The organism is Anabaena catenula FACHB-362 (assembly GCF_014698735.1).
Taxonomy (GTDB): domain Bacteria; phylum Cyanobacteriota; class Cyanobacteriia; order Cyanobacteriales; family Nostocaceae; genus Anabaena; species Anabaena variabilis_A.
Map to the genome: position 1 here is coordinate 57,672 of NZ_JACJTQ010000008.1, position 57,671 is coordinate 115,342.

The 57,671-nt window shown below is 41.2% G+C and carries 37 protein-coding genes and 2 pseudogenes (2 of these 39 cut by a window edge); 24 read left to right on the forward strand and 15 right to left on the reverse strand.

The genetic code is table 11. The features are described 5' to 3' along the window. Both H6G68_RS07945 and H6G68_RS07950 read right to left on the reverse strand, forming a co-directional pair. Window positions 1-1,157 carry the start of a peptidylprolyl isomerase gene (locus H6G68_RS07945; RefSeq protein WP_190906140.1) on the reverse strand. The gene continues 1,183 nt to the left of window position 1, outside the view, so the window shows 1,157 of its 2,340 coding nt (coding positions 1-1,157); it begins with the start codon at window positions 1,155-1,157; its stop codon lies off the left edge, out of view. A 427-nt stretch (window positions 1,158-1,584) separates the two neighbouring features. Then, window positions 1,585-22,140 carry a putative Ig domain-containing protein gene (locus tag H6G68_RS07950; RefSeq protein ID WP_190906141.1) on the reverse strand — a complete coding sequence of 6,852 codons (20,556 nt, stop codon included), beginning with the start codon at window positions 22,138-22,140 and terminating at the stop codon, window positions 1,585-1,587. Between the two features lie 150 nt (window positions 22,141-22,290). Between H6G68_RS07950 and H6G68_RS07955 the strand changes: the two genes are divergently transcribed. Further along, complete coding sequence (locus tag H6G68_RS07955) at window positions 22,291-22,668, forward strand: helix-turn-helix domain-containing protein (RefSeq protein WP_190906142.1); 378 nt, start codon at window positions 22,291-22,293, stop codon at window positions 22,666-22,668. 317 nt (window positions 22,669-22,985) lie between these two features. After that, a complete protein-coding gene (locus H6G68_RS07960) occupies window positions 22,986-23,303 on the forward strand; it encodes a hypothetical protein (RefSeq protein ID WP_190906143.1) in 318 nt (105 codons plus the stop codon). Window positions 23,304-23,538: 235 nt separating this feature from the next. On the opposite strand, the pseudogene H6G68_RS07965 reads toward H6G68_RS07960, so the two are convergent. After that, window positions 23,539-23,827: pseudogene (locus H6G68_RS07965) on the reverse strand (IS66 family transposase); the annotation flags it as partial. 68 nt (window positions 23,828-23,895) lie between these two features. On the opposite strand from H6G68_RS07965, the gene H6G68_RS27870 reads away from it, so the two are divergent. The 7 genes from H6G68_RS27870 to mltA all read left to right on the forward strand — a co-directional run bounded on the left by H6G68_RS27870 (window position 23,896) and on the right by mltA (window position 31,875). Further along, window positions 23,896-24,027 carry an IS1096 element passenger TnpR family protein gene (locus tag H6G68_RS27870; protein ID WP_422595717.1) on the forward strand — a complete coding sequence of 44 codons (132 nt, stop codon included), beginning with the start codon at window positions 23,896-23,898 and terminating at the stop codon, window positions 24,025-24,027. A gap of 281 nt (window positions 24,028-24,308) precedes the next feature. Next, a complete protein-coding gene (locus H6G68_RS27875) occupies window positions 24,309-24,431 on the forward strand; it encodes a tyrosine-type recombinase/integrase (protein ID WP_199332539.1) in 123 nt (40 codons plus the stop codon). 264 nt (window positions 24,432-24,695) lie between these two features. Next, window positions 24,696-25,169: an NADAR family protein gene (locus tag H6G68_RS07980; RefSeq protein WP_190906144.1), complete on the forward strand. Its 474-nt coding sequence runs from the start codon at window positions 24,696-24,698 to the stop codon at window positions 25,167-25,169. Between the two features lie 674 nt (window positions 25,170-25,843). Continuing rightward, the gene (locus tag H6G68_RS07985; protein WP_190906145.1) at window positions 25,844-28,588 is read left to right on the forward strand and encodes a GAF domain-containing sensor histidine kinase; all 2,745 of its coding nucleotides are present in this window, start codon (window positions 25,844-25,846) and stop codon (window positions 28,586-28,588) included. Between the two features lie 811 nt (window positions 28,589-29,399). Beyond that, window positions 29,400-30,170, forward strand: a complete 771-nt coding sequence (locus H6G68_RS07990; RefSeq protein WP_190906146.1) for a hypothetical protein — start codon at window positions 29,400-29,402, stop codon at window positions 30,168-30,170. A gap of 242 nt (window positions 30,171-30,412) precedes the next feature. Further along, the gene (locus H6G68_RS07995; protein ID WP_016949444.1) at window positions 30,413-30,661 is read left to right on the forward strand and encodes a hypothetical protein; all 249 of its coding nucleotides are present in this window, start codon (window positions 30,413-30,415) and stop codon (window positions 30,659-30,661) included. Beyond that, a complete protein-coding gene (gene mltA, locus H6G68_RS08000) occupies window positions 30,661-31,875 on the forward strand; it encodes a murein transglycosylase A (protein WP_190906199.1) in 1,215 nt (404 codons plus the stop codon). The genes H6G68_RS07995 and mltA overlap by 1 nt, the downstream gene beginning before the upstream one ends. A gap of 118 nt (window positions 31,876-31,993) precedes the next feature. On the opposite strand, the gene H6G68_RS08005 is transcribed toward mltA, so the two are convergent. Both H6G68_RS08005 and H6G68_RS08010 read right to left on the reverse strand, forming a co-directional pair. Beyond that, window positions 31,994-32,863 carry a DUF5895 domain-containing protein gene (locus H6G68_RS08005; protein WP_190906200.1) on the reverse strand — a complete coding sequence of 290 codons (870 nt, stop codon included), beginning with the start codon at window positions 32,861-32,863 and terminating at the stop codon, window positions 31,994-31,996. A gap of 127 nt (window positions 32,864-32,990) precedes the next feature. Next, the gene (locus H6G68_RS08010) at window positions 32,991-33,485 is read right to left on the reverse strand and encodes a YraN family protein (RefSeq protein ID WP_190906147.1); all 495 of its coding nucleotides are present in this window, start codon (window positions 33,483-33,485) and stop codon (window positions 32,991-32,993) included. A gap of 14 nt (window positions 33,486-33,499) precedes the next feature. On the opposite strand from H6G68_RS08010, the gene H6G68_RS08015 reads away from it, so the two are divergent. Continuing rightward, window positions 33,500-34,003 (forward strand): pentapeptide repeat-containing protein, encoded by a 504-nt coding sequence (locus tag H6G68_RS08015; protein WP_190906148.1) that lies wholly within the window; start codon window positions 33,500-33,502, stop codon window positions 34,001-34,003. Between the two features lie 93 nt (window positions 34,004-34,096). Then, complete coding sequence (locus H6G68_RS08020) at window positions 34,097-35,530, forward strand: adenylate/guanylate cyclase domain-containing protein (RefSeq protein WP_190906149.1); 1,434 nt, start codon at window positions 34,097-34,099, stop codon at window positions 35,528-35,530. Between the two features lie 116 nt (window positions 35,531-35,646). On the opposite strand, the gene H6G68_RS08025 is transcribed toward H6G68_RS08020, so the two are convergent. The 3 genes from H6G68_RS08025 to H6G68_RS08035 form a co-directional block, all read right to left on the reverse strand. Then, a complete protein-coding gene (locus H6G68_RS08025; protein ID WP_190906150.1) occupies window positions 35,647-37,674 on the reverse strand; it encodes a glycoside hydrolase family 10-like protein in 2,028 nt (675 codons plus the stop codon). Between the two features lie 65 nt (window positions 37,675-37,739). Beyond that, window positions 37,740-37,955 carry a pentapeptide repeat-containing protein gene (locus tag H6G68_RS08030; RefSeq protein WP_199332533.1) on the reverse strand — a complete coding sequence of 72 codons (216 nt, stop codon included), beginning with the start codon at window positions 37,953-37,955 and terminating at the stop codon, window positions 37,740-37,742. A gap of 130 nt (window positions 37,956-38,085) precedes the next feature. Further along, entirely contained in the window at window positions 38,086-39,483 is a 1,398-nt protein-coding gene (locus H6G68_RS08035) for an amidohydrolase (RefSeq protein ID WP_190906151.1), read from the reverse strand. Between the two features lie 83 nt (window positions 39,484-39,566). Between H6G68_RS08035 and H6G68_RS08040 the strand changes: the two genes are divergently transcribed. The 6 genes from H6G68_RS08040 to H6G68_RS27115 all read left to right on the forward strand — a co-directional run bounded on the left by H6G68_RS08040 (window position 39,567) and on the right by H6G68_RS27115 (window position 43,802). Then, window positions 39,567-40,349: a cysteine hydrolase family protein gene (locus tag H6G68_RS08040; RefSeq protein WP_190906152.1), complete on the forward strand. Its 783-nt coding sequence runs from the start codon at window positions 39,567-39,569 to the stop codon at window positions 40,347-40,349. 81 nt (window positions 40,350-40,430) lie between these two features. Next, the gene (locus H6G68_RS08045) at window positions 40,431-40,886 is read left to right on the forward strand and encodes a cupin domain-containing protein (RefSeq protein ID WP_190906153.1); all 456 of its coding nucleotides are present in this window, start codon (window positions 40,431-40,433) and stop codon (window positions 40,884-40,886) included. Between the two features lie 320 nt (window positions 40,887-41,206). Next, window positions 41,207-41,626 (forward strand): NUDIX hydrolase, encoded by a 420-nt coding sequence (locus H6G68_RS08050; protein WP_190906154.1) that lies wholly within the window; start codon window positions 41,207-41,209, stop codon window positions 41,624-41,626. A gap of 548 nt (window positions 41,627-42,174) precedes the next feature. Further along, entirely contained in the window at window positions 42,175-43,344 is a 1,170-nt protein-coding gene (locus H6G68_RS08055; protein ID WP_190906155.1) for an IscS subfamily cysteine desulfurase, read from the forward strand. Window positions 43,345-43,486: 142 nt separating this feature from the next. Beyond that, on the forward strand, window positions 43,487-43,696 hold the full coding sequence (locus H6G68_RS08060; RefSeq protein ID WP_071189842.1) for a type II toxin-antitoxin system HicB family antitoxin: 210 nt from the start codon (window positions 43,487-43,489) through the stop codon (window positions 43,694-43,696). Further along, window positions 43,689-43,802: a type II toxin-antitoxin system HicA family toxin gene (locus H6G68_RS27115; protein ID WP_242045177.1), complete on the forward strand. Its 114-nt coding sequence runs from the start codon at window positions 43,689-43,691 to the stop codon at window positions 43,800-43,802. Before H6G68_RS08060 ends, H6G68_RS27115 begins: the two co-directional genes overlap by 8 nt. 196 nt (window positions 43,803-43,998) lie before the next feature. On the opposite strand, the gene H6G68_RS08070 is transcribed toward H6G68_RS27115, so the two are convergent. Then, window positions 43,999-45,045 (reverse strand): cyanophycinase, encoded by a 1,047-nt coding sequence (locus H6G68_RS08070; RefSeq protein WP_190906156.1) that lies wholly within the window; start codon window positions 45,043-45,045, stop codon window positions 43,999-44,001. A 164-nt stretch (window positions 45,046-45,209) separates the two neighbouring features. Then, window positions 45,210-46,418 carry a glycosyltransferase family 4 protein gene (locus H6G68_RS08075; protein WP_190906157.1) on the reverse strand — a complete coding sequence of 403 codons (1,209 nt, stop codon included), beginning with the start codon at window positions 46,416-46,418 and terminating at the stop codon, window positions 45,210-45,212. Between the two features lie 292 nt (window positions 46,419-46,710). Here H6G68_RS08075 and H6G68_RS08080 point away from each other — a divergent pair, with 292 nt between their 5' ends. Continuing rightward, window positions 46,711-47,493: a Uma2 family endonuclease gene (locus tag H6G68_RS08080; RefSeq protein WP_190906158.1), complete on the forward strand. Its 783-nt coding sequence runs from the start codon at window positions 46,711-46,713 to the stop codon at window positions 47,491-47,493. 87 nt (window positions 47,494-47,580) lie between these two features. On the opposite strand, the gene lepA is transcribed toward H6G68_RS08080, so the two are convergent. Further along, complete coding sequence (lepA, locus tag H6G68_RS08085) at window positions 47,581-49,392, reverse strand: translation elongation factor 4 (RefSeq protein WP_190906159.1); 1,812 nt, start codon at window positions 49,390-49,392, stop codon at window positions 47,581-47,583. Further along, complete coding sequence (locus tag H6G68_RS08090; protein WP_242045178.1) at window positions 49,389-49,592, reverse strand: hypothetical protein; 204 nt, start codon at window positions 49,590-49,592, stop codon at window positions 49,389-49,391. Before H6G68_RS08090 ends, lepA begins: the two co-directional genes overlap by 4 nt. A 398-nt stretch (window positions 49,593-49,990) precedes the next feature. On the opposite strand from H6G68_RS08090, the gene H6G68_RS08095 reads away from it, so the two are divergent. From H6G68_RS08095 to H6G68_RS08115, 5 genes are all read left to right on the forward strand, one after another. Further along, entirely contained in the window at window positions 49,991-50,227 is a 237-nt protein-coding gene (locus H6G68_RS08095; RefSeq protein ID WP_190711169.1) for a hypothetical protein, read from the forward strand. A 317-nt stretch (window positions 50,228-50,544) separates the two neighbouring features. Continuing rightward, a complete protein-coding gene (locus tag H6G68_RS08100; RefSeq protein ID WP_190906161.1) occupies window positions 50,545-52,308 on the forward strand; it encodes an ATP-binding protein in 1,764 nt (587 codons plus the stop codon). A gap of 66 nt (window positions 52,309-52,374) precedes the next feature. After that, window positions 52,375-53,022 (forward strand): DUF3386 domain-containing protein, encoded by a 648-nt coding sequence (locus H6G68_RS08105; protein WP_190906162.1) that lies wholly within the window; start codon window positions 52,375-52,377, stop codon window positions 53,020-53,022. 326 nt (window positions 53,023-53,348) lie between these two features. After that, complete coding sequence (locus H6G68_RS08110) at window positions 53,349-53,579, forward strand: NifU family protein (protein ID WP_026103970.1); 231 nt, start codon at window positions 53,349-53,351, stop codon at window positions 53,577-53,579. A gap of 203 nt (window positions 53,580-53,782) precedes the next feature. Further along, window positions 53,783-56,017 (forward strand): glycoside hydrolase family 57 protein, encoded by a 2,235-nt coding sequence (locus H6G68_RS08115; protein WP_190906163.1) that lies wholly within the window; start codon window positions 53,783-53,785, stop codon window positions 56,015-56,017. Between the two features lie 118 nt (window positions 56,018-56,135). Here H6G68_RS08115 and H6G68_RS27120 read toward each other — a convergent pair. Beyond that, window positions 56,136-56,222, reverse strand: a pseudogene (locus tag H6G68_RS27120) (CDGSH iron-sulfur domain-containing protein); the annotation flags it as partial. A 136-nt stretch (window positions 56,223-56,358) separates the two neighbouring features. Here H6G68_RS27120 and H6G68_RS08125 point away from each other — a divergent pair. Next, window positions 56,359-56,706 carry a winged helix-turn-helix transcriptional regulator gene (locus tag H6G68_RS08125; protein ID WP_190906164.1) on the forward strand — a complete coding sequence of 116 codons (348 nt, stop codon included), beginning with the start codon at window positions 56,359-56,361 and terminating at the stop codon, window positions 56,704-56,706. A 105-nt stretch (window positions 56,707-56,811) separates the two neighbouring features. Here H6G68_RS08125 and H6G68_RS08130 read toward each other — a convergent pair whose 3' ends face one another. Both H6G68_RS08130 and H6G68_RS08135 read right to left on the reverse strand, forming a co-directional pair. Then, window positions 56,812-57,186 (reverse strand): salt stress protein, Slr1339 family, encoded by a 375-nt coding sequence (locus H6G68_RS08130; RefSeq protein WP_190906165.1) that lies wholly within the window; start codon window positions 57,184-57,186, stop codon window positions 56,812-56,814. Window positions 57,187-57,212: 26 nt separating this feature from the next. Then, on the reverse strand, window positions 57,213-57,671 hold the 3' portion of the coding sequence (locus tag H6G68_RS08135) for a vWA domain-containing protein (RefSeq protein ID WP_190906166.1). It continues 147 nt past the right edge of the window; only the last 459 of its 606 coding nucleotides appear in the window; its start codon lies off the right edge, out of view; its stop codon occupies window positions 57,213-57,215.

Consider the following 57,671-nt stretch of genomic DNA (forward strand, 5'->3'; position numbering starts at 1 on the left):
CGATCAGAGTAGGCGATCGCTAAGTTATTTTGGATTGCTGCCCAAACTCTCGGTTCAGTAGAGTGATTGAGAACTGTGATCGCTGTTTCATAACCTGCGATCGCTATCTCCAAATTTAACTCCGGTGAGCCAAACGGACAACGCAGAAACAAAGTACCCAGATGAGATAAATCTTTAGCAATACATTTTGCTGTATCTGTATCTACTGCCAGTATACTAAAAGTAGCCCAATTACGTAAACTGTTGCTCCAAGAAGATTCAACTTGGCTGAGATTACTTTGCAAAATGGGGTAAACAGCTTGAGGATTACCACCACTATCCTTAGTAATTTGCAATAACCGCAGCAGGAGATAAGGAAGTTCTGGAGGAGTAGAACTTTCCACCTGTTTATCTTCAGTACCTACAGGTGTTGGAGAATTGTCTGTAAGTGACTCTGGGAATTCTTCTGTAGTAGAGGGAAGAGAAGATGATTCTGAGGAATGTTTCCCTAAACCCAAAACCCCTGCTAGATTTTTGATGCGATCGGCAAAAAAGTTGATTTGTCGAGATTGTTTGCCATTATTAAGAGTCGTTTCAATCAGTAATGCTGGAGAAGAAGCAAGTTCGGGTTTTTTCTCAGAATTTAAATCAGAATTTACAGTTGATGTATCTGTCGGTTTAAGCAGACCCAATAATACCGCTAATTGACGAGCGCCATTGAGTAAAAAGTTGGCAGCATCCATCTCTCCCTGTACTGCCAGGGAACCTGCCGTGTGAGCCATCACATCCACTAACCCGGCATCCACTAGATCCCGATGAGCTTCTAACACCTGGTTTTCTTCTCCCTGGGGACAAGTTAATAAAGTTTGTACCAGTTTATTGTAAGCAGGTAATCGGGATGAAAAAGCTTCAGAGATGGATTGTTGTAGTGCTGTTAATAACTGACGTAAAAACTGCGCTGCATCAGCAGCACCTTCTTTTTCAGCTTCCTGGACAAACGTTTCTAACATTTGCAAAAATGATCGATCAATCAAGTCTTGGTGAGATTCCAAAATTTGGCCTTCCTCACCTGGTGAACAAGTCAAAAGTTTTTGTATCAGGTTTAAATAAGCTTGGAATCGTTCACGTTCTAAATCATCCTGTGCTGCGGGCTGATTGAGGTTAGTTGAATTAATCATGGTAGGCTATTCAAAACCGGATAATCATTTTTGGGTAAAGGGCTAAGGATATTTTTTACAATCTTGGGAAATGAATTTATAATCATCGTTAAATCAAAATATTATTTTATTTAGCCCAAATTTTACTATGTTTTGGGTTGTTTTTTAGGGGTTTTACTAACATTTAACACTTCTGATAGTTGATACCGTTAATGTATTACCAGCAGTAATAAAATTACACTGGGTAGATGTGAATAATTAGTCCTAATCTACTTAATTAAATCAGGAAGTGCATCAAGATTGACAGCTACTTTGAGCATCTCTATTAGAGGAAAGGTCATTGATACAACACCGAAGATATGAGGTACATATCTAGCGGGCAAGATGCCCGCACTACAAGAGTTTTATTTTCAAGTATGTACCTCATTTGAATAAAATATGCTGTAAATTAATCAAATCCGAACAATTTACCCAAATCGACTGTAAAAAATGTTTCTTTGGGAGCATTAGGATCATTAATAGCTTTATTAAATGGCATTAATACAGCTTCAAGTTTAGGCATACTAGCTTTTCCTTTTCCATTTACTAAAATGTCTCCCGTATAAGTGTTTACTTTAGCTGGTTTAAATTCTGCCTTTGCACCCAACAGCGTAAGTTTAAATTTAGTGACATCAGCCGTAAGCGGAGTACCCTTGATACTCGGACCATCTTTATTTGGACCATTGTCAATACTAAATTGAGTAAACAGTCCAAGGCTAATTGCTCCTCCTAGAGAGTCAAATAATGGACTCCAAGTAATCTTGCCCCCACCTTGTGCACCCAAAACCCACTTAGCCGGCTTCGCTTCCCATAATACATATTCTTTGGCAATACCAAGATCTAAACTCTGTTGTTGGTAATTCGATAGACTATTGCCATAAGAAATACCACTTACAGGGAACTTTCCTTCATACTTTAAAGAATACTTGTCGCCACTAAATGAACCTGCACCTTTTTTAGGGAGAGAGCCAAAGAATTTAGCTAAACCTGGTATGAACGTTTTATTCTCTTTGCTGTCTTTCTTTCGCTCCACAGAAAATCCAGCAATTAAAGTGGCATAAAAAGCATTAGCAGCTACACCACCAGCCGCACTGTCAACTTGAGGGATTACTCTTATATCCCACTCTACTTTTTCAGGACCTAATCCCTTACTGTAACCATATAGCAATGCCCCAGGACTGCCTCCAACACCGAAGCCACTGCTTACTGCATTTAGAGCAAATTGTTCACTTACGCCTATAGGAAAATTTCCTCTTAGATAATCTGCTGCTATATCTATTAACACTTCTCCCCAAGCCATTACGGAGAGTGCTTTCTCCAAATATTGGTAAACCTTTGAAAGTTTGTTGAGATTATCAACGTTTTTAATGCCATTAAGGATATTTTGAATGGATTGAGAGGCATTGAGTTCTGAAAGTGAAAATAAACCCGTAGGATCGGTATTATTAGTGGGATTGTTGATAACGTAAACATATTGGTTACGGGTTAAAGGATTCTTGATTTCACCTTCGTAAGCCGGATCTCTGCTAATAAATCTACCCGTATTGGAATCTAAATATCTTGCTCTTAGATTTTGCAATCCGGTGTTGGTGTCAAACCACTCACCGTTGTAAAGATGATTTACTTCATCATCACCAGTGTTCTTGATAATCCTGCCATAGGCATCATAGTCATAGGTGCTAGTAGTATTGCCACTATTATCCCTAATAAACATAGTCGTGCCACGGCGATCGCGACCAAAGTAAGAAACCTCTCCATTAACGACTTGTGCCAAAGGACTATTCTCACGACCGTCATAAATATAGGATTTCGTCATATCTCCATTAGCATCAAATACTGCTCTTACTGTTGAATAGCTAGTACTGACAGGATCAACTAAAAGAGTAAATTTCTGACCATCTATTGTCTGACTAATTCGATTACCTTGAGGATCGTATTCATAACTTTCCGAATGAGTGACATTGCCTTGGTCATCTTTCATCGTCACGCTAGTGAGCAGATTCAGAGGACTCCAAATATAATCGGTGGAACCAGAACTATTAGATTTACTTACAAGGTTTCCATTTGCATCATAGGTATAAGTGGTAGTTACATTATTGGTAGTCTCTGTAACAAGCTGATTAATGACGTTATAAGTGTAGTTAGTCGTCCCTTCTAGAGAATCAATACGTTTAACGCGATTACCATTACCGTCATATTCGTATTCAATTGTTTGGACAATAGAACCTGTATAGACTTCACGCTGCAATTGTCCTCGGCTGTCATATTGATAGATAGTTGCTAATTCAGAACTCAATCCTGCATCTTTGACAAACTTATTCAGTTGATTGTTAGCATTTCGCTCATAGGTATAGGTAGTAATTAAATTGTTATTATTGTCACGAAACTCTTGATAAGCTACGCGACCTTGTTCGTCAAAACGTTGAACTTCTTTATCGCCGCTAGGATTGGTAATCTTAATCTGTCCTAGGTCGTAATCATAAGCGTATTGTGTCAACCCTGCCAGAGTGTCGTTAATTGCGATCAGTTGACCATAATCATTATAGGTATAAGAAGTTATTTGACTATCTGTGGTAGTTTTCGCAATAAAGCCAAAGTCATTGTACTCATAACTAATTGATTTTCCATCAGCTTGCTGTCTTTGCAATATACGACCATCTGCATCATAGCTATAAGCAAGTAAAATATCTCCCACATTATCTGTGATAGAAGCCAAAAGCCCAGAATCAGAATATACATAGTTCCAAACAGTGTTGTCAGGTTGCACTAACTGTAAAATTTGTCCTTGATCGTTAAGGGTTCGAGTAAACTCTTGCGCCTTATAATCTTTTACGGAAACTGTATTGCCAGATATTGATAAATCTTGTCGGCTACCATCAGCTAATATACGAGTAATCTCCTGTCCATTGTCATCATAAATATAGGTTGTTACACCGCCATTAGCATCCTTAAAGGTACTAATTTCTCCAAAACGATTGTAGGTGTATTCACTAATATTTCCTTCTGCATCTTTTACAGAATTAATCTGACGCAAGAAGGTTTCATAAGTCCATGAAACTCCTTGATCATCCTTAACCGCCAATGTTGCACTAGGTTTACCCCTCAAAGCATTAGAATCTAGTTCAATTACTTCACCATTAGGCTGAATAATCTTGGACATGATTCCATTAGCATCATACAGATATTCATAGCGATTACCATCAATATCCTCTACTGCTGATACCTGTTCATTCTCGTTATATTCGTACTTGATATAACTCAGTAAATTATCTGTGGAGTCATAAACCTTATTAATAGAGGGGCTATTGAAGGCTTTTTCATAAGTATTGAGTGTATAACTACCATCAATATGTGTCTCTTTGGTAATGCGCCCGATCGCATCATATTCATAAGCATTAAATCTACCATCAGGTAAGGATAGTTTAGTTACCTGACCTAATGCATCGTAGGTTTTAGTGAATACATTGCCTTGACGATCTGTATAGGTTGAAAGTTGCCCTAATGCATCGTATGTAACTAGTTCGTAAGTCTCATCGTCATAAGTAATCCGATTAATGCGATCAAGGCTATCGTAGCCGTACTGTACCGTCACTCCATTACTTGTTTCGCTAATTAACAAATTCTGGTCATTAAAGAATTGTATTTGAATATTCCCAATTGCATCAGTTGTTTTTATTGTTTTGTTGATGTCGTCATATTCATATTTGGTCACAAATTCCGAGCTACCGGAGGTATCGCGAATAATTGCTTTCTCTTCAAGCAATCGGCCTTTAGTATCGTAGCTATAATTTGTTTCTGTACCATCCGCACTTACTTCCTGTAAAAGTTTAGCACTATCACTGGGACCATCAAGTTTATAAGATCCCATAGACACACCATCTATGAAGGTGGCGACATTATAACCAGTTGCCTTAGCCTCATAAACAATACCCCTTGAATTAACAAATTTGACTGGTGGAGCGTTTTTATCAGTACCATCATAAGCATATGTGGTGATCTCACCAGTGGAGCTAATTCCACTAATCTGTCTTCCACTTCCATCATAGGTATACTTGATAACTAATCCCGAAGGTAGTTCTTGGCTTGCATAATTACCTTGAGCATCATAGGAATATTTGTATTTATTACCTAATGCATCTACTGAAGAAGTTAGCTGGTTATTTTGATTATATGTATAGAGAGTAGCATTTCCAAGGGCATCAACTTCTTGAACTGTATTGCCGCGATCGTCATACTCATAGGTAGTAGAGTATCCCAATGGGTTAGTTACTACTTCAATTTGATTTTCAGGATCGAATGTGAAGTTAATTGGATTACCTGCGGCATCAAAGACTTTAGTTAGTCTACCTTGTGCGTCGTACTCGTTACGCATGACAGAACGATTGAGTGGATCGATGACCTGATCGAGATAGTGCTTGCGGGTAGCATTGTATTCAAACTTAGTGAGATTACCTTCTTTGTCTGTAAAGGAAACCAGATCGCCATTCTTATCGTAATTATAAAGAACCTTATTACCATCTTGATCTACTGCTGCCACAATACGCCCTTTGCTGTCGCGCTCGAAATCAATCTTCGCGCCATAGCTACTCTTAATATAGGCATCAGTCATCTCCAAGAATTCAGTAGGATTGGTATTAGCACTAACACGACCATTAAAACCAATATTGTATAAATCCTGACCGATGCGATCAATCTTGCCATTGACAGGATCAACTTCGTACTGAATTCCTGCTTCGGTAGTGAGGAGATATTTAGTATTGAAATAGGAATTAGAAAGGTCAAAGGGAACTGCTGCTAGGTTGCTGATAATCCCGTCGGGGCGGGTATCAATCAGAGTCAAATTAGAGTTCTGATAGTTGGTGAGCGTTAATTTGCTCTTAGTATTACCAACGGCGGTGAAGACTGGATCATAAAGAGTGACACCGTTAAGATTTAGGGTAAGTCCTTCTCTAACGGCAGGTTTGAGACCGAGTTCAAAGACTTCGCGCTTACCACCAATGGTTAGATAAATCTTATCGCCAACTTTAAATCCACGACTGCGATCAGGGATACCTAACTCTTCATAGAATGGATCGGGAGCGCCAAGGCTAGTCCGCAAATCCACATCACGGAATTCCACACGCCAACCAGGTGCGAGTTCTGAACTTGGTGTATTTAACTTGAGGGTGTCATAGGTGCGAATTAACTGTACAGGAATATTCCCTGCATTGATCTCCATATCCGTAAAGCTAAGTTGGAATTCTCCAAACTTCAACTCGCCACTAATGACTTCAATTTGATTCTCGATGCTATTGGAAATGCCAGTAGTATCCCATGCAGTGAGTTTGACACTATAGATGCCATCATCAATTGCAGTGGGGTCAAACTTACCCAAGGTTTTGCCACTAGCAACTTCTGTACCTAGCACCTCAAACATAGTTGACCAGTTCTCGGTATTCAGCGGGGCAACTTCTACACGATAGCCGGACAGGTTGTCATCGGGATCGTTAACTAACCCTTTAATCTCAGTTACGTTAGAAATTACACCATTGCTAATCAGGTCGAGATCGAGTCTCACCTCTGGTGCATTTTGAGGGATGGAAGGATCGAAGACATCAATCTTGAAGGTTTCGGTTGTGACGTTGCCAGCCCCATCGGTTGCTTTGGCAATAGCCGTAATTACACCAGCCGTATCGAGTACAAATCCTGCTTGTCCGAACTGATCGAGAATGACGGCTTTACCACCAACGGTTAATTCTAAATTATCGATTTTGACATTATCTGTTGCTTGGACTTGGAAAAGAACTCTTGACCCAAGTTCGGCAGGGTTGAAGCCAGCAAAGCCTAGTTTGACCTTTGGTGCGGAAGTGTCAGGTTGGACATTAATGCTAAAGGTTTGAGTAATAGTCGCACCCGCTTCGTCCTTGATCGTAACTTTGACTTCATTAATCCCTGCCTGAGCGTTAGTCGGAGTCCAGCGCAGTCTACCTAATTCATCAATAGTTATACCCTTAGCAATAGAAGCATCATCGACCGCATAGATGAGCTTGCCGCCATCAGGATCGCTGGCGATCGCATCATAGACATACTGCACATTGGGAATCGCAGATGTGGGGGGATTGGTAGAAGCAATTGTTGGTAATTGATTGGCACGGGCAGTCAGCGTAAAGCCTTGAGCTGCTCCTAAGCTACCATCATTCACGCCAACAACCACCTTATAAGTACCGACAACGGGGCTATTCCAAGAAAGTAGCCCCGAGGAGCTATCAATACTCATGCCACTAGGAGCGCTAATTAACTTATAGGTCAAAGTATCGCCAGCATCAGGATCGGTTGCGGAGACTTGATATTGGTAGGTACTGGCAGTATCGGCAATAAATACAGGTGTAGAGGTAATCGTTGGTGCTTTGTTAACAGCAACTGTCCCCACGACTATTTCATAGTTTTGGATAGAAGTCGCACCTTGACTATCCTTCGCTTGCACCTGTACTTCATAATTACCAGTGACATTAGGAGTCCAACTAATTACACCAGTCTGGGGATCGATCTCCATACCTGATGGAAGACTGGCAAAGCTGTAAGTAATCGCATCATTTTCAGCATCCTTGGCCACCGCCGTATAGGTGTAAAGCTGACCGACAGCCCCACTAGTATTAGGGGTGGAAATAATCAGAGGTGGGGTATTCACCCCTGTCACCTTCACTGTAAATTCTTGACCGTTATAGGCTCCATAGAAATCGGTAATGCGAATGCTGACGGTATGCTCGCCCAATTGAGTTTGCTTAGGATTCCATCGCAATACGCCTGTTTGATTATCAATAACCATGCCTTCGGGAGCATTGTCCAAAGTCCAAAAGAAAGGATCACCATCGGGGTCATTGCCCGTGAGAGCGTATTCATACTGGCGATCAAGATTAGCTACAAATGTATTAGGAGCCGATGTAATGCTGGGAGAGTTGTTGGCGGCTTGATGAGCAACTGTAATACCGAAGCTTTGCGTAGTGAAACCACCTTGACTGTCAGTTACCCTCACCACAACATTTTGGTTGCCAGACTGGTTGGCTGCGGGTGTCCAGACAATGGTATTTTGCTGGATCTTCATGCCTGCGGGGTTTACATCAAGGGTATAGGTCAGGGCATCGCCATCAGCATCCGTGGCTTCAATCTGATAGAAATAATTGCTACCCAATTTCACGCGATCGCGCGGTTGGGAAACAATCACTGGCAACTGGTTAGGAACGGGATTAATGACATTTACCGCCACTGTTTGCAGTGTTTCGCCACCCTGTCCATCGGCAACTTTAACCGTGAACTGTTGCTTGCCAATTTGGGCGGCCACTGGTATCCATGTGACTAAGCCTGTAACTGCATCTATCGCTACACCCTCTGGCGCACCACTGACTAAAGAGAAGGATATCTGGTCTTGGTCAACATCCTGAGCCTTAACTTGATATTGGAATTTTTTGCTTACCTGTGGTTGAGCATTTTCTGGGGCAGTAGAAGTGATTACTGGTGGTGTATTGTCTGGGACTAGTTCGACGTTAATCGCTTGGATAGCTCGTCCACCCTTGCCATCTTGAGCGCGTAACAAAACTTGGAAAGTAATTACATCAGTTTGTTGGCGACTTGCATCTAAAGAAGCTAATTTTGTCCTCAGTTCGCTGTAATAATTTTCTACTTGCTGTACCGTGGGAATCCAAACTACCGTACCTGTCGTTGAATCGACTGTCATACCGTCAGGAGCAAGGAGTAAATCAAAACTAATGGGATCGGAATTAAGATCGATCGCCACTGGGCTATATTTCAACAATTCACCCGACTTGATTTTATACAAATCCTGTGGCTGAGTTTTAAATTCGGGAGCAATATTGACAGGTTCGCTGACCTTATGAATACCAAAGGTGTTGGTAAAGGTCTCACCTGCAAGGGTTACGGTATTTGTGGCAAAACCTGTAGCGGGGGTAGTAACTTCATAACCGCTTGTAATTATTGGACGTACTACATAATCACCAGGCAAAAGATCGCTGAATTCGTATTGATAGCGCGTTACCTGACCGTAAGGATTAGGTTCAGCATTCACATCGGTAATGTCGGAGGGTTCTCCCACATCGAAACTACCATTGTTATTGCTGTCAATATAGACCACTACACCATCCTTGAGTGGCTCGGTCGCATAACGTTCATCAACGCCAGAGAATATGAGTGCTAGTTCTTCAATATCCGTTAAGAGAATAGCCGTCGGATCGATCGCTTTCATCGTATCTAACAGAGAGGCTTCGCCGATCGCAAAAGAAGTAACGTTCCCACCTTGCCCCTGAATAATATTGCGGAGTTTCGTACCTTCAGTTTGCAACTCCACGATCGCATCTCTCGAATAACCATCGGACATAAACAGAAGATTTGGAGTACCTGTATAGGCTTGTACCAATACTTCCATCTGTTTTAAAGCTTCGATAAAGCGGTTATTACCATTAGAGACATAGCTATTGAGGATTTCGACAACATCACGAATACCATTGTTATTATTATCAGCGAGAGCCGTTGTAAATTGCTGTACTCCCGCTACCGATGCGTCCATATCCTGAATAGTGGCATTGAACTCATGGGGAATAATGCCTATCTTGACTTTATTACCTGCCCCTTGAGCAATAATTGAATCAATTAAAAGTAAAGCAGCAGTTCTTTGAGCATCAAGTACAGTTTTAACGTCTTCATACTCACCCTTGCCATAGAAAGGTGCGGCGGTACTGCCCGATACGTCGATCGCAATCACAATTGCAGGATCATCGCCTTTAATCAACTTCGAGTCGCGGAATCCATTGCCATTCAGATCGTCAAATACTAAGCCTTGGATTTGACCAAGGTCGCTAAATACTTCTACGGTAAAGGTTTGGCGGTCAATTCCTCCCTTGCGATCAGATACTTCCACTGTGAAATCAACCTTACTACTATTCACCACAGAGGATTCAGGGAACCACAATAACTCGCCCGTATCTTGATTGATCAAGGCTCCATAGGGGCTATCAACCAAGCGATACACCAAAGCATCCTGATCTGGGTCTAAGGCTTTAACCTGATAACTATAACCTTTTTCATTCAAGGCATACTTAGTTCTGGGGTCGGAAATAATTACTGGATTAGTATTCTCTGGGTCAGGCCACAGGCGGATATTATATTCTTGAATAGCCGCCCCACCTTGATTATCTTTAACTGCCAGCTTGACAGGGAATAAACCTAAAGAACCATCATCTGTACTGGAAGTGAAACCTGTTCCTGGTGTAATTACATCGCCTGTAAATGGTTTGTTGGCAAAGACTCGGAAACTGTAGTTAATCGCAGATGTATCAGGTCCACCTTGGACATAAAGTAGATAGTCACCTGTTTCTGGGGCAATTACTTCCAGATCTATCGCTTGTACGTCATCTTTAATGAGAGTGCTGCTGGGACTATAAATTTTCCAACGGTAGTTGCTGTTATAAGGAGCATTGGTGGATAGGTTATCAGCAAAGAGCCGCTCTCCAGCATTAGCTGTGAAGCGGTACATGAAGCTCTGCTGTCCATTTGCTAGTGAACCGTTGGTAGCAATGTTGTAGGTTAACTCTGGAGAGGACAAAGTATCTAGCAACTGGAACGAATAGTTGCGATTGGCAGTTTGTTCGTTACTAATTACTAAGTAGTAGTAGCCATCCTCAGTCAGCGTGTGCAGACCGTTATCTGACCAACGGAAATCACCAGCACTAAATATCTGCGTTCCACTGGAGTTGTACAGGGTAGCAGCTACGTTATCACCTGTCATGCCATTGAACATGACTCCCATACCTTTAATTGCCTGGAAAGTATAAACTTTGGATTCCAGTTCATTTAAACTGCCAGAAACTGGGCTGCCAATTTCCAGGTAGTTTACACCAGGTCCTGTCAAACGCCTGGTTAGTTCCCGCAAATTCAATTTATAGGCACCACTAGCGGTAGTGCTGGAACCAAAAATTTGCAGACTGTAAGTGCCAGTCTGATCTAAAAGTACAGGACTGCGATTAATACGACTGTCATGATTACTGAAAACATAAGTCCCGTCTGGATTCACCAATCTAAAGCTAATCTGCGAGTTACTATTATTCAAACTATCCAACAGCACTAAGGTTCCGGCATTGGCAGTAAAAGTATATTTGTCTACGTTTCCTGCTGCCAAAGTGCCTTCGCGGACAACTCCTAAACCACTGTTGCCAACGCGTGCAATGGAAACATCTGTAACTTGGAAGCTGTAGGGGACTTGAGTCGCACTGTTACCCAAAATTGCCAGAGTGTAAGCACCCGCCACAGACAAGCCAACAGTAAAGTCGGGGCTACTAGCAACTGGAGCTTTCACGATTGTGCCTGTAGGGTCGTAGAGAACCCAGTTAGCACCTGTCCAGCTAGCAGCACTCAGGTTAAAATTGATCATCTGACCGGGAGTGCCATTAAAACTGTAAAGATCCACCTGATTACCAGGGTTGAGCGTCCCTGTAATTGGGGTATCAAAACTTAAAGGCTGGACTTGTGCTAAGTCGCTGAGGGTAAAGCTATAGTCGCCTGTGGTATTGTCGTTGCCGTCTATGACAAGACGATAATCACCCGACTGAGATAATGTAACTAGAGGCCAGTCGCTAGCTGTGGTTCTGTCAACTACTAAAACATCACCAGGTGTATACAGGCGGGCTTTCAGATTGCTGTTACCTTTGAGAGCATCAAAGAATAGTTTTTGTCCCACCACACCAGTAAAGGTGTAAGTATCCTGTTCTCCAGCTTCACTGATGCTAGTGGTAACCGTACTCCCCAAGGTTAACTCTGTAGTAGTCATTTGAGGAGTGACTACTGTCATGGCAAAGTTGTTATTGGTTCTGTTAGTACCAGAGAAAACGAGGGTATATTGTCCGTTTTCCCGCAGTTTCAGTTCTTGGTCGAGGTCTAAACCTTGACTGAAAAGACGCTTACCATCAGGATTGTAGAGGTAATAAGAGTTTTTTAAGTCGCCATCAGTGCGATCAAAGTAGAGATCTTGCCCCTGGATGCCGTTGAAGCGGTAAATTAAAGCTTCTTGTTTACTAGTCCCAAAGTTCCCAGAGACTAAAGTATCTAATTCGACGATAGGTGCAGTTCCTATATCTAACAGGCGGAAGCTGTAAGCTCCTGTCCAGTCATTATCCGCATCAATTACAAGTCTATAAGTACCTTGTTCTGCAAGGATAACAGGCTCGCGATCATCTCTGACGTATTGATTAAATACTTCATCGCCGTTAGTGTCGTAAAGCTTGACTCGAATGCGGTAGTCAGAATAGAGTAAGCTGTCAAACCAAAGTTGTTGTCCTTTACTACCAATAAAGGTATAAGTATCTTCGTTACCTGCTTCGCTAATGGAACCGCTAACTGTATCACCAATTGTGTAGGGGGTGGTGGTGAAGGTTGGTGTAACTATCCGCAGATTAAAGTCATTATCGGGTTGTTCATACCCAGCTACGACTAGTGTATATGTGCCATCATCTGGTAAAGTTGTGCCTGCTCCTTCGTAGTCATCAGACAGGCGTTGGGAGAACAGCTTCTTACCGTTGGTATTGTAAAGATAATAGAAATTCCTGTAATCGCTGTTATCACTGTCAAAGTAGAGCTTCTGCCCCTTAGTGCCTGTAAAACTGTAGGTTTGAGCTTCTCGTTTAGTAGTGCCAAAATCACCAATGATGTTTGTGTCTAAGGCAACAGGTGTGGCATCTGCTATGTCTAAAATTCGGAAGCTGTAGTCTCCAGTGAAATCATAAACAGCATCTACCACGAAGCGATAAGTTCCGGCTTCATCTAAAACGGTAATTTCTTGATCATCTCTGATCAAGAAATTATTCCAAGTAGTGGTTTTGCCACTGGGTGTGTATAGGGTAGCGTTGATTCCCGAGTTGGAATAAAGCAAGCTGTCAAACCAAAGTTGCTGTCCCTGTGTCCCTGTGAAGGTATAGGTATCTTGTTCACCTACTTCGGTAATAGAACTGCTCACAGTGCTACCGAGGGTGAGAGGTGTACTTACAAAGGTCGGCGTAACCATCTGGAGGTTAAATGTGTTATTTGCCTGACCAGTTCCGTTAAAGACTAGAGTGTACTGTCCATCTGTTGGCAGGACTGTGGAAGCTCCTTCTTGGTCATCGCTTAGCCTTCGTTCAAAACGTTTTGTGCCATCTGGACTGTACAGGTAGTAAATGTTGTAGTAATCACCGTTAGTCCTATCAAAGTAGAGAGCTTGTCCTTGCGTACCCGTAAAAGTATAGATGAGAGCTTCACGTTGACTCGTGCCAAAGTTTCCACTGATGACGGTATCTAAAGTGGTGGGAGTTGCTGCTGCTTGATCGAGGAAGCGGAAACTGTAACCGCCTGTATATTCGCCACTGCCATCAACAACAAAGCGGTATTCTCCGGTTTCCTTCAAAGTTGTAAACTCTTGATCGCTACTCAGAATATTAGTCCAAACTTTAACTCCTGTTGGACTGTACAACTCTGTAATTTGCCCTGCGGACGCAAATAAGCTGTCCAACCACAGGCGCTGTCCAGCTGTTCCAGTAAAGGTATAGATGTCTTGTTCCCCAGCTTCGGTAATTGCGGCAGATACAGTACTACCTATGGTGTAAACAGTCGTTGTCGGTGTTGGTGTTACAACCTGGAAGGCGTAGTTGCCGTTACTGTCTCCATAGGAGAAGAGACTGAGGATATATTCACCACTGCTGGGCAGGACTAACTCCATATCATAGCTTAGCTCCTTGTTTTGCAGTTGCGCTCCATCAGGAGTATGCAGTCTCCAGGAGTTAGAGTAGGAGCCATCTGTGCGATCCAAGTAGAGGCGATCGCCTTTACTACCAGTAAACTTGTAGAGAATTGCTTCGTTCCTGTTCGTGCCAAAGTTACCGGAAATCGCAGTATCTAAAGCCAGGGGTGTAGCACCTGTATCATCTAGTATTCGGAAACTTGCAGTTGTGGCATCTGTTTTATTAGAAGATAGAACCAAGTAGTATGTGCCATTCTGGTTCAGAGTTTCCATGCCAACATCATTTTGCAGGCTACCTTGGCTGTAGAGCAGACGACCGTTGGGATTATAAAGGCGAGCCGTGATATTGGGGTAGGCAGTATTTAGGGCATCAAACCAAATCTTCTGACCGACTGCACCTGTAAATTTATAGGCTTTGGTTTCTTTGGCTGCTAGTGGCACATTCGTGATTGTGTTCAGGCTGAGGGCAGCTGCTGCTTCTAAGTCAAGCAATTGGAACTTGTATGCTCCAGTAGTGTTGTCGTAGGGACTATGGGACTGAATTCTGTAAGTTCCTGACTGTGGGAGTAAATAAGGGCCATGATCTGATTGATTCTCAAGATTATTAAATACTAGTGTATTAGAGGGGTCATAAAGTCTGACGCGCTTCTGCCAATCGTCACCCTGACCATCCAAAAAGACCAAAGTACCTGCTTTAGCAGTGAAAGTATATTCATCCACTTCGCCGCCAACGGACAAGGTACTGTCATATATAACACCTAATCCACTATTAGTAATAGCCGCCGGAGCAGTGCTGTTCACCTGAACATTGAAGTTCACCGCGTTGGTAGAGTTATTGCGGAGAGCCAAAATATAGCTGCCATCGCTGGGAAGGACACGGGTAAAGTCAGTACCTAAACTAGCCGACCCCCACTCTGTTGTACTAGTGGTTAATGTGTTGCTGGGGGCATATAGTACCCAGTCTGCGCCTGAGACGGCAGCTAAACTATCAAATACTAGTTGTTGTCCCTTACTGCCATTGATTGTGTAAAGTTTAGTTTCTCCAGCAGCCAAGCTCCCGGCTAGGGGAGAATTTAAAGTGAGGGCAGGTTGGGCAACAGATGTGGCAATGCGGAAGCTGTAATTGCCGGTTGTATCATTATTGCCATCAAAAACAATTTGATAACTGCCTGTTTCTAGCAGAGTTAAGTTAGGGCTGTCTGTGCCAGTATTACCGTTAAAAATCAATGCTCCTCTGGGTGAGTAGATTTTAGCGGTGATATTGCTGTTACCCAATTGAGGGTCAAAATACAATACCTGCCCTACTGTACCATTGAAGCTATAGGTATCCTGTTCACCCAACTTGCTAATACTGCCAGTGGTGAGGGTATCCAGTGTGTAGTCAGTAACTGGTGAAGTGGTAACTACTCGTTGAATGGTGTAGTTGCTGGGAGCGGAATTTTCACCACGCAGCATTAAGTAGTATGTTCCATCGCCTGGAATCACATACTCAAAATCGTTACTGAGTGCAACTTCAGTCAGCCTCTGGTTATCTGGGCTGTAGAGTTTCCAATTAGTACTGGCAACAGTAGACTGACTATCAAAGTAAACGCGATCGCCTTTATTTCCTGTGAACTGATAAAATTCGATGGAATTGCCCGGATTGAGTGAGCCTGAAGTCAGGGTTTCTACTGCTAGATTTGCTGCGGCACTCATATCTACTAAACGGAAACCATAGTTATCAGTAGACTCTCCCGAACCATCTATTGTTAGTTGGTAAATTCCAGTTTCCGTGAGAATTGTCGGGTTATGATCCCCATCCTTGAACATTTGCCTGTTATTAATGACATTAGTCCCGGATGGGCTAGTCAATGTTGCAAGGGTATTAGGTGTTTCGGCTAAGGTATCTAGGAACAGTCTTTGCCCTGCGCTACCAGTAAAGGTATAAACATCACGCTCACCTTTCTCAGTAATCGTCGTTACTACCGCAGAGTTAAGTGTTAAATCGGTTGTATTTGTATCCGGGGTAATCAGCTTGAAGCTGTAATTGAGTGGGTTGTTATTGTTGTTACCACGAATCGCTAGAGTGTAAGTATCTGCCCTAGACAGCACTAACTCCATGTCATAAATTAGGTTCTGGTAGCCAATCACATTGTTACCAGAATCATAAAGAGTCCAGTTACCGCTACCACTGTTAGTCAGTCTATCCAGGTACAAGCGCTGGTCTGCTGCACCTGTGAAGCTATAAAGATGGGTTGCCTGACCAGGGTCAAGTGTACCTGTATATGTGGTATCTAGGTCAATGGCAGTCGCCAAGTCCAAATCTAAAATGCTAAAGCTGTAAGTCCCCGTGTTCTCTCCAGAGGCATTAATCCTGACTCGATAGGTGCCATCCTCATTGAGAATGATCGGGTTTAGGTCATCTGCATATTGGAAGTCACGCTGAAGTATTTCTTGTCCAGTGGGATTGTAGATTCTAGCGTCTAGTGACCAACTCGCGGTGGGATTTTGGAAGAGGCGGTCAAAGTAAATTCGTTGTCCAGCAGTACCTGTAAAGGTGTAAAAGTCTTCTTCACCCTTTTCACTAATTTCCCCAAAGACAGCATTGGGTGTATTATTGCTACCCAGGCTCATGGGTTGCGTAATTTCATCAGGGGTGATGATTTCAAAAGAATAATCAACCTTGCCAGTGAATGCTGCTTTACCCCGCAGTGCCAGGGTATATTCTCCATCTTTGGGTAGGTACAGTTCTAGATCATTGATGTAACTACTAGAGGTAACAACCGCATTATCCTCGTTGTATAGCACCCAATCCAGGTTTTCAGTAGCGCTAATCTTGTCCAAGAACAACTTTTGCCCTTGAGCGCCTCGGAAGCGATAAGTGTTGTCTTTACTACCTATATTCAGTTGACCCTCAATAACCGTATCAAAGGGAACAACTGGCAATAGATCCAGGTTAATAGTACTGAAACCATAACTCCCCACAAAATCATTAGTGGTATCTACAACAACACGATAGTTGCCATTTTCCTTGAGGGTAATCAGCGTATTATCTCTGAGTTCTGTGTTTACAACCCTTTCGCCACTGGGGCTATATACAGAAAAGTTCCATCGCCAGTATTCACCGGAGTACTGCAAGGGGTCAAAGTAAATCCGTTCTCCAAAACTGCCACTGAAGGTAAACTCATCTTGCTCTCCTTGCAGACCAATACGACCCAAAACTGTATCCCCTAGTACCATTGCCGTAGGCGGAGTCCACTCTACCAAACCTGAGTCGGGATTGACTGTCATGCCATTGGGGCCAATAATCAAGCTAAAGTTGATGGGATCTTGATCTGGATCAATTGCGTTGGCATCGTAGCTGTACAGCTGGTTAATGTAAGCATCTACCTCTGGGAAAGAGGTGAATATGGGTGGACGGTTGGGGGGAGTAGTGATTACGGAGAGTGTGTACATCTGCTTGGCAATACCACCCCGGCCATCAGTTACTTCTATTTGGATTTGCTGGTTACCAATGTTAGTTGTATTTGGTTTCCAAGCAATCAAACCAGTTTCGGAATTGATGGTCATTCCATCGGGTGCAGTTACCAGTTTGTAAGTGAGGGGATCGTTATCTGCATCTGTGGCATTAACATCATACTGATAAGACAGCCCGGCGATCGCTTCGTTAATCGGTACACTGTCAATTACAGGATTGCGATTCAGGACTGACAACACCTCTACGTTGTAAGTAAACTGTACCTGATTGGGGTTGTAAAAAACTAAACTCCGAACTGCTGTTAAATCCGAAGGATTGAGCTTGCCGTTTGCTACTAATTGGCTGAAATCATAGTAAGGCAGACCATCAGGAGTTAAACCGTCTGGATTGCGGAGTTGTACAGTCGGGTCACTAATGTTCTTCACTGCCAAAAGCAGAGAACCATTAATTGCGTAACTGCCTATATTCTTGAGTGCCACATCTGCATATAGGAGTTCCCTTTCAGCATCAAATGTGGTTCTACTGTATTGAGGAGCAATACTTGGAGTAACGTTTGCCACCTCGTTAAAATTAATTGATTCACCGAACGAGGAAATATTAGAGTTAGTAAAGGCAGTTTGGATTGGAGCTTCAGTGCCAATTGGTGCAGGAGTGATATTAATATCACTAATGAGTACTGCACTATTGATGTCAGTGTCATTATTGACTAAATGGAAACGCAGATTAGCCTGTGTGGGATTAATTCCCGCCAAATTCAAAGTGACTAACCCCGTAGCTGCATCGTAGGTAGTGCCAACACCTAAACCTACTGGTTCTCCTTCTGTCAGGTTAAAGAATGAGGTTTTATTGACTGCAAAAGTATGTACCAAGGATTGACCGTTGGTATCTAACAACTCCACCTCAAAGGCATCATTGATTCCATCTAAGTCTGTGCTATCAAAAATGTTGGTACCAGCAGCAACAGGTTGAACTTTAAAGCTGAGGGTAGAGGGAGTTTCAGGAATCCTAAAGGTGGTAGCTAGGTTAGGGCTAAAATTAGTTTCTTCCCGCAGAATTATGTTGGTACTGATAAATACTGTCTGCGTGGAACTCAAAGAACCAGGTGCTAAAGGCGGATTGGGATTATCTGTTGCAGTTAGAACTACAGTATAAAGACCTGAGTCTCCCACATCAGGAGTACCACTTAAGACTCCAGTACCATCGCCATTATCTGTAAAGGTTAGCCAACTGGGTAGAGATAAGGATACATCGGGATTAGCGGTGTTAAAAAGTTCCGCTTTCAAAGTCCGACTGTGATTTTCTGGGTCAATAGTGTTGACTTTGTACGTGTAGAGTGTGCCTATATCTGCACTTTGCTGTGGGTTGCTAGGATCGGGGATACTCGTAAATATAGGAGCTTCATTAACATCAGTTACATTAATCGTGAAGTCTTTCTCTAAACTCTGTCCTCCTTGGTCAGTAGTCTTGATGCGAATTGTGTAGGAGTTCTGAGTTTCATAATCAGGACTCACCTGAAGATACAATTCATCCCCCACAATAGAGAATGCATCGTTGTCAGTAATTTCTGTCCCTGTTAATAGGCTGTAGGTGAACGTATCGCCAGTGTCGGGATCAATTGTGTTGAATGTACCTACTTTTGTGCCAATAGGTACATTTTCATCTACTTTTGTAGCACTAAGAGATAAATCAGTTGGAGCTAAATTATCTTTTATAACTGTGATAGTGAAAGATTGATTCGCTTCCAGTCCACCGACATCTGTGACTTGCAGTGCTACTTGATTGTTTCCCACAACACTGGTGCTGGGATTACCACTTAGAGTTGCAGTTCCATCCTCGTTATCTGTCAATGTCAGCCAAGTAGGAAGGGTTGGCGCACTGATGATGCGAGTGTCCCCTGCATCTGGGTCAGCAGTGGTAATTGTATATATATATTCTGTACCAGTAGCTGCATTTATAATTGCTGTACTAGTAAATGTGGGTGTTTCATTAACATCAGTGATATCAATGACAAACACTTGTTCAGTGGTTAAACCACCTTGGTCTGTGGTTCTAACTCGAACACTGTAAGCAGATTTGGCTTCAAAGTCAGGCGATACGGCGATGCGGAGTTCATCGTTGACGATGGTAAATACGGCGTTGTCATCATCTCCACTTCCCGCAACTAAGCTGTAGCTGAAGGTGTTGCTAGTATTCGGTCCAGTGGTGCTGAGTGTACCAATGAGCGAGTCAACGGCTACGTTTTCTGCAATTGTGTTGCTGCTGAGTGTCAGCGCTGTGGGTGCTTCATTAACATTGGTTATGTCAATAGCAAACACCTGTTCAGTGGTTAAACCACCTTGGTCTGTGGTTCTAACTCGAACACTGTAAGCAGATTTGGCTTCAAAGTCAGGTGAGGTTTGAATGAGTAGTTGATTGTCTACGATACTGAAGACATTATTATCTGTGTCTCCTTCACCACTCACTAGGCTGTAGGTGTGAGTATCTTGAGTATCGGGGTCTGTGGTGCTAAAAACACCGATTTGGGTGTCACTAGGAACATTCTCTAAGGTTACTGTGTTACTAAGGGCAATGTCTGTGGGGGCATTATTAGGAATAGGAAGTGGCAGGCGTTTGATGGTTAACTCAGTAGTTGTTTGATTACCTGCAACATCAATCCCTTGTACTTGGAAAAAATTATCCCCTAGTGTTAGTTCCACATTTTCAAAGACAAACTGACCAGCAGCATCAGCTGTAGTTGTTGCACCTGTAGAAAAGGTTAATATTGCCCCTGGCTCAGTTTGTCCAGCGATCGCCACGATGGATAATGTTGTTTGACCATCTCCTATGGGTGCTGTATCTGAAGCTGGGTCTAGATTCAGTGATACAGTCAGGTTTGTATCTAGGGTAAAGATAAGTTCCTGGGTGGAAACATTACCGTATTCATCTTTGGCTTGCAAGTACAGTGTATAAATTCCATCTTGAAGCGTTCCACCGTAAATTTGCTCCAGGCGATCGCGACTAAATGTGAAATTGCCATCAGCAGCTAAATCTGATCGTACATCCACGTAGCTAGTGATGGGGGTGTCGTTGAATCCGGCTATAAATTCAGCGATCGCACTCTTGTCGGTGACTTGACCAGTAATTGTTGGGTCAGAAGTGATGCGATCGTTGTTGGTCGTTCCGCCAGGGGCTGTATCTCTAACTAAATTACTGATAATAATTGGTGGGTCTGTGTCGGTAGAGGCGATCTCTGCATAGATTACAGGTACAGGCCCGTTGAAGGTTATATCACCCTTAGCCTCAACAGTTCCGTATAAGGCTGATCTCCCATTCAAAGTAATATTTTTTGCGCTTTGCAAAGCCCCACGAGTCTTAGATGAGGCATTGAACTGGATATTACCCTGAGAAACTATCCACAAATTACTATCGTTTTCCGTATTTTTTGTGGCACCATTAAAGTTGATGGTACTGTTATTGCCGCCAGCTGCTAATAAGGTAAATTCACCAAAGCGAGCCTGATTCTTCATGTTAATAGAACCAGAGGCAAATACAGCCAGATTACTCGATTGCACATTGCCCAGATTGATGTTGCCGTTATTAGCAATCAACATGACATTCGTGAAGTCATGTCCATTGCCGTTAAAATTAATATCCCCCTGTTCCACAATAATGACGTAATTGCTCAAATCAATTCCATTGGGAATATTTAGACCTCCGTTAGTAACTTGAACTACTTGAGGCTGACTGTCGTTACCAGGAGCAGGAAATTTTTCGTTCCAATCTTGAACGTTATTAATTGGGTTATTTCCCACATTAAAGACCAGAGTTGGGGTATTTTCTGAAACTCTACGGTTCAATTCTTGCTGTTTCAAGCTGGTATGGGCAGGAATATTCACCAATGGAGTTTCCACAACCTGGGGAGGTAACAGGTTTTCATAGGGATTGTTTGTTGCTGCGTTACTGAACTGATACCCCTCCGCAACAGTGAGTGCTTTATCCACCAATAAAGCTTTGCCTGATTCTCCTAGAATCTGGTTGCCGTTGCTATCTCGTTGGATGGGGAGAACAGGAGTCTTATTGAGAATAAAACCCTGAGCAGCATGGATCAGGGCATCATCCTCAGGATCAAGAGGTAAACCATCAAAATCGCCACCTCCATTAACTCTCAAAGTTCCTTCAGCTACTATTGCAAATTTAGGTTGCACCTTCTCTTCAGCGATACCCCTATCCACCTGTACCTGGATTACCATATCGTCGAAGTCCAGGTCTCCTCCCACCATCATGTCTTCCCAAGCTAATTGAGTTACCCCATCGCTTGGTGTGTCAATTACTATGTGGTTGAATTTGTCAGGATTGGCTGGTGTGGTAGAAAAGATGAGTGCAGGTATTTCCCATGCGTTTTGGGGATTATTGGTTTGTACTGTATTGGCAGTGGTCTTTGGTGCTATGTAAAAGACCAACCGCTCTCCGCCTTGAACAAAATAGTTTTCATACACTGTTCCTACAGGTTGGGAACCTAATATTAGTGACTGGCGGTTAGCAGTATTGAGAGCTAATTGAGCATAATTTGCATCTCCAGGCTTAACCCCTTGAATACTCCCTAAATCGTCATCTACTTTAAAAACGCCAAATTCGTTAATATAACCAGCATCGTAACCACTCAGCTTGAAGTCAAGTGCCGTCAATTGACCAATCGGTTCCGAAACAACAAAAACCCCAGTACTAAGTCCGTTATCACTAAATATGGGAGTAAGACCCGTTTCTATAATAGTCATGGTAAATTTAATTCCTCAATTTTATTTTTGCGATTTAAAACACCAAATTCATTAGAGGGTGTTTGTAAGTATTAAGTAAGTCGGCGTGAAAAACCAAACTATGTAAAGACAAGTAAATACGGAGAATACATCTACTAAGGTGATTGAGATATGGGCGCTCGTTTGAGGGTATTTTTAACTCGTAAGCAAGATGAAACGCTGTTAAACCTGAGAACTGTGGATGTGCCACAGAAAGTCAAATACCGAGCGGAGGTAGTTAGGTTAAATGCACATGGGTGGTATGTTGAAAAAATAGCAGATCATTTTAATTGGACTCCACAAACAGTCAGAGAAGTTTTGCATAAATGGCAAAAAGTAGGGCTGAAAAAACTCTGGGAATTACCAGGTAGGGGTGGAAGACCCAAATATGAGGAAGAAGACATAGTTTCTTTGGAAGAATTAGACCTTGCTTATGCCGTTATAAATAGGGTGAACACTAGGGGAAAAAGAAGAAAACATAGTACAGAACGTATTAAATTTAAACAATGATGCTAATTGTTGAATTTCCGTTACATAGTTATAAATTTCCCCGCTGATTTACTCATTCCAAAGGATAATACTTGACTTAGGTTAAGTTGAGATTAAAGAATTTATAATGCTTGTTTATCTTTGTTTAAAAATAAAACTTTGATCAAATCATAAACAAATTTAATATTTTTTTATTTTTTTGCTAAGTAATTTATGGTACGATTTCTGTAGTAGCAAATTTTCTAAATAATAAAGATAACTGATTGCTAGAAAATGAGCTTTGTTGTCTGCTCCTTGCTTAATTTCACACGTAAAAATTTTACTTTTGGAGATATAACATGATGATGACTGATGTTTCTCGTGAATCTGAAGCAACCACAGAACAAGCAGAAGTAATTGTTAAATTACAACTAAGTGGTGGATATCAGTACACTTTAGTGTTGAAATCTGATGCTCCTCTACTCCGCAATTTATTAGGAACTATTTTGAGTCGAGTGCAAGGCACTGAAAGCCGAACTTTATTTCAAATTCCGATGGAAGCTGGACGAGTGGCTTTATGTTTTTCCAGCGAAAATTTGGTTTCAGTAATAACTGAACCACCTGTATATGTTCGTCCCAGTGATGATCAACCAGAACTTCAAAAGACTCCTGCATAATTGGATGCATAAGTGTAAGGATTCAGGTTTAAGACAGGGGAAACGCATCTAAATTTTATTGACAAAATACCGTTTTAATGTACAAACGAAGAAATCCCAATTTATCGTTTGATTGATTTTTTTAGAGTCATAGTGATGGACTAGAGTATTATCAATAAGTAGGCATTAATGCGAATATTTTGATCATTATTGAGATTAAATTGTCCTTATTGATAAGATGCGTTTCCCCTGAGGTTTAAGATTGTGGAATCAACGAGGGAGCAAGTTGAGAGGAATGAACTTGAGCTTGGAGAGCTTGCTCAAAAAAATGAATCACAGAGCGACCTTGACGACGACAAGTTTGCACAACAGTTAATAAATTGGCAGTATCTTGAAAACGTTCCAAAGAGCGAGAGCCACCACTAACTTTATGCTTAGTAACAGCCAAGCGCTTCCTAAGGTTCTGCCAAATTATTGTCATGAGGAACTTGCGGATGGTCAAGAAAGTACCACCACAGGTGAGCTTTATCTCGTAAAGACCGCACCCGGATTTCTCACGAGAGCAATGGGTGCGTGGTGATATTGGTAGCGACATCAAATTCGAGTAGAAGAGATTGTTCCCCAAAAGTTATCGTCATCTGCTCCGGTCTGTATTGCAGGTAATGGTTTTTGTCCACCAGAAAACTGTGGTGGACCTTGGGGCTTTATGAAGGCAAAACAAAAATATTCAATAATGAAGAATTAACTAGTAAATTCCAGCAATGGTATCCCGGATTTAGAATCGGTAACAAACAGAATCAGAAGAGTGTCTGATGCTGCTTAAATACCCAATATTAATGTAATTAAATTTACTGTATCAACACAAATTTCTGTAGAAAGTTGCTTTGGTTTTTAAGTAATCGTATCAATCCAACTTTCGTGTCTAAGTTGGTAACATCAGTTTGTACACCCCAAGCTTTTCATCCGTTTGGGTCATGAGCAAACAACTCGTCCAAGTACCGAAAGTTGGTAAAATAGAAAAACTGGCTGGCTAATCGTGGCATTGACACCCGGATAATACAGAGTTATCTGGGGCATAAAAATATTCAGCATACGGTGCGTTATACCGAACTTGCATCTACCAAGTTTCAGGGGCTTTGGGATGATTAACCGGCGTTTTCCCCAATTATCTGACCCATCTCCCCGGAAAAAAATCGCTCTCCTCTTACTGCATGGCCAGTCCCATCTCCCCAGAAAAAAATCGCTCTCGGTTTATCAAAACGCCTCAATACCCCATCCCTCAACAGACATTATAAAATTTAATAGGACTTACGCAAAAAACCTCTCAAACTCCTATTTCTCTGTGTCCTCTGTGGTTAGTTTTTCCGTGACTTGTGCGTAAGTTATGTTTAATATATAAACAAAAATTTTGAAATGACTATTTACTTTTACAAAGTGTGGCAGCCCTATGGCTGTTTTTCTAACTTTTCTCCCCACCCCATCGAAATTCAGAATACTTACTGGCCAACAGTTGAACATTATTATCAAGCGCAAAAGTTTGTGGGCAGTGAGGATGAGGTTATTATACCCTTAATCCATACGGCTGCAACCCCTGAAGAAGCTGCCGCTTTAGGGCGTTGTAGTAAAAATCGACTACGTTTGGATTGGGAGTTAGTCAAAACTCAAGTCATGCGAGAAGCTGTTCTCAAAAAGTTTCTCACTCATTTAGAGATTCGAGAAGTACTGTTGGTAACCGGTAATGAAATTCTGGTGGAAAACTCACCCACAGATTATTTTTGGGGCTGTGGTGCGGATAAAACCGGTGAAAATCATCTTGGTAAAATCCTGATGAGTGTGCGTGAAGAAATCCGTCAGTTACTCTCTTTGTCAATCAGTAAGTCGGCGTAAATATTTGTCGTTGGACTCAGGCGGCTATGCTGGAGGGAAGCGGAGACGCGGGGACACGGGGACACGGGGATGGGGAGAGTATTTATAGTCCCTTATCTTTCTTCTGCCCCCTCCCCTAAAAGCAATGGGATATTTTTGATTTTTGAATTGGAAGTCCCTTAAGTCACTCTTTTTCACCCCAATTCTTAATCAAGAGTCCCTTTTTGTCCAGTAATCACCAGTTCATAAGTTAAAATATTTACAATGGAAGATGCGCTTGCAGTTATGCAAAACTAGCTTATTTCGTTTTGTTTGCATAATTACTTAACAATATTAAGTTATACAAAGCGATTTTCCCTACAAAACTTCATAAATTATTAATTATTGATCAAAAAGGAATCTGCTTAAGTATTTTTACTGGATCAATTACCTAAATTAATTTCTTGAAAGTGATAATGAAAAGAGATTTTGAACATAAAACTTTATAAACATATAGATCCTTTTATTATAAATCAAGGACAAATTAAGTGGTTCTACTGAAAGGGGTGAAAAAATATGGAACTAAAATTTGCTATATGTAGTTAAAATAAACTTTAGTAAATAAAAGATCATAAATCGACAAAGGTTAGAATCATAAATTCATATCAGGGAAAAGGGTTTAAAAAATTATATTTTTGATAAGGTGAAGATTAGCAATGACTTTTACCGATAAGCCAAACGGTTTGCAGCAAAGCATAGAGCAAGAAAATTTACTGCACCGGATGATCAAACAGATTCGGCGATCGCTCGATCTCCAAGAAATATTAACAAATACCGTGACTGAAGTTCGTTCATTCTTGGGAACAGATAGAGTCAAAATATATCGGTTTGACACTGATGGTAGCGGTGAAGTCATTGCAGAATCCAATTATATGCAGCGTCTGCCATCTTTATTAGGGCTGCATTTTCCTGCCCATGACATTCCGCCATCAGTGAAAGAAATGTTCTTGTTAGCAAGGCAACGCTCAATAGTAGATGTGCCTGGAGGGACAATCGGGTTATCGCCACTTAAGTCAGCAAAAAATGGCAAACCCTTACTCACACAGAATATTCACTATCGGCAAGTAGACCCATGTCATATTCAATATTTACAAGCGATGGGTGTACAGTCTTCGTTTGTAGTGCCAATTTTGGAATACGACCCAAAAGGACAAGCGACACAGCCGAAACTGTGGGGATTACTGGTATCCCACCACAGTCAACCGCGAACAATTTTGAGGCGAGAACTCAAAGTAGTACAGCAAATTGCAGATCAGGTAGCGATCGCTATTTCTCAAAGTAACCTACTAAGCGAAGCCAGAGGCAAGCAACAACGAGAAGCTATCATTAACCAAGTCACAACCCTTCTACATCAACTACCAACAATCCAACTACAAGAAGCCCTAGAAGCAACAATTTCCTCCTTTAGTGGTATTGGTGGCAGGCTTTATATTGAACAAAGCGGAGAACTATATACCTGTGGTGAACAGCCACAACTACCTGATGAATTAGCAAATACTGTAATTGAACAGCATCCTGTGTGGCAAAACTGGATGGCTGATTATAAACCAGGGCAAATTTGGGCGATTCCCGACCTTTATAAAGCATCATCTTTGAGAGTTTTAGCCCTGGCCTTTCAGTCCACTCAGATTCGGGGGCTAATGGTCATTCCCCTACACTACCGCGAAAATTTCATCGGTGTGTTAAGCATTTTTCGCCCAGAATTTGATAGTCAAGTCCTCTGGGCAGGAAGACAAGATCAAAATAAGTATCAAGAATTACCGCGCCTTTCCTTTGACGTTTGGCGAGAGGAAAGAAAAGGCCAAGCACCAGCATGGACACCTGAAGAAATCACACTAGGACAAGCTTTGTCACAAAACTTCTCAATGGCAATCCAGCAACAGCAAACATACCAAGAATTGCAGTTATTGAATGCCAACCTCGAAGTCAGGGTACAAGAACAAACCGCTGAAATAGAAAAAACCTTGATGCTGACTAAGGCACTCAAGCAAGTCACAGATCAAATTCGCAGCACCTTGGACTTGAATACAATCCTGCAAACCATAGTCCAGGAAGTCCGTCCCCTACTCAATTCTGACCGGGTGCTAATTTATCAGTTAAGAGGGGAAACTGAAGGTGAGGTGATTGTAGAAGAGGTGAATGGTAATTGGCAGTCAGTTTTGGGACTGAAGTTATCATCGGAATGTGTTCCTGAAGAGTATACCCGTCTTTACTTACGTGGCAGGGTAAAGAAGATTAACAATGTGACAACAGAGACGCTGAGTGCTTGTCATCGAGAATTCTTGGCAAGTATGCAAGTCCAAGCTAACCTGATCGTACCCATTAAAATGGGGAGTCAACTTTGGGGTTTGCTGGTTGCCCATCAGTGTGAATCTCCTCGGATTTGGCAAGATGCAGAAATTGATTTGTTACAGCAGTTAGCAGACCAAGCTGCGATCGCAATTCAGCAAGCCCAACTCTATGAACAAAGTTGTATAGCCGAAGCTAAAGCCACAGCCAAAGCCGCACAGTTAGAGCATACCCTACATCAACTTCAAGAAACCCAGTCCAAATTAATTCAAACTGAAAAAATGTCCGGTTTAGGACAGTTAGTTGCAGGTATAGCCCACGAAATTAACAACCCGGTCAACTTTATCTATGGCAACCTCTGTCATGCCAGCAACTATACCGAAGACCTACTCAACCTTTTACAACTTTACCAGTCCCATTATCCCAACCCTCATAGTGAAATTCGCTCTACTATCGAAGCCATAGATTTTAATTTTCTCATCCAAGACCTACCAAAAATCATGTCATCCATGAAAGTAGGATCAGATCGCATCCGTTCTATAGTCCTATCATTACGCAATTTCTCCCGTCTCGATGAAGCTGAAAACAAGCGTGTTGACTTACATGAAGGTATTGATAACACTTTATTGATTTTGCAACATCGACTCAAAGCACACAGCTATTTTCCTGGCATTGAGGTGATCAAAGACTATGGGAAATTACCAAAAGTGGAATGCTATGCCGGACAAATGAATCAGGTATTCATGAATGTGATTAACAATGCGATTGATGTCTTAACCGATGATATAGAAGAAAGACTAGAAACCGCAGATATCAAACCATCACCCACTATTCGTATTTCTACCAGAGTATCAGCCCAAAATTCCTATCTGTTAGTTAGCATTGCAGATAATGGACCAGGCATGAGTGAAGAAGTGAAAAAGCGGATTTTTGACCCATTCTTTACTACTAAGCCTGTGGGTAAAGGTACAGGATTAGGACTGGCAATTAGTTACCAAATTGTTGTAGAAAAACATGGTGGACTCATGGAATGTATATCAGCACCGGGGAAAGGTACAGAGTTCTGGATTGAAATTCCTCTCAAATTTCAAGGAGAACACAATAATTCGTAATTCGTAATTCGTATTTCGTAATAATGCTGACCGTCACGCTAGGGATAAGTAATTCGTAATTACTCCCTTCCCACCAAAACAATACCGATTAAATGAACCGCGTTCGCGCAGCGTCCCGTAGGGATAGACGCAAAGGACGCGAAGTAAAGAAAGAAGAAGGAAGAAGATAGCTAATCTTACACTGGGAAGGAGTAAGTAAAGTTTCATTGCAGAAATTTTCACCTTGATCTACACGTGCTATTCTAATAATTGAAGCTAAAGAAAAAGCTTCCCTGGCAGATAAAACAGCTAGTAGAGTGGAAATTTAGTAAGAGGTAAAATCGCTGTTGAAATCAAGTCTGTCTCGTCCAAACAACATAACACCCAACGCGAACGCTGATATTCTCTCGATAGATTAAAATCAGAGGGCGCTGTGACTAATCTTCATAACTTGTTTATCAAGGGTATGAAAGGTAGTACATCCCTAGATAGAATCATTAAGAGGAGAGATAAACTAAGCAAGTAGATGTTGGGTGTTATTGTTTGTAATTAGAGATCGATGATCTCTTTCTGAAGATGAAGCTGCATATAATCAGATTCCCAGGATAACTATCGCAGATATAGACTAGCTTTGATATCATGCCCGCCTAATCACTGATCAAAAAAAATTCTCCGCGTCAGAGCGTCTCTCTGTCTCCGCGTCAGTCTAAATGATAAGTATTCAACCGAACACAATATGAGTGGCTTCTCGACGAGTAAGCAGATACTCCTAGTCTCAGAGAGTAAGTTTGTACTACAATTGAATAGCAACAGATAGTTAAAATAGCCCTTTATGTCAATTATTGCGCTCAGAGCGTGGTATCTACAGGATTATGAGCCAATTACAGAATTGGAAAAACGTCCCCCAGACATTCGCTTGAGTAAAAAAAGCTTACTCAAATCAGGATTGCGTGCGGACTTTTTGGAAGAAAGTGACGAAGTTAAAGCATCAACTTGGTTTAGACGGTATCTGGAAGGAGAAAATACAGAATTTTATATTGAGGGTAGCGGTGGTTATTGTGTAGCTAACATTGACTTGATTAGTCATGAAATTTATTTTACTAAACAGGCGTTGTTAGCTCAGTTAGAACCAACTATTTTTTTCTGCTCTCAAACTGAGTATGCAACAGCAAGTGATCTGCTTAGAGAAGAACTACAAGAAAGTTTAAAAACTTTAAACACAAAATCGCGTTTACCCCTAACATTAATAGAATCATCTCGCCCCAGTAATGCACCTCTGCGGCTAAACCAAGCCATAATGAGGAAAATCAGGAAGAGTTTATTATTTATTGCAGATACTACACCTATCACCAGCGTTGAGGGTAAGGAAACTCATCAACTAATTCCCAGTCCCAATGTCTGCGTAGAAATTGGTTACGCTATCGAAAGTAAGCGGTCTGAACAAATTCTACTAGCACAAATGCAACGCCCAGAATTAGAAGGACAATTTCCCTTTGATTTACCCATGCAGCAAAATTTACAATTTCAAGACGGTGGAGAATTAAATAAAATCCTCACCGGCTGTATTGCAACACAGTTAGCAAGATTTAAATTATTTTTTTGAATTTTTGCTCAAGCAATTAACGTCATACCCAGATCCCTAAATGCTTTGATAAGTAGGGGATCTATTATATAATCGCGGGAACTGTTTTCAGGACAGGAAGCGTCATGATGCCCAAGGAAGTAAAAGTTCTGAAATCTGGCGATACTTTGGTATATCTGCCACTTCTCCCGTATACTTCCCCTTTTCATTGTGGGGTAATCTGGTTAACAATGAGTTGGATGTATTAAAAATGATGTGAATTTATGCCTAGAACTCCAAATGAATATGCCGTTTTCCTCCTGTTGGATAGCGGACATCGGGAAGAAGTGCGTTTTCCTACTATTCAAGATTTTCAGAAGTGGTATAGTGGGGAGCTTGTGCCAAAGTCAGCTTCTAATGATTTTATTAGCGTACCGATTAAAAATATTCAAGGGGAATATATGGTGGTACGTCCATCCCGGATTGTTGGTATTCGGGTAGAACCGATTTTTAGTTCTAGTATTGAAAGATGATGAGAAAAACCCTTGCTTTGCTATCCTTGAGTTTAGGAATTGCCTTTGTAAATCCACTTTGGTCAGTTGTTGCTCAAGTTCCAACTACACAGCCGATACCAATACCGACTACTCCTGAAGTCTTACCACCACTGCAACTTGTCAACGTGGAAACTGGCTGTACCCCCCAAAATTGCTTGGGTTGGGATGAGCAACTTTGGGGTAAACAGGGAGATAAACAAGCATTGCTAACTTCAATAGATAATAGTTTGCGTTATTTGGGAACGAATAAAGCGATCGCTATTTATCAAAATTATCCAATCAAAGAGATTACCCTAGATCGTGTGCGTCGGAGTTTGTTACGCTTTCGGCAATTGCTTGTCAGTTCTACCTCAGCAGCCCAACTACAAGCCGCTGTGAGTCGGGAGTTTGTCTATTACCAGTCTGTAGGCAATGATGGCAAGGGTACTGTCAAGTTCACAGCTTATTACGAGCCGGAGTATACCGCCAGCCGCGTGAGAACTTCAGTATATAAATATCCCTTGTATCGAGTTCCGGCTGATTTTAAAGAATGGGCTAAACCTCATCCAAAACGGATTGATTTAGAAGGTAAAGATGGTTTAAAAGGGAATAAAAGCAAATTGCGTGGGTTAGAAATGCTTTGGTTCCGCAATCGCTTTGATCCCTACATGATTCAAATCCAAGGTTCTGCCCAAATTAAATTAACAAATGGCAAAAGAACCTCTGTAGGCTTTGCTGGGGGAACAGATTATCCTTGGACTAGTATCGGGGGAGAACTAGCAAAAGATGGCAAACTGCCACTTAGCGGATTAACAATGCCTAAGTTACTGAGTTATTTCCGCCAAAATCCCAGGGAGATGAATAATTATCTACCACGCTGGGAAAGATTTGTTTTCTTTCAAGAAACTAACGGTACGGCAGCTACAGGCAGTATTAATGTACCTGTAACAGCAGAACGTTCCATTGCCACAGATAAATCTCTCATGCCTCCTGGCGCACTAGCACTGATTAACAACTCATTTCCTTATCCTGCGGGTGGAGGTAGATTGGAGTCTCGAAGAGTTAGTCGTTTTGTCTTAGATCAAGATACAGGAAGTGCGATTAAAGGCCCAGGAAGAGTAGATTATTTCATGGGAACTGGTAAACTAGCAGGCGATCGCGCGGGCATTACAGGCGGTAACGGTTCACTGTTATATTTACTACTCAAAGAATAGGAGGCAGGGGGCAGGGGGCAGGAGTCAGGAGTCAGGAGTCAGGAGTCAGGAGTCAGAAAAAAGATCAATATTATTCCCCCTGCTCCCTGCTCCCCGCTCCCTTTCCTCTTAAGAGTCCCTAATAAGGTGGATAACCAAATTCATCATCATCGGCATAAACATAAGAATTGGTAACACCAGCCATTTCCACCTTAGAAATTTCTGGTTTAATCACTTCTTTACCAAATTCTTTGTGTTCTTCAAAAGCCTGACAAATAATTGCCGATTCTGGAGAATCTGAGGCAATCATATAATCAGTTAAAGTTGAGACTGTGGGATGTTTGTAATCTACAGTTGAAGCCACCAAAGCCGTATTTGGTTCAATTCCTCTTTCTTCACATTCAATGATTGGGCAAAAAATTCCATGAGCATGGAATAAAGGGCCTTTGGGAGTCACTGGTTTCTTTTGGAAGCCAGCATAAGCCTTTTCTAATTCTGCTACGAAACCCCCAATGGCTCTCCCTTGTTGGTATTCAGAATAATTTTTACCAAAACTAGCGCCGGCTGAACCACTGAGAGTTAATTGCAAAGGAGATTGATGTAAAAACTTTTTATCTTCACCTACTAAAAAAATCAGATGACGAGTAAAAACTTTAAACTTCAGTTTATCAGCTAAAAAAGCATCATAATTATCCTTAAATGTACCCAATTTAATCCCCGTTTCTCTGTCTTTAACAGATAATGGACCACGACGCACAATTACTAATCGGGGAGTAGTGCTAATAAACACCGTTTCCATTCCCGAACTAAATTCATGGTCTATTTGTTGCCAATTATCATCTGGTGTAAAACCAACAGCTTGGGCATTATCCTGGCTAATTGCCAAACCATAACTCTGTAAACCATCTGTTCCATAACGAGGATTGATCATTAACCCCCAGGGAAGGACTTGAGAAGGTGGGGCGTTAAATTTTTCGTCTTCAAAGTCGAACTTAGCAGATGCTTTCATCATTTTAGAATAAAAACGTGTTTAATTTTACAATTTTAACTTCTGTACCATCTATCGAAGACATCAGGCACAGTCTGACTTAGATTGTAACAACTAGGGAAAAAATATTTTCCAGACGGAAAAAATACTATAGCTCAAAAGCCGCTGAAATATATTCTTGCAGTTGCAAAGTGAGTTCATTTGTGGATAAACTTGCGATCGCTTCAGGAATAGCTGTAACTTTACCCTGCTTTTTTAATACCCGTTGACAAAAGACAATAGCCACATCAAAGCGGCATGGGTAATCAGCCTTTTCAGGATATTCAGCCAAAAACATTTCTGCCGTGCGCCAGAGTTTTGCTTGCTTTTTTGGGGTGATAGCGGTTCTACCTCCAGCATCCCAATTACCTGCACTGCGGGTTTTTACTTCTACAAATGCCAGGATTGAGTCTGGATTTTTGGTATTTGGGGAGGTTGCTGTTTCGGTTTGCTGGTGATACTGGGCGATAATATCGATTTCTCCCCAGCGAGAAGAAAAGCGGCGGTGCAAAACCTCCCAACCTGTAGATTGTAACCATTGTGCTACTAGGTCTTCTCCTAAATGACCAATATCTGGATAATTAGATCGTGGAGGTTTAGACATTAATTAAAAATACCATGAATACTAAGTATCGGATTTGCTCAATTATACTCAGTTTATTGCTGTGGGTAATCATTCCCATGACAGCATTAGTAGGTGTAACATCAACGGCGTTTGCGCTGGAGTACAACAAAGAAATCCTCGTGGAAGCTGATTTTTCTGGACGTGATTTAACAGACTCCAGCTTTACCAAAGCTAATCTCCGTCAGAGTAATTTCAGTCATGCTAACTTGAGCGGTGTGAGCTTTTTTGCAGCGAATCTAGAGTCAGCAAACTTAGAGGGGGCTAATCTTACAAATGCTACCCTGGATTCTGCGCGTCTGATTAAAGCAAATTTAACTAATGCAGTTTTAGAAGGTGCATTTGCAGCCAGTGCCAGATTTGATGGTGCTATAGTTGACGGAGCAGATTTTACTGATGTACTGCTGCGTTCAGATGAGCAAAAAAAATTGTGTAAGATTGCCAAAGGCACTAATCCCGTTACAGGTAGGGATACGCGGGACACGTTATTTTGCCCCTAGTTGCCTAGGAACATTCAGGTAATAAATACTTCAGTGAGAAAGCTCAGTAATCAGTAATCAGTGTGTTACCTGTTTGTTGAAGGAGAAAGCTGGATGTTAACCTTTATTAAATTGTGCCTACAGCTTTTTAATGCCAGACTATCACGGTACATTGTTACCTGGGTATTTACCAGCATTGTAGTGATTGAACTAGCAATTCTGGTACCTTCTTATTTTCGGCGGGAAGATGAGCTATTATCCAAGCTGGAGAATGTTTCCGATGAAGTTTTTGCTTCCCTTGTTTACAAAATACAGCAAGGTGCAGATGCTTCAGAAATTCTGAGCATTACAGCTAACAAACTCAAACCTGGATCTGTGATTCTAGGTGGAGCAATTTACCAAGCTAATGGGAAATTGGTGGGAACATTTGGGGAAAAACCCTACATTTCTGCTACTAATTTGGGGAAGGCCAAGGTTTTTCGGTTTCGGAGTGCGGATAGAAAGCGCTATGATGTGGCTTGGTCTGCCCAAATGTTAGCTGGGAAGTATATCCTGATTGTGCGTCATGATTCTTCCTCTGTACAAACAGAATTGTATGCCTTTTCAATCAGGGTGGCCGGACTGGTTTTAATCATTTCGATTTTTGTTACCCTGACTACGATGCTGACTTTGGGCGTAGTGGTGATTAGGCCGATTTTGTTGCTGCGAGATGATTTGGTAGCTGCGGGGGAAGCGATTAGTGAAGATGGAGATGATCCGCTTTTTTCTACGTTGTCTGTTAAACGTCGGGATGAGATGGGTGAGGTGATAGAGGCATTTAGCCAAATGTTTCAAAGAGTCAGAGCGGAAATTAGCACTCGTCATCTGATGGAAACTTCTCTACGGGATGAACAGGAAAAATCAGAACGGTTGCTGCTAAATATTTTACCTGCGGAGATTACCCAACAGTTAAAACAGAATCAAAGTGCGATGCCTGCGGCGAGCGTAGCTATCGCTCAACGATTTGATGAAGTCACTATTCTCTTTGCAGATATTGTCAATTTTACTGGGTTAGCAGCGCACATTACACCTATAGAACTTGTCAACTCTCTCAATGAGATTTTTTCTAGCTTTGATAGATTGGCAGAATTTCATGGTTTAGAGAAAATCAAGACAATTGGTGATGCTTACATGGTAGTTGGTGGTTTACCCACACCCCGCGCTGATCATGCCTTAGCGGTTGCTCAAATGGCACTCGATATGCAACAGGCAATTACTCAAATTCAAACAGTAACAGGTGAATCTTTTCAATTACGAATTGGCATTAATACTGGTTCTGTAGTTGCTGGGGTGATTGGTTTAAAAAAGTTTAGTTATGATTTGTGGGGTGATGCAGTTAATCTAGCTAGTCGGATGGAATCTCATGGCATTGTCGGCAAAATTCAATTATCAGAAACGACTTATTTACATATCAAAGATGATTATAAATTAGAAAAACGGGGATTAATTCAGGTAAAAGGTAGAGGTGAAGTCACTACTTATCTGCTAATTAGCAGAAATAATTCGTAAACAGGTGACAGGTGACAGGTGACAGGTGACAGGTGACAGGTAATTCTTAATTTTCCCCGTATCCCCGCGTCCCGACTTCTCTGCGTCCCCGCGTCACCGCGTCAGCCATTAGGATATTAAGTCACAGTAATCACCAAACCCGCACTCTCATTTCCTAATCTATCCACTGCACATACTGCATAGGTTCCGGGTTGTACAGTAGCAAAGGTAGTCCCAGCGGATAAAATGCGCTGAATTGTCCAATTATTTGCAGTTTGGCGATAAAGTGTCCAAGAACGCACAGGTTGATTATCAGTTGGTTGCCAATTTAATTTACCATTTTCAAATTTGAGATTTTTTGGGGGTGGTGGTGGTGTGGTGTTTTGCCATGACATACTGGGAACTAAGGCAGGTAGGGGATAATAAGACTTAAATTGGTCAGCTATGCCTTGACGATTGTCTTTGATAGAACTCATACTAAAAAAGATATTTCCCAAAGAAAGTTTTCCTGCTAGGTTGCGAGAAATCAGAATTTGCTTTTGTATTTCTTCATTTTTCCAAACTTTACCGTCCAGTTGCCCAATATTGTTCCCAGCGTAAATATGTCGTTGTTTGGTATTAGTTTCTGTCCACCATTTTAGTAAGACTTCATAACTTTGTTGTGTTTGGTCAGTACGCCAATAAAGTTGGGGGGCTAAATAATCTATCCAACCTTCTTGTAACCATTTTTTGGAATCAGCATAAAGGACATTATAGGGATCTAAACCAACAATACCTGCTGGTTGTCCGGGGCGATAAATGCCAAAGGGACTAATACCAAATTTAACGTGAGATTTAGTTTTTTTAATTCCCTGAGATAAACGCAACACCATCTGATTTACGTTTTCCCGTCGCCAATTTTCTAGGCTGAGTGTGCCACCATTTGATTTATAAGCTGCGTAGGTTTTGCTATCAGGAAAAGATTGACCAGATATGGGATAAGGATAGAAATAGTCATCTAGATGAATGGCATCTAAATCGTAGCGGCTGACAACATCTATAATTACATTGTAGGCTCGATCTTGAACTATTTTTGCGCCTGGGTCCATCCATAATTGATTACCCCATTGGTAAACAACTTCAGGATTTGTGACTGCTATGTGGGGACGGACATTAGAACCACTTTTGATAGTAGTTTTGGCGCGGTAGGGGTTGAACCAAGCATGAAGTTCAATATTGCGTTTATGACATTCTGCGATCGCAAACTCCAAAGGATCATAAAATGGTTCTGGTGCTTTCCCCTGAGTCCCTGTAATCCATGCACTCCAAGGTTCTAACTGGGAAGAGTATAAAGCATCTCCCTCTGGTCGTACCTGCAAAACTAGGGCGTTAAAATTAAGAGATTGTAATTGTTTAATAATTTCCAGCAGTTCGGCTTTCTGCTGTTCCACAGGAAGTCCCGCTTTGGAAGGCCAATCACTATTCCACACAGTTGTCACCCAAGCACCCCGAAACTCTCGGCGATGATTTACCCTAATTGTATTGGTGGGTGTAGTTGGTGGATTTGTGGGGACAAGAGGCGGAACGACAATATAGTCAGAGGCGATTTTTTCCGCTTTCCCCAGATACACTAAAGCTTGATATACCATCACCGCTACCTCAGCACGAGTAGCAGCCATTTGCGGGTTGAGTATTTTAATATTGGGGTAATTAGCCACCCAACCTACACGAGTTGCGATCGCAATCTGATTGATAGCATAACTAGAAATGACTGCCGCATCTTGATAAATTTGTGGTAACTTACTCACTAAGTCAGGTGCTACCTGAGCAGCAATCTCTAACCCGTTGACCATAGAGACTAAGACATCACCCCTAGAAATAGTATCATTGGGGCGGAAAGTCTGATCAGGGTAGCCCACAAGAAATCCAGTTTCATAAACTTTTTTAATGGCATTTTTTGCCCAATATGTCTCATCGACATCTTTAAAAGATATATATTCCCGTTTTTTAGTGGGCGTAAATACAGAACCGATGATAGCAGCAAACTCACCACGAGTAACAGGATTATCAGGTCGAAAAGTCCCATTACTATATCCATTGACAATGCGACGCTGAACTAAAGCCTGAACGAACAAACGCGCCCAATGATTTTGAATATCGGAGAATGACGTAGTAGTAGATACCATAGGATATTTTGAAAGTGATTGAGATTTTACAATTAATGAAGATTCCAACTAACCAAAAGTCTTTCTTAAATAAAATTAGTAGGAATTGAATAATCCCGCATAAGTAATCCCGTGGCTTTGATAGGATCAAAACCTTCGGGAAACAAAGTTTTATGATTATATTGTACCCGAATTAAATTTGCACCTTCAAGATTTGCCCCCCGCAGATTTGCATCTTGTAAATTTGCTTCTCGCAGACGCGCATTTTCTAAATTTGCTTGCAGAAGAATAGTACCACTCAAATGGGTTCTGAGCGATGTAATAACTCCTCCGCACTCTTAACCTTAACCATCTTACGATTCCAGATATTAAACTAAACTACAAAAACTCCCTCTGTGTACCTCTGCGCTAACCTCAGCGTACCTCTGCGTTTTATAAACCCATAACTTGACGATAACGCCCTTCCATTTGCGCTACATTCTCCGATTGGCGTGTTGTTTCCCACTGACTGCGGTTAAATAATTCTTGCCGCAATTCATCAACATTAATAGTTGTAACTACACCATTAGCAATAATTTGTTTACCATTTACCCAAGCACTATCCACAACATTGCTAGGACGACCCAAAACTAATAAACCAATGGGATCAGTCCGAGGTAATAATGATAAATTAGTTAAATCATAAAGAACTAAATCAGCTTGTTTGCCTACAGTAAGAGAACCAATTTTATCATCTATATTTAGTCCCTTTGCCCCACATAAAGAAGCCATTTCTACAGCTTCACGGGGAGTAATCCAAAATTGATAATCAAAATCTGTAACATTGTGCAGAATTGAACCAATTTTAATAGCTTCTAACAAATCTTGAGAATCATTACTAGAAGCACCATCACAACCAAAAGTTACATTTACACCAGCTTGACGATATTTTAAAATTGGGGCAATACCACTACCTAAACGCAGATTACTTAAAGGATTATGAACGACAGTAGATTGAGTTTGGGCAAGGATATTAATATCAGCATCAGTTAACCAAACACAATGGGCTAAACTAGTACTAGCGCTCAAAAAGCCAATTCTTTGTAAATGTTCAACCGCACTACAACCATATTTTTCTTGTGCGAGTTTTTTCTGAGCCTTAGTCTCCAGTAAATGCGAGTGACGACAAAGATTGTAACGATTACTTAACTCAATACATCCAGTAAATAGAGCATCAGTACACAACTGAATCCCCGTTGGTGCAACTAAAATAGTTATACCCTCCTCTGGACGATGAAACAGCCTCACCGCTTCTTCAATAATTGCCAAAGTTTCCGCAGTCGAACGAAAATAAGCCTCATGAATTTGGGAAGATTCCCCTGAAGGTATCCCAGCGCTGAGAGATTCATCTTGAATTAGAGGTGCGACAAAAGCCCGAATTCCTATTTCTTGATAAGCGCTAACGGCTGTAGCAATGGTTTCTAACTCTTTTCCGGGAATTAACACCAAATGATCGACTACACTAGTTCCCCCAGAAAGTAAAGTTTCTACTGCCGTTCCCAAGGCGCTGAGATAAACCTGTTCCGTATCCAAAGGGGCAAATTCATATAGGTGTGCTAACCATAATTCTAACGGCAAAGGTGGAATTACTCCCCGTTGCCACTTTTCAGAAGAATGGGTGTGGGCGTTAACAAAACCAGCCAACAGCAGTTTATGTTCACCGTTAATTCTTGTACCAATTACATCTAAATCAGGTGCAATGGCGGAGATGATACCATTGACAACCTGAACATCTACAGTCGTGTAACCATCTGTAATAGGAATGACAGCATTTTTGATAGTAAAGTTCATTATTTTAACCTTGATTAAGTAATTGAACGGACAACAGATTTTCAAGTTACAACGTAAACAATGATAATTAAGTGTTGGCATTTATGAATTTACCCGTTCGGACTTTAGGAGTTGCACCAAATGCTTGGAATGTGAATCAAGATTTTGCAGATATTACTCGTCCGCAAAAAAACCCACAATCCGTGATTTTATCCACAGAAACTAAAACCCTACGCCTTGATTTGGCAAAAACCGCCATTATCATTATTGATATGCAAAACGACTTTTGTCATCCTGATGGTTGGTTGGCGCATATCGGCGTAGATGTTACCCCAGCCCGTCAACCCATCGAACCGTTACAAAAATTATTACCACAACTACGGGCGGCTGACGTGCCTATAATTTGGCTAAATTGGGGAAATCGTCCTGATTTACTGAATATTAGTTCAGCTTTACTCCATGTCTATAATCCCACAGGTGATGGTGTAGGATTAGGTCATCCACTCCCCAGCAACAGTGCTAAAGTACTTGAAGCAGGTAGTTGGGCAGCAGCAGTAGTAGACGAACTCGAACAGCAACCAGATGATATTCGCGTTGATAAATATCGAATGAGTGGCTTTTGGGATACGCCCTTAGATAGTATTCTGCGGAACTTAGGAATAACGACAATATTATTTGCCGGTGTCAACGCTGACCAATGTGTTTTAACAACATTATGTGATGCCAACTTCTTAGGATATGACTGCATCTTAGTCAGAGACTGCACCGCCACAACTTCCCCTGAATATTGTTGGTTAGCTACATTATATAATGTCAAACAATGCTTCGGTTTTGTGACAGATTCAACAGCAATTTCTACAACTTTGAATAACACCAGTTCTCAATAGAAAATAGAGACTGGGGAATGGGGACAAGTTTTCACCCATAACAAAATCTAAAATCTAAAATCTAAAATCCAAAATAGAAATATGCAAGCTACTCGTTGTGTAATTCCGGTTATTAAATCTCCCCAAGATTACCAAGCATACCGCATCAGCCCCCGTGATTCTAATCGATTAGCAATTATCTTTGATTCCACAATTGCTAATACTTCTTTGACTTGTTGTGTAGAAATATTTGATGTCGGTGGACAAACCCCGCCAAATCGTCATCAATGGGCATTGGAAATGTTTTTTATTCTCAAAGGAGAAGGAGTTGCTATTTGTGATGGAAAAACAGTAGCAATCAAAGCTGGAGATAGTTTATTAGTACCGCCTACAGGCACTCATTTGATTAAAAATACAGGTGATAATCGTCTTTATACACTGACGATTATGGTTCCCAATGAGGATTTTTCAGAACTAATTCGCAGTGGCATTCCTGTAGAATTAGATGCAGAAGATATGGCTGTTTTGGGGAGAGTAGATCCTTTTAAATTCGTCTGAATCTAAAAACCTCATGATTTGGTAGGGTGGGCATTGCCCACCAACCCTCATTGAGAAAGTACAAGACGTGAATAAGTACATACATCAAATAGGATTCTATCTCTGTGATGCAGTGAGGATGAAAAATTAACATTCCACACTTCTGGTCAAATATTATACGGAAGAAGCTGTTAAGCTAGTGAAATATGTAACTAAAGGCAATGAGTTTATAGTCAGTATTGCCAACTTTGGGGAAACAACCCTAAAGACAGATTGACTATGACGCGATCGCTATTAAAATAACTAAAATTTAGTAAATGATTAATTAGGAATACATTCCCATGAGCCAAAAACCCAACAAAGTTTTGAAACAATCAGGAGTTATTCCATATCGTGTCAAAGATGGAAAAGTCGAAATTTTATTGATTACCACTCGTAAAAGTCAAAGCTGGGTAATTCCTAAAGGGGGAGTTTGCAAGGGAATGAGTCCTTACGATTCAGCGGCCAAAGAAGCGTGGGAGGAAGCAGGAGTGGTTGGTCAGGTGAATAATGAGAAAATCGGTGCTTATAAATATCGTAAAGGTGGTAATATCTATCAAGTAAATTTATTTTTGTTACCCGTAGATACAGTCTTAGAAGATTGGCCAGAGGCCATGCATAGAGAACGGCTGTGGTTAGATATTAACCAAGCTTCCAGATTAGTAAAGAAAACTTCTCTCAAAAGAATCCTCAAGACTTCACAAGACCAAGTGAAAATTTAATCCTTGTTTCTTGTATATAAATTAGCAATATTTAAATAAAATCGCCCCACTTTTTCCGGGGCTTTTGTTGTTTTTGTTACGGTTAATTTAGTGTTAATTGGCAAACTGTTAAGTAATTTTAACTTTTTATCACTCGGTCATGTTAATAAAATAACATTATCGTCCATGTCTTTTACAATATAAATATCATCTATATTGTCTGAATATGGTTCAATTTATCCCAGTACAAAAATTCAACAAGATATACCCACCTATGATGTGTGTGATAAATGCACTTTGTCCAAACGAGAAAATGTAAGAATTCAGGAGTCAGGAGTCAGGAGTCAGGAGTCAGGAGTCAGAATGCTTATGAAATGAAGAATAGAGAGAGGTGAGATTTTATCAAAATCATCAAAGTTGACTAAAAAAGCCTTTATTCTCCTGAACCGCAGGTCTGCGTAGCGTCTTCTGTATTCTCTATCCTGAATACTTACGAGAAAATGAACTTGATCAAGTTCTGAAAATCTTACAAAAACTAGGTTAAATTTTGACTTCACTTTGAATTAACTATGTCCAGTCGTCCTATCTATTTCGATTGTCACGCTACCACACCCGTTGATGAAAGGGTACTAGCCACAATGATTCCCTATTTTACCGAAAAGTTTGGTAACGCAGCTAGTATTAGTCATGTTTATGGTTGGGAATCAGACGCTGCTGTTCAACAAACACGGGGAATTTTAGCAAATGCAATTAATGCTAACCCGGAAGAAATTGTTTTTACGAGTGGTGCAACAGAAGCTAATAATTTAGCTATCAAAGGTGTAGCAGAAGCTTATTTCCAAAAAGGTCAACATATTGTGACTGTGGCAACGGAACATAAAGCAGTTTTAGATCCTTGTGAATATTTAAAAAGCCTCGGTTTTGGTCTGACAGTTTTACCTGTGCAAAAAGATGGATTAATTGATTTAAATCAGTTAGAAAAAGCTTTGCGGCATGATACAATTTTAGTATCTGTGATGGCGGCAAATAATGAAATTGGGGTTTTACAACCTTTAGCAGAAATTGGCAAAATGTGCCGTCAACGTCAAATTGTTTTTCATACAGATGCAGCCCAAGCAATTGGGAAAATTCCCTTAGATGTGGAAGAGATGAACATTGATTTAATGTCTCTCACAGCCCATAAAGTATATGGACCAAAGGGTATAGGTGCTTTATATGTTCGCAGACGCAACCCTAGAGTTAAACTTGCTTCCCAACAACATGGGGGAGGACATGAACGGGGTATGCGTTCTGGTACGTTATATACACCGCAAATTGTTGGTTTTGGTAAAGCCGTAGAAATTGCTTTAGCAGAACAAGAAACAGAAAATCAGCGATTGAGAGAATTAAGATCAAGATTGTGGAAACAGTTATCTACTGTGGAGGGAATTCATTTAAATGGACATCCTGAAAAAAGATTAGCAGGAAATTTGAATATTAGTATTGAGGGTGTAGATGGTGCTGCACTTTCTCTAGGCTTACAACCAATTATGGCAGTTTCTTCTGGTTCTGCTTGTTCTTCAAATAATGTTGCACCTTCCTATGTGTTGACAGCGTTAGGAAATTCGGAAAAGTTAGCATATGCTTCGGTACGGTTTGGGATTGGTAGATTTAATACTGCTGAGGAAATCGACACCGTTGCAGAACATTTGATTTCTACTGTGAAAAGTTTAAGAAGTTCCTCAGTAGTTAGTTGTTAGTAAATTTGCAACCCCGATTTCTTGAATAGATAGGGGTTTTTTAATAAAAATTTTAACGGACTTTTTATTATTAGCCTTATAATTCATTTCCATGTTGGCTATATTACTGTTAGCATAGATGTAAACGCCAGCCATAATAACTATGAAAATTCGCAGTTTTACCGTGATAGTTTACAAAGAAGATAATATGTATATAGCTGAATGTCCAGAAGTTGGCACTGTAGATCAAGGGGAAACAATCGAACAAGCAATAGCAGGTTTAAAAGAAGCAACGCGACTCTATTTAGAAGAATTTCCTTTACCTGAAACATCTCCTAGATATGTAACTAGCATTGAGGTTAGTTATGCCTAAATTACCACGAATTTCTAGTAAAGAGGCAATTCGGGCATTGGAACGTTTAGGATTTTACCAAGTTAGACAAACTGGTAGTCATGTTGTGATGAAAAACAAACCCTAGATGTAGAAATTGGTTGTGTTGTTCCAGTGCATCAAGAACTAAAGGTAGGTACATTAAGCGGTATTCTCAAACAAGCACAAGTTACTCCTGAAGAATTTATAGAAAACCTATAATTATAATCATGAAAATAAAGTAGGAGTAAAGCGCATTGCTAAACCCCTACAACCTAAATTCCTTATGTATGTTTAATGATGACTCAATAAGGATCTGAGTCAAACCTTCCCCGCTTCACACTCCTGAGATAATAACCGGTTGACGGTAATTTATTTAAATCGAATGTCTCACCTCTGGGAACCCTCCAAATTTTATAATCGGAATAGGTGAGAGGACTTCCAGGTTGACAGACTTCTGGTGGATGATCTCCTAAGACAAAATACGCTGCACCTCTCCCCATAACTTTCGCAATACCGTATTTATCCACCAGTAAAGATGTTTCTTCACTAATGGCTATACCTAATGCAGTTGCAGATACACCATCTTGAATTTGACGGGCAATAAAAACCATAATTCGACCCATTCTTTTCCGTTCATCAAAGTGGGTATCGATGATGGTTTTCCGCAAATACTTCCATTGGAAAAAGTTGTAGGAAAATGTAATATGACCATAGGGATCATCGAGTGCTTCCTTAGTTTCAATACTATCTTCACAAGCGCAAGAATCATAAACAAATTCACTTTGAATCATTGCACCTGCACTTGTGCCACCAATAGCACCACCTTTATCGTAAACTGATTTGACAGCAACTTCTAATTTTGTATTTTTCCAGTTGCGAATATATTCACATTGATCCCCACCAGCAAAGAAAATTACACCAGCATTTCTGACTTTATCAAAAATATCCGTTCGGTTCGCTTCTTGTCTGTTACTAATAATTAAAGTTTCAACATAATTTACCCCTCTCATGCGATAAATTAGCTGATTGTAATCATCGTCACCAGCAGCGCGAATTACTAAAACATTTACTTTCGTGTCAGAGTTAGAACCTCCCCTAACACTGTTAATCATCCACTGGATAGCGTCATCGACATCATTACCACCCCCACCCAAATTATGCACAGGGCCGGCTAAAAGGGGCAATTTATAACCAGTTTTAGCTGAGGGAGGACGGACATCGGTAGTGATATCTCGAAAATAGCGCTTCAAGTTTGCTGTCAGACGGTCTATAATGCGGTTTACCATCCTCAACAGCGTAGTTCTTGCATTCTTCAAACGCTTTGCCATATTTGGGAATGCTCTTGTCATACTCATCTTTTGGCGCAAACAGCAATTATTGCTAACTCTCTCATCAGAAAGGGTAAAATTCCCAGCGTACAGGCTTTGTAGTGTTTTTTTGCGCTAAAAAATGCAGAGTAATTATTAATTCTCTGTGCTACTCTGGGAAAACCTAACTTTTCCTTGGTGTTTAACTACCAATCACTTTGCGATGCCTGTGGAGGGCGTAGCGATCGCTCTCTTACCACTCTCTCATAAACCACTGCTGTTTGTTTAGCTAATTTCGGCCAACTAAAACGTCGTTCTAAATCTTCATAAGCGTTATCCACTAACCATTGTCCATAACCTGGATTTTTCAGAACTTCCAAAATTCCCCAAGCGAGGGAATCGGAGTTGTTAACGCAAGTGGTAATTCCCGTTTTTGTATGTTGCACTACTTCAGGAAAACCACCTATATCTGAAACTACTACCGGTACTCTAGAAGCAAAACTTTCTAACGCAACAATACCAAAGGGTTCATAAAGACTAGGAAAAACTGCACAGTCAGCAATGGTTTGAAATTTATCTAAGTAATCATCAGATAGAAAACCTGTAAAATAGCATTTGTCCCAAATTCCTAAATCCCAAGCTTGGCTTTTTAGATGGTCGGTATTACCACCACCAACTATCACAAATTTAACATAACCTCCCATTTCCCAAAGTACCTTGGGAGCAGCATTAAGTAATACTGGTACACCCTTTTCATAGGTCATGCGACCCAGGTAATAAACGATTTTTTCATGATCATCAGCAAATTGGCGGCGGAAATCTTGAGCATGAAAATCTGCGTGGTGCTGTTTCTTTTCAGGTCGAATACCGTTATAAATAACATCAATTTTGTTGCCAGGACTATGTAGCACTCTTCCTACTTCCCCACGCATATATTCAGTACAAACGATAATGCGCCAAGCGTTATAAGCTAAGGAATTTTCTTTATCGCTAATGTAGCGTTGAGTTTCATTGTGAATCCCATTATAGCGTCCGTATTCAGTCGCATGGATAGTAGCAATGAGGGGGATTTTAAAGGTATGCTTGAGAGCGATCGCTGCATCCCCAACTAACCAATCATGGGCATGGATAATATCAAATCCCCCTTCCTCGATGATCAACTTACCACCGTGATGTCCCATACTTTCGTTGAGATTGACTACCCAGTGGAAAAAGTCGTTACTTGGGGAAACTGGTACGCGATGAACATGAATTCCTTCAACTATCTCATACAATGATGCTTGTCTAACTTCAGGTGTAATTAGGTGGATTTCATGCCCTAGCTTGACGAGTTCTGGGTATAATTCTGCTACATGACGGGCAATTCCTCCTACTATCCTGGGCGGAAATTCCCAACTCAGTACTAGTATCTTCATTTACGCAACTCCCCGATGATTTACAAAACTTAAAAAAACTTTGAAAAACTATATTTATCTCAAAATACAAGTCTGGCAATTAGCATAAGGGTGGTTAATAAAATTTTGGAATTTTTTAATGTTTTTTGATAAAGCTTATCAGAATTGTCAAACTTAGGGAACTATTTGAGATTTTAAAATACCCAAAGAGTGCAATTGTGCGGAGTGCAGTTCTGGAGGCAATCGCACTGCTCACTCCCAGAGGATAAACTAAATTATAGAAACCCAAACCGATACAAGTAGGCCGTTCATCATGGTACAACAGGCTTTTTCAACTGAACTTGCTGCTGAACCCGATATCAGCCAGATTATTACTGAAGATGATACCCCAGTGGATAATTTTCTTTCTGAAAAACAACAGCGTCTATTAACAGAAGTTTTATATAATGCTTGGCTGCCTCCCACAGAGTCACAAACCTTTATTGCAGCAGCCAATGTGGGAGTTTTTTATAATATCGGTTTACCCCCGCTTGTACCGGATGTTTTCCTCAGTTTAGATGTCACCATGCCGGAAAACTGGGGAGAGAAGAAGAACCGGAGTTATTTTAATTGGCAGTTTGGTAAAGCACCAGATGTAGTGATAGAAATAGTTTCCAACCGCGAAGGAAATGAATTAGGTTCTAAATTAAAAGATTATGCTCGCATGGGTGTCTGGTATTACGCCATATTTGATCCTTTGGGAATGTTGGGAGATCAGCTACTGCGTATTTATCAACTAGGAATTAGACAATATTTAGAAACGGATGATTTCTATTTTCCAGAAGTAGGTTTAGGTTTAACTTTGTGGGAAGGAGTATTTGAGGGAAAACAAGATATTTGGTTGCGTTGGTGCGACAAAGCCGGAAACATTTTACCCACAGGTACAGAAAGCGCACAACAAGCTCAACAGGAAGCTCAAACCGCAAAACAGGAAGCTCAAACCGCAAAACAGGAAGCTCAAACCGCAAAACAGGAAGCCGAACTAGCTCAACAACGCACGGCACAACTAGAAGCGCAGTTAAGAGCTTTGGGAATAGAACCGCAAGGTAATTCGTAATCAGGAAGAAAATCTCAGTTAGTCAGTTGGTTTGGGGATAGGTTAGAGGTTTTTCTTCCCTTTTCCCCTTGAACCAAAGACGTGATCCTAATTTTGATCTAAACGCAGTACAGCCATAAAAGCTTCCTGTGGTACATCCACTGTACCTACTGCTTTCATCCGCTTTTTGCCCTTGGCTTGCTTCTGTAAGAGTTTCTTCTTCCGGCTAATATCACCACCGTAGCATTTAGCTAATACGTCTTTCCGCATAGCCGGGATATGTTCACTAGCAATAACTTTACTGCCAATAGATGCTTGAATGGGGACTTTGAATTGATGACGGGGAATTAGTTCTTTGAGCTTTTCAGCCATTGCTCTGCCAACGTTGTAGGCTTTATCCCTATGAACAATCATCGCTAAAGAATCCACCGGATCACCATTAATCATGATATCCAACTTCACCAAATGATTCTCACGGTAGCCAATGAGATGATATTCCATACTGGCGTAACCGCGCGATCGCGATTTCATTTGGTCAAAAAAGTCTGTGACTACTTCTGCCAAAGGTAACTCATAGGTGAGTGTAGTACGCCCTTGGGTGAGATATTTCATATCTTTGAAGATACCCCGGCGATTTTGCGATAACTCCATTAAAGAGCCAACATAAGTTTCCGGCGTAATCATTTCTACTTTGACATAGGGTTCTTCTATTTTTTCGCGTTCATTGGGAGAGGGTAAGCGGCTAGGATTATCAATGTACAGTTCCTCACCTTTGATGGTAATGACTTTGTAAACCACCGAAGGGGCTGTGATAATTAAATCTAGGTTATATTCACGCTCTAAGCGTTCCTGGACAATTTCCATGTGCAGCAAGCCCAAGAACCCACACCGGAAGCCAAATCCCATTGCACTAGAAGTTTCCGGTTCGTAATGCAGGGCTGCATCGTTCAGTTCTAGCTTTTCTAAAGCTTCCCGTAAATCTTCAAATTGATCGGCATCAATGGGGAACATCCCACAAAAAACCATTGGGTTGGCTTCGGTGTAACCAGGTAAAGCTTCTGTGGCTTTGGCTTTAACTAGGGTAATGGTGTCTCCTACCCGTGCGTCAGCTACAGCCCTAATTGATGCGGCTAAATAGCCCACTTCTCCAGCGTGTAATTCTTCAACTTGCTTTTGGGTGGGAGAAAGAACGCCTATCTCGTCAATATCGTATTCTTTCCCAGATGCCATCAAGTAAATGCGATCGCCCTTTCTGACACTACCATCCATCACCCGGAAGTAGACAATTACGCCTCGATAACTGTCATAGTAGCTATCAAAAATCAACGCCCGTAAGCGTTCACCAACTTTATCGGGTGCTGGTGGTACTCGCTCAACGATAGCCTCTAAAATTTCCGGAATCCCAATTCCTTCTTTAGCAGAAGCTAAAATTGCCCCACTGCAATCTAAACCGATAATTTCTTCAATTTCACCAATTACCCTCTCAGGTTCCGCTCCTGGCAAATCAATTTTATTCAAAACTGGAATAATTTCTAGGTTATGTTCCAGAGCTAAATACACATTTGCCAGTGTTTGAGCTTCTACACCTTGGGAGGCATCTACAACCAACAAAGCGCCTTCACAAGCTGCCAGACTTCTCGACACCTCATAAGAAAAGTCAACGTGTCCCGGTGTATCAATTAAGTTTAATACATACTGCTGACCGTCCTTAGCTGTATAATTCATCCGGGCAGCTTGCAGCTTAATTGTAATGCCGCGCTCCCGTTCCAAATCCATATTATCGAGAAACTGTTCCTTCATCTGTCGGTCTTCTACTGTCCCAGTGGCTTGTAGTAGGCGATCAGCGAGAGTGGATTTCCCGTGGTCAATGTGAGCAATAATACAAAAATTGCGAATGCGAACTGCGGGAACGTCAGTCATATACTATCTTTGCTTAAGCAGCAACCAAAGTGAAAGCTATTTACTTCATGTATTTTAATGCTTTCTTTGGTAATGAGTAATGGGTAATTGGTAATTGGTGATTGGTGATTGGTGATTGGTGATTGGTGATTGGTGATTGGTGATTGGTGATTGGTGATTGGTGATTGGTGATTGGTGATTGGTGATTGGTGATTGGTCATTCCTCCCCATCTCCCCATCTCCCCATCTCCCCATCTCCCCATCCTCACAAGGGTAGGTGAATTTTTAAGGATATTATGAAACTCTATTGATAGGTGCTGGAATTCATTAACCAGGGGCTTACAATAAATATAAATTAAGTACACTTAGGGATAAAAGGTAATTACCAACGGTGATTGCCTGCAACTACTGATTTACTGACACAACTTCTAGAGAGGTGAGCTACTGTCTAGCGAGTTATATGAAAATTGCGACTTAAAACCTGACGTTGTTATTTTGGTACTATTTCGGGTAACTATGTAACTGTACTTTTTAAATATTTGTCAGTGAAATAGCCTGAATCATGAATATAACTGCTTGACAAAGCTTTGGACAAAACCATTTCAGAGCATCTAAACCCATGAATATGCAAGAAAAACCTACCGATGCGGAAAACAAACACCCCGATAAAGTAGAAATAGCCGTTCGTCTAGACTCCGAGTTAATAGAACAAATTCAGCATCTTACCAACGACCCAAGTAAAGTGATTGAGGTAGCTATCCGCCAATGGTTACGGGGTGATGTACCTAGAGATGATGAGCTAACACGCACCCCTGTGCGGACACCAGTTCCTCCTCGCGGGGAATGGAACGATTGAAATTAGCGATCAATCACCAGAAGGCAGGAGGCAGGAGGCAGAAGGCAGGAGGCAGAAGGCAGGAGGCAGAAGGCAGAAGGCAGGGTGCAGGAGGTAATTATTTCTCCGCGTCCCCCCATATCTTTATCACCGCGTCACCGCGTCCCTCTATCTCCCCAATCCCCCTAATGATAAGAAATGTAAATTTTAAGGCGCTAGATTCCGGAAAAGTCAAAAATACACAATCGAAAATGTAAAAGCTGTAAAAGTTTATGCCAAAATTTAAGCAGCTTTAGTACAACTACGGTGGAAAGCAATTTGTCTATCCAACTCGATTAATGACTATTACTGCAAATACCCAATTGCCGAATTTATTTTCTCAGAATCGGGAATCTATTCCCCGCACGACGAATGGCGCATTACTAACTCTCGGCTCCGAGTTGGTATATACGCAAGATCGGACTGGGCGCTATTTGTCATTTGATTGGCAGCATAGCGAACTCCTAGATTTAAAGACTGAGAAAAGAGTTGAAGCGCTCAATGAGAGTGAAAACTTTACTCCGGTGGATAAAGTTGCTTATCTGGAACGATTACACCGGATTTTGACAAGCTTAGTACCGGAAAGGGTTCAGTGCTGGTTTAAATGCAGTCAGGAGTTATTAGAGTTGGAGTTGACAATCACTCCGATTATGCCGCGATTGGGTCAAACCGCGACTACAGTTTTGGTGATGGGTAGGTTGTTGCAAGCCACAGCCAAGGCTCAAGAAGTGAATCAGGCTTCTATTTCGCCTTCACAACAAGAACTGGCTTTGCCTTCGTCTAGCGTGCCACAGGCATCGCAGCAACACCAAAAATTATTAAATAAAATCACCAGAAATATCCGGAGGACACTGGATCTAGATGTTATTTGGCAGCAAACAGTTGACATTTTAGGAAAAGTACTCAAGCTAGAGCGTTGTATTATCTGTCCTTATCAACCTTCTAGCTCAAAAGTCCATGTAATTGCTGAGTATCACCAACCAGAGTTAGATCCCATGCTTGGCTCAGAAATAGATATATCTTCTGAGCCTGCTTTTATTCAGGCTTTGACTACTCTGGAACCGATGGTGATCGAGATGCCTGTACAGATAAGTTCTCAGCCGCAAAAATTTTTGTTGGTTGCTACTTGTTATCAAGACCAAGCAAATGGGTTAGTTGCCTTAAGCTTAAACGATGAATGCTACCTGTTAACAGAAACAGAACGAGAATTAACCAAAGAACTGGCAGATCAGCTGGGAACAGCGATCGCTCACGCTACTTTATATAAAGAACTAGAAGCAGCTAGGCAAAAGGCTGAAGAAGCCTCCCGCTTAAAAAGCGAATTTCTGGCGAATGTATCCCATGAAATTCGTACCCCCCTGAATGGAATGATCGGCTTTTTGAAGCTGATTTTAGAAGGGATGGCAGATGATCCTGAAGAACAAAATCAGTTTTTGACAGAAGCTCACCAATTATCACTACATCTGCTGAATATTCTCAATGATATTTTAGACATTGCCAAAATCGAAGCAGGCAAAATGGAGCTAGATTGCGCTCCAGTTAAGCTAAATGAGTTATTTAGTGATGTAGAAAGCTTTACGCGTCCCCAAGCGGAGATGAGAAACCTCAGCTTCCAGATGCAAATGCCTATCACCTCCGATGAAATCATCGTCCAAGGCAACTACCAAAGATTGTTACAAGTTATGCTCAATTTGGTAGGGAATGCCATTAAATTTACTCACGAAGGTGGTGTGACGATTAGCGCTGATTTAGTCCTGAAAAAAAGCAAAGGCAAACTGCAACCACAGGCATTACCTGGCATTGTCAAAGTACGAGTGGCAGATACTGGTATTGGTGTTTCCCTAGATAAGCAAGATAAACTGTTTCAATTATTTTCTCAGGTGGATGGTTCCCGCACTCGTCATTACGGTGGCACAGGTTTAGGACTAACTATATCCCAAAAGCTCATAGAGGCAATGGGGGGTGAAGTCCATTTCTACAGTTTAGGTGAGGGACTTGGCTCAACTGTCACGTTCACAGTTCCACTTTATCAACAACCAGTGCTGTGTTCTTCTAGCGAATGATGAGATAGAAACTCCAAATTGAACCACCCAGACTAGACTAAATAAAAGTGAAGTCAAAGTGCTTGTATGACAGTTCAGACAACCGCAGGCGTTTTATTCCAAACTGCTTACGAAAGTCGTTACAGTTGGGACGATAACTTTCCTGGCTATAGTGCCGATGTACAACTGCTACAGGGAAGTGAAGTTTACACTGGCAAGATTCACATTAACCGCGACTTAGATGTAGAAGTTACAGGCGTTGCAGATCAAGAAATAGAAGAAGGTATTTATATCCAGTTACAGGAAACAGTCACACGCTGCAAACGCTACAATTTTCAACAGTCTCACAGTCAGCATGAGTTTACATTGGGACAAACAGATGAAATAGGCTCTGTCACAGTTCTAGTCAAAGGTGAATCTATCGATTCCCAGTATAAAATCCGCGATCGCAAAATTTGTCAAGAAAATCGGGTTATGGGTCGCATGGCTTTGGTCATTGATACTTGGGACTATTTCGATACAGGTACTGGTTACATTGCTAGTCAATATGATGTAGTTTTTTGTAACTCCAAAACCAACGAAGTTAACAGTGTTCTCAAATTTACAGACACCTATCAAAAATTTGGCGACTATTACATCATGACTAAACAGGTTGTAGAAGAGCATGAAAATGGTGTTAGTCAGGTCGCTGACTCCATTACTGAGTTCACATACTCTAATATCAAGCTGTTATAGCAGGTGACAGGTAAACAGGTGACAGGTGACAGGTGACAGGTGACAGGTGACAGAGCTTAAAAGTCTTTTGGTGTCTAAGTTTTACCATTAGTTGATGTCCTAACCGCCTTGTACGTTGCCATAACTGACAACTGCTATAGAACCGGCAACAGTTTTGTTACAGGTCATTAAAAACAGATAACCCACAATATAGTGGCAATTGGGTCTAGGATCGATTTGAATCAGCAAAAGCCAAAAATTTTGGATATTTTGGGTAATGGGTAAAATTCCTAAAATCCAATTTCCACACCCATCGTTAACTTAACAGGTCTAAAACTATGGAAACTATGGAACTGACAACTGAAAACGTTGAAACTGTATTAGATGAAATGCGCCCTTATCTGATGTCTGATGGCGGTAATGTGGAACTCGTTGAACTGGATGGCCCCATAGTAAAACTGCGGTTGCAAGGTGCTTGCGGTTCTTGTCCCAGTTCCGCAATGACTTTGAGAATGGGTATTGAACGCCGTCTCAAGGAAATGATTCCCGAAATTTCCGAAATCGAACAAGTTATCTAGGGACTGGGGAGATGGGGAGATGCGAAGATAGGGAGATGGGGAGAAGGAAGAGAATTTTTTCCCTATACACTCTGCCTTTGAGGCTCCTTCCTATTTATTGCCCATCTCCCATAATTAATTACCTGGTGTGAATTGTTATATTGGATAATTTATCATTCATAATTCAACATTATTAGCAAATTCCTAATTACTTATAAATCCCTATGTCCCATCCCCTGTACGTCGCTTTTATCTGGCATCAACATCAGCCACTGTACAAGTCTCCTGGTAGCAGCGGTTCGGTTTCAGATAGTCAGCATTACCGTCTACCTTGGGTACGGTTGCATGGTACTAAGGATTATCTAGATTTGATATTGCTGCTAGAGAAGTATCCCAAGTTACACCAAACGGTGAATTTAGTACCATCTTTAATATTACAACTGGAAGATTATATTGCTGGTACTGCTCTTGATCCTTACCTCACAGCCAGTTTGACACCTGTGGAAAAGTTAACCACAGAACAGCGGGAATTTATTGTTCAACATTTTTTTGATGCTAATCACCACACACTTATAGATCCTCATCCTCGCTATGCCGAGTTGTATTATCAAAGGCAAGAAAAGGGACAAAATTGGTGTTTAGCAAATTGGGAATTGCCAGATTACGGAGATTTACTAGCTTGGCATAATCTGGCTTGGATTGACCCGCTATTTTGGGATGACCCGGAAATTGCAGCTTGGTTGCAACAGGGACGGAATTTTACTTTAAGCGATCGCCAACGCATCTATTCTAAACAACGCCAAATCCTCAGCCGCATTATTCCCCAACACCGGAAAATGCAGAAAGCGGGACAGCTAGAAGTCACCACTACCCCCTACACTCACCCGATTTTACCCTTATTAGCTGATACCAATTCTGGGCGGGTAGCAGTGCCAAATATGATATTACCTGACCGTCGCTTTCAGTGGGTGGAAGATATTCCTCGTCATTTGCAGAAATCGTGGGATTTATATCACGACCGGTTTGGGCAAAATCCCCGTGGTTTGTGGCCGTCTGAACAGTCAGTCAGCCCAGAAATTTTACCGTATATTGTTAAACAGGGATTTAATTGGATTTGCTCAGATGAAGCCGTCCTAGGTTGGACGCTGAAACACTTTTTCCATCGGGATGGGGCGGGAAATGTGCAGCAACCAGAACTGCTTTATCGTCCTTATCGTTTGCAAACTCCAGCAGGTGATTTATCCATAGTATTCCGCGACCATAGATTATCAGATTTGATTGGTTTTACCTATGGGGCGATGCCGCCAAAACAGGCTACGGCGGATTTAGTGGGACATTTGCAAGCGATCGCTAAAATGCAAAGAGACAACCCCAGCGATCAACCTTGGTTAGTTACCATTGCCTTAGATGGTGAAAATTGCTGGGAATTTTATCCCCAAGACGGTAAACCCTTCCTAGAAACCTTATATCAAAGCTTAAGTGACGAACCTCATATCAAACTTGTCACCGTCTCCGAATTCCTAGACAAGTTTCCCCCCACAGCCACCATCCCCGGAGAACAACTACACAGCGGTTCTTGGGTAGATGGCAGTTTCACCACCTGGATAGGTGATCCCGCCAAAAATCGCGCTTGGGACTACCTAACAGAAGCTAGAAAAGTCCTAGCCAGTCATCCCGAAGCTACCGAAGAAAACAACCCCGCCGCTTGGGAAGCCTTATATGCCGCCGAAGGTTCCGACTGGTTTTGGTGGTTTGGCGAAGGACATTCATCAAATCAAGATGCCATCTTTGATCAATTATTTCGAGAGCATCTGTATGGTATTTATAAAGCCTTAAATGAACCCATACCTGGCTATTTAAGAAAAGCAGTAGAATTGCATGAAGCACGAATCGACCATCGACCAGCAGGATTTATTCATCCAGTTATTGATGGTAAAGGTGATGAACAAGACTGGGACAAAGCAGGACGGATAGAAGTTGGCGGTGCCAGGGGAACAATGCACAACAGCAGCCTAATCCAGCGACTTTGGTATGGAGTAGATCACCTGAATTTTTATGTGCGGATAGATTTTAAAAATGGCGTTGCCCCAGGAAAAGGTTTACCAACCGAGTTAAATTTACTCTGGTTTTATCCAGATAAAACAATGGTAAATAGCCCCATACCTTTAGCAGAATTACCAGATATTGCACCAGTTAATTATCTATATCATCATCATTTAGAAATTAACTTACTCACACAATCAATTCAATTTCGAGAAGCAGGAGATAATTATCAATGGCATCCTCGTGCTAGTCGCGCTCAAGCTGCTTTAAATAATTGTTTAGAAGTGGCAATACCTTGGGCAGATTTGCAAGTTCCGCCCGATTATCCCCTCCGCCTAATTTTGGCATTAGCAGATGAAGGTTGTTTTCACAGCTATTTACCAGAAAATACTTTGATTCCTATTGAAGTACCATAAAAGTACCGAGTACCGAGTACCGAGTTAGGAGTTCAGGATAAAGAAATTTAGGATTTAGATACCCGACTTCTTAGATGGAGAAGTTGGGTATCTCATTGTTAAGTTTAAAGTTTAGAGTTTAAAGTTTAGCGTGAGCGCCATCACAAAAAGGAGAATTCGCAGTATATTTACATTGGCACAATGCCACCTTTTTGTTTTCAGTTAATTCAAATGCTTGAGGTGTAAATTCGCTGCCTTGATGACCTTTTTTTAATTTGGAGCGAAGCGACTTGACTTTAACTTATGTACAATTACTATGAATAGTAGGCACTTAAAAGTACTATACTTCCCAAAAAGTAACTATGAAAGCAGAAGCAGAAAACTATAGTCTAAGTAGGCCGACTTGTGAAGTAGAAAGCACCATCAAAGTTATCGGTGGACGCTGGAAAGTATTAATTATTAGAGAATTAATTTCAGGTGAGAAACGATTTGGAGAATTACAGCGAGGTTTACCGGGAATTACCCAAAAAATGCTCACACAGCAACTCAGAGAAATGGAAGAGGATGGGATTGTACATCGAGAAATATACGCACAAATCCCCCCTAAGGTGGAATATTCGCTGACACCTATAGGAGAAAGTCTCAAACCAATTCTTTATGCAATGCATGAATGGGCTAGTCAGAATTTATCTCATATTCATCAAGACTAAAATACATCGATAAACCTCAGATACCCTAATTCTTAGAGAAGTAGGGTATTTTGTTATTCATGGTTCAATCTCTTTCTGATTGGAAAGACTCTGTGCGTTCCTTCTTCAAGAGTTGGTTTGTAAATACTCAATTGCTGCTTCTAACTTTGAGGAATATGCTTCAGCAAAGTGTTCAAACCAAAGTCCTTCTGGTGAGAAAGGATCTAATTTAGATAACCATTCTTTGGCTTGTTTTTGCAAAGTTTCTAATTGTTTAGCTTTGAGTTGTTCTAACTCTTGCTGTTTTCTCAACTCTTCAGCAGCATCGCGTTCTAGTAAATCGGCTTTAACTTCTGCTAATAAGTTATCCATTAGAGAATTTGACTTATGAGAAGAAGCAATAAATGGTTTAGCTGTAGGTAATTGAGGCTGTTGCAGTTGGGTTTTTACTTCTGCATATTCAGCCTGAATTTCAGCCAGTAGCTTATCAATAGAATCCATTTTAGCAAATCCTATGATGCGTAAAGTTAATCATTAATCGCATTTAGTAGCACTTCTGATAGACTCATATCTTCCATATCGTCCATTGTAATTGTGTCGCAAATATCAAATTTTGCACCAGCGCTTTGAAGTTCATCATCCAATATTTTCAGAAAACGTGTAGCATTGGGATCTGTACCCACTTGAATAAAAGAAAGAGCTAACTCTTCATCTCTATCCATCTGGCGAGAAGCTTCTATAATCACCTTCATTACTGCTTTACGATCATCTGGTTCACCATCAGTAACAACTAAAATTATTTCACCGTTCGCTTTTGTTTGATTAGCTGATTTACGTTGAAAATAATCATCTGTAGCGTGTTTCAAAACGCCTGCTAAATCAGTAGTCCCAGAAGGGTCATTTTCTTGGAAAATCTGCACAACTTTACTAGCTGTGACATTTTCATAACGTTTGAATCTACCAGAAAATAAATAAACAGTTATGCC

Coding starts and splice junctions, on each gene's coding strand:
- H6G68_RS08100 (WP_190906161.1), top strand. CDS start 50,545: ATGACTATTACTGCAAATACCCAATTGCCGAATTTATTTTCTCAGAAT.
- H6G68_RS08075 (WP_190906157.1), bottom strand. CDS start 46,418: ATGAAGATACTAGTACTGAGTTGGGAATTTCCGCCCAGGATAGTAGGA.
- H6G68_RS08130 (WP_190906165.1), bottom strand. CDS start 57,186: ATGGATTCTATTGATAAGCTACTGGCTGAAATTCAGGCTGAATATGCA.
- H6G68_RS08005 (WP_190906200.1), bottom strand. CDS start 32,863: ATGAAAGCATCTGCTAAGTTCGACTTTGAAGACGAAAAATTTAACGCC.
- H6G68_RS08095 (WP_190711169.1), top strand. CDS start 49,991: ATGAATATGCAAGAAAAACCTACCGATGCGGAAAACAAACACCCCGAT.
- H6G68_RS08040 (WP_190906152.1), top strand. CDS start 39,567: ATGAATTTACCCGTTCGGACTTTAGGAGTTGCACCAAATGCTTGGAAT.
- H6G68_RS07960 (WP_190906143.1), top strand. CDS start 22,986: ATGATGATGACTGATGTTTCTCGTGAATCTGAAGCAACCACAGAACAA.
- H6G68_RS07950 (WP_190906141.1), bottom strand. CDS start 22,140: ATGACTATTATAGAAACGGGTCTTACTCCCATATTTAGTGATAACGGA.
- H6G68_RS08125 (WP_190906164.1), top strand. CDS start 56,359: ATGAAAGCAGAAGCAGAAAACTATAGTCTAAGTAGGCCGACTTGTGAA.
- H6G68_RS07990 (WP_190906146.1), top strand. CDS start 29,400: ATGTCAATTATTGCGCTCAGAGCGTGGTATCTACAGGATTATGAGCCA.
- H6G68_RS08115 (WP_190906163.1), top strand. CDS start 53,783: ATGTCCCATCCCCTGTACGTCGCTTTTATCTGGCATCAACATCAGCCA.
- H6G68_RS07955 (WP_190906142.1), top strand. CDS start 22,291: ATGGGCGCTCGTTTGAGGGTATTTTTAACTCGTAAGCAAGATGAAACG.
- H6G68_RS08010 (WP_190906147.1), bottom strand. CDS start 33,485: ATGTCTAAACCTCCACGATCTAATTATCCAGATATTGGTCATTTAGGA.
- H6G68_RS27115 (WP_242045177.1), top strand. CDS start 43,689: ATGCCTAAATTACCACGAATTTCTAGTAAAGAGGCAATTCGGGCATTG.
- H6G68_RS08110 (WP_026103970.1), top strand. CDS start 53,349: ATGGAACTGACAACTGAAAACGTTGAAACTGTATTAGATGAAATGCGC.
- H6G68_RS07995 (WP_016949444.1), top strand. CDS start 30,413: ATGCCTAGAACTCCAAATGAATATGCCGTTTTCCTCCTGTTGGATAGC.
- H6G68_RS08080 (WP_190906158.1), top strand. CDS start 46,711: ATGGTACAACAGGCTTTTTCAACTGAACTTGCTGCTGAACCCGATATC.
- H6G68_RS08020 (WP_190906149.1), top strand. CDS start 34,097: ATGTTAACCTTTATTAAATTGTGCCTACAGCTTTTTAATGCCAGACTA.
- lepA (WP_190906159.1), bottom strand. CDS start 49,392: ATGACTGACGTTCCCGCAGTTCGCATTCGCAATTTTTGTATTATTGCT.
- H6G68_RS08050 (WP_190906154.1), top strand. CDS start 41,207: ATGAGCCAAAAACCCAACAAAGTTTTGAAACAATCAGGAGTTATTCCA.
- H6G68_RS08025 (WP_190906150.1), bottom strand. CDS start 37,674: ATGGTATCTACTACTACGTCATTCTCCGATATTCAAAATCATTGGGCG.
- H6G68_RS08045 (WP_190906153.1), top strand. CDS start 40,431: ATGCAAGCTACTCGTTGTGTAATTCCGGTTATTAAATCTCCCCAAGAT.
- H6G68_RS08035 (WP_190906151.1), bottom strand. CDS start 39,483: ATGAACTTTACTATCAAAAATGCTGTCATTCCTATTACAGATGGTTAC.
- H6G68_RS08105 (WP_190906162.1), top strand. CDS start 52,375: ATGACAGTTCAGACAACCGCAGGCGTTTTATTCCAAACTGCTTACGAA.
- H6G68_RS08015 (WP_190906148.1), top strand. CDS start 33,500: ATGAATACTAAGTATCGGATTTGCTCAATTATACTCAGTTTATTGCTG.
- H6G68_RS08090 (WP_242045178.1), bottom strand. CDS start 49,592: ATGACCAATCACCAATCACCAATCACCAATCACCAATCACCAATCACC.
- H6G68_RS07980 (WP_190906144.1), top strand. CDS start 24,696: ATGACTATTTACTTTTACAAAGTGTGGCAGCCCTATGGCTGTTTTTCT.
- mltA (WP_190906199.1), top strand. CDS start 30,661: ATGAGAAAAACCCTTGCTTTGCTATCCTTGAGTTTAGGAATTGCCTTT.
- H6G68_RS08055 (WP_190906155.1), top strand. CDS start 42,175: ATGTCCAGTCGTCCTATCTATTTCGATTGTCACGCTACCACACCCGTT.
- H6G68_RS08070 (WP_190906156.1), bottom strand. CDS start 45,045: ATGACAAGAGCATTCCCAAATATGGCAAAGCGTTTGAAGAATGCAAGA.
- H6G68_RS08060 (WP_071189842.1), top strand. CDS start 43,487: ATGAAAATTCGCAGTTTTACCGTGATAGTTTACAAAGAAGATAATATG.
- H6G68_RS07985 (WP_190906145.1), top strand. CDS start 25,844: ATGACTTTTACCGATAAGCCAAACGGTTTGCAGCAAAGCATAGAGCAA.